Source organism: Pseudomonas taiwanensis DSM 21245 (assembly GCF_000425785.1).
GTDB classification, from domain to species: domain Bacteria; phylum Pseudomonadota; class Gammaproteobacteria; order Pseudomonadales; family Pseudomonadaceae; genus Aquipseudomonas; species Aquipseudomonas taiwanensis.
This window is the reverse complement of the sequence record NZ_AUEC01000029.1, coordinates 1-57,671: the sequence shown is the minus strand read 5'-3', so window position 1 is coordinate 57,671 and position 57,671 is coordinate 1. Positions and strand designations below refer to the sequence as shown.

Sequence of the window (57,671 nt, the reverse complement as noted above, 5' to 3'; positions counted from 1 at the left end):
CAGACGCCAGTGCCGGCGCCTGCGGCTGCACCGGTTGCCAAGGCTGAAACCCGACCGGCGGCTTCTCCCGCCCCGGCACCAGCCGCTTCGGCACCCTCGAAGATCGACGTTAATGGCCTGCCGGTGAGCTGGTCGATCCAATTGGCCAGCCTGTCCAACCGCGCCGGTGCCGAGAGTTTGCAGAAAACCCTGCGCAGTCAGGGCTACAACGCCTACATACGTTCGGCCGGTGGCATGAACCGGGTGTATGTCGGGCCAATGATCGAGCGTGCGGAGGCCGAGCGCCTGCGTGACACGATCAATCGGCAGCAGAACCTCAAAGGCTTTGTGGTGCGCTTCCAGCCGGAGCGCAGCTGATTTTGCCGGGGCTGCCTTGCAGCCCATCGCCGGCAATGAGTGCATCGCGAATCACCCTGACATTCCGCTTACCCCAAGCCCGCCGCTCTGGTAAAATGCGCCGCCTCAAACGTCTGCAGGCAGCACCGTGGCATTTACCTGGGTTGATTGGGCGATCATTGCGATCATCGCCATTTCCTCACTGATCAGTCTCAAGCGCGGCTTCGTCAAGGAAGCCTTGTCCCTGCTCATCTGGATCATTGCCGGGGCGGTCGCCTGGATGTTCGGTGGGTCGCTCTCGGTGTATCTTGAGAGTTATATCCAGACCCCCTCGATGCGCACGATTGCAGGCTGCGCCATTCTGTTCGTCGCCACCTTGCTGGTGGGGGCCATGATCAACTTCCTCATTGGCGAGCTGATCCGCGTGACCGGGTTGTCCGGCACCGATCGTTTCCTCGGCATGGCGTTCGGCGCCGCGCGCGGGGCCTTGCTGGTGGTGGTGGCCATCGGGCTGCTCAGCCTGGGGCCGGTTCAACAAGATAGCTGGTGGCAGGAATCACGCCTGATACCACAGTTTCTATTGGTCGCTGACTGGTCGAAAAACCTGATCATGGGTTTCACCGGTCAGTGGATGTCCAGTGGTGTGATCAGCGCACCGGCTGATCTTCCGTTCAAGGAACAGTTGCTCGGGCCCACTAAGCCCTGAGTGCTATTCACTCAAGTTTCATCAAAGTAGGGGTTGCGTCGCATGTGTGGCATCGTCGGTATCGTCGGTAAGTCGAACGTCAATCAGGCGCTGTATGACGCGCTAACGGTCCTCCAGCACCGCGGCCAGGACGCTGCCGGTATCGTGACCAGCCATGACGGCCGGTTGTTCCTGCGCAAGGATAATGGCCTGGTGCGCGATGTCTTCCAGCAGCGCCACATGCAGCGCCTGATCGGCCACATGGGTATCGGTCACGTGCGCTACCCGACCGCGGGCAGCTCGACCTCGGCTGAGGCCCAGCCGTTCTACGTCAACTCGCCGTACGGCATCACCCTGGCACACAACGGCAACCTGACCAACGTCGAGCAGTTGGCCAAGGAGATCTACGAGTCCGACCTGCGTCACGTCAACACCAACTCCGACTCGGAAGTGCTGCTGAACGTCTTCGCCCATGAGCTGGCGGTGCGCGGCAAGCTGCAGCCGACCGAAGAGGACGTGTTCGCTGCGGTTTCCCACGTGCACAGCCGTTGCGTGGGTGGCTATGCGGTGGTGGCGATGATCACCGGTTACGGTATCGTCGGCTTCCGTGACCCGAACGGTATTCGCCCGGTGGTCTTTGGCCAGCGTCATACCGACGAGGGCGTGGAATACATGATCGCTTCGGAAAGCGTTGCCCTCGACGTGCTCGGTTTCACCCTGATCCGCGACCTGGCGCCGGGTGAGGCGGTGTACATCACCGAGGAAGGCCAGCTGTACACCAAGCAGTGCGCCACCAATCCGCAACTCAAGCCGTGCATCTTCGAGCACGTTTACCTGGCCCGCCCCGACTCGATCATGGACGGTGTCTCGGTGTACAAGGCGCGCCTGCGCATGGGCGAGAAACTTGCCGAGAAGATCCAGCGCGAGCGCCCGGATCATGACATCGACGTGGTCATCCCGATTCCGGACACCAGCCGCACCGCGGCGTTGGAGCTGGCCAACCACCTGGGCGTCAAGTTCCGCGAAGGTTTCGTCAAGAACCGTTACATTGGCCGTACCTTCATCATGCCTGGCCAGGCTGCGCGCAAGAAATCGGTCCGTCAGAAGCTCAATGCCATCGAGCTGGAGTTCCGTGGCAAGAACGTCATGCTGGTCGACGATTCGATCGTGCGTGGCACCACCTGCAAACAGATCATCCAGATGGCGCGCGAAGCTGGCGCCAAGAACGTCTACTTCTGCTCCGCAGCCCCTGCGGTGCGTTACCCCAACGTCTACGGCATCGACATGCCGAGCGCTCACGAGCTGATCGCCCACAACCGTACCACCGAGCAGGTGGCCGAGTTGATCGGCGCCGACTGGCTGGTCTACCAGGACCTGCCAGACCTGATCGAATCGGTCGGTGGCGGCAAGATCAAGATCGAGCACTTCGATTGCGCGGTGTTCGACGGTGAATACGTCACCGGCGACATCGACGAAGCCTATCTGGACCGTATCGAACAGGCCCGCAACGATGCGGCCAAGGTCAAGAATCAGGCAGTCAGCGCGATCATCGACCTCTACAACAACTGATTTGGGAGCGACGGCATGACGGATCAATGGGATGCCGGACGACTGGACAGTGACCTCGAGGGTGTCGGTTTCGACACCCTGGCGGTGCGCGCCGGTCAGAGTCGTACACCGGAGGCCGAGCACAGCGAAGCGCTGTTCCTGACCTCCAGCTATGTCTTCCGCACGGCTGCCGATGCAGCCGCGCGCTTTGCCGGTGAAACCCCGGGCAACGTCTATTCCCGCTATACCAACCCCACGGTGCGGGCGTTCGAAGAGCGCCTGGCGGCCATGGAAGGCGCTGAGCAGGCCGTGGCGACTTCAACGGGCATGTCGGCGCTGCTGGCGGTGGTCATGTCGCTGTGCAGTGCAGGCGACCACGTGCTGGTCTCGCAGAGCGTATTCGGCTCGACCATCAGCCTGTTCGAAAAGTACCTCAAGCGATTTGGCGTACAGGTGGACTACGTGCCGCTGGCGGACCTAGGCGGTTGGGAGAAGGCCCTCAAGGCCAACACCAAGCTGCTGGTCGTCGAGTCGCCGTCCAACCCTCTCGCCGAGTTGGTGGACATCAGCGCCCTGGCCGAAATTGCCCATGCCCACGGTGCCTTGCTGGTGGTGGACAACTGCTTCAGTACGCCGGCGTTGCAGCAGCCACTGAAACTGGGTGCCGACATCGTCTTCCACTCCGCCACCAAGTTCATCGACGGCCAGGGCCGTTGCATGGGCGGCGTGGTTGCTGGCCGTGCCGAGCAGATGAAGGAGGTGGTGGGCTTCCTGCGCACCGCCGGGCCGACGCTCAGCCCGTTCAACGCCTGGATATTCACCAAAGGCCTGGAAACGCTCAAGTTGCGCATGCGCGCCCACTGCGAGAGTGCCCAGAAGCTGGCCGAATGGCTGGAGCAACAGGATGGCGTGGAAAAGGTGCATTACGCCGGGCTGCCGAGCCACCCGCAGCACGCGCTGGCCAAGCGCCAGATGAGTGGCTTCGGTGCAGTGGTCAGTTTCGAGGTCAAAGGCGGCAAAGAGGGCGCTTGGCGCGTCATCGACGCTACCCGGATGATTTCGATCACCACCAACCTGGGCGACAGCAAAACCACCATCGCCCACCCAGCCACCACCTCCCACGGTCGTCTGACGCCGCAGGAGCGTGAAGCGGCGGGCATCCGCGACAGCCTGATCCGGGTTGCCGTTGGCCTTGAAGACGTGGCTGATCTGCAAGCCGATCTGGCGCGTGGTCTGGCGGCGCTGTGATCGACTGGAAAGGCGGTGGGCCGGGCCATAACGGCCGGGTAGCCCTGGTGACCGGGGCCGCTCGCGGTATCGGCCTGGGCATTGCCGCCTGGTTGATTTGCGAAGGCTGGCAGGTTGTGCTGACCGACCTTGACCGCAAGCGAGGGGCCAAGGTGGCCAAGGCACTTGGGGAAAACGCCTGGTTCATCACCATGGATGTCGCCGACGAGGCCCAGGTGAGTGCCGGGGTGTCCGAAGTGCTGGGTCAGTTTGGCCGCTTGGACGCCCTGGTGTGCAATGCGGCGATTGCCAATCCGCACAATCAGACGCTGGAAAGCCTGAGCCTGGCCCAGTGGAACCGGGTACTGGCGGTCAACCTCAATGGCCCGATGCTGCTGGCCAAGCACTGCGCACCCTATTTGCGTGCGCACGCAGGGGCCATCGTCAACCTGACCTCGACCCGTGCGCGGCAATCGGAGCCAGACACCGAAGCCTATGCCGCCAGTAAAGGCGGTTTGCTGGCCTTGACCCATGCTTTGGCCATGAGCCTGGGACCGGAGATTCGTGTCAACGCGGTAAGCCCTGGCTGGATCGATGCGCGAGACCCTTCGCAGCGCCGTGCCGAGCCGTTGACCGAGGCTGACCATGCCCAGCATCCGGCGGGCAGGGTAGGGACCGTGGAAGATGTCGCGGCGATGGTGGCCTGGCTGCTGTCGCGCCAGGCGGGTTTCGTCACCGGCCAGGAGTTCGTGGTCGATGGTGGCATGACGCGCAAGATGATCTACACCTGAACCGCACTGCGACAGGGAAGGGGACCGAAAGGTCCCCTTTTTTGTTTCTCTAGCGGATCACTGCAGGAGCCGGCTTGCCGAAGATGGGCTCGCAACAGGCAGGCAAAACCCCAGGGACCGGCAAACTGTTTTTTGCCCTTTTTGAAAAAAAATTCAATGGGGGTATTGACTTAGCTTCGGCACCTGCGTAAATTTCGCGGCCTCAGCGAAGCAAACGCAACAAGCAACATCGCGGGGGTGATTAGCTCAGCCGGGAGAGCATCTGCCTTACAAGCAGAGGGTCGGCGGTTCGATCCCGTCATCACCCACCACTTCCTGAGATCGTTCCTGGTGCAGGCCGCTTTGAAAGAAGCGAAACGCCAGAGAGGAACAGGACGCAAGTCCACTATGCGCAGCGGTAGTTCAGTCGGTTAGAATACCGGCCTGTCACGCCGGGGGTCGCGGGTTCGAGTCCCGTCCGCTGCGCCACTTTTTCAACAGATGGGTGCCTTGCACCGGTCTGAAGCCAAAAGGCGAAAATGCCTGAGGCTGATCCCAGTTTCAATCAGGCGAAAGCCTGAACGATACGCAGCGGTAGTTCAGTCGGTTAGAATACCGGCCTGTCACGCCGGGGGTCGCGGGTTCGAGTCCCGTCCGCTGCGCCATCTTCGTTTCGAGGTCCTTGAACGCCTCGAAGCAACAAGGGAAGCGATCATCGTGTCGCTTTTTTGTGTCTACCGCTGGGTGCCAAGCACCAAGCAGAGTAGATCAGGTTTTACCGGGCGCAAGCCCAAGCGATACGCAGCGGTAGTTCAGTCGGTTAGAATACCGGCCTGTCACGCCGGGGGTCGCGGGTTCGAGTCCCGTCCGCTGCGCCATCTTCGCCTCGAGGTCCTTGAACGCCTCGAAGCAACAAGAAAAGCGACCTCAGGGTCGCTTTTTTTGTTTTTGGCTTTGGCAGTGCTCCGTTGCACCTGCGGCCGAATTTACAAGAAGCTGACACACTCTTCACCGATGAACGGTTTCAGTCACTGCCCAGTGTGTTGCACAATAGACACCTTCTCGACTTACCCGGAATTCGCAATGACCAGATCATCCGTCTTTGGTGCGCTCGGGCTGGCCCTAGTGCTGGCGGGCGTGTCCGGTTGCTCTTCGAAAAAAGCTGCTATCTACGAACACGAGAACTTCGACGACTCGGGAACCTTCTCGCGCAGTTTCCCGGTGAGCGATGCCGGCTCCTGCGAGGCTGCACGGCGTGCCTTGCTCAGCCAGGGCTACATTATCACCAGCAGTGGCGCCAATCAGGTCACGGGCAACAAGAGTTTTCAGCAGAACAGCGAAAACCACCTGCAGATCAGCTTCAACATCACCTGTGCGCCCGATGTGAGTGACGATCAGCGTTCGACCATGTTCGCCAACGCCCTGCAGGACCGCTACAGCCTGAAGAAGTCCAATACCTCCGCCAGCTTGGGTGTCGGTGTGCTGGGCTCGGTTTCCATGCCGATCGGTTCGAGCGACGACTCGATGGTCAAGGTCGCCAGTGAGACGGTGACTGCAGCGCAGTTCTATGATCGCTACTTCGCCTTGGTCGAGAGCTACCTGCCAAAGCCGAAGAAGGTCCAAAAAGCCCAGAAGGCGAAGGTCGAGGCGCCCAAGGAAGAAAAGCCCGCAGCTGACCTTGGCTTGCCGGAGCAGGCGTCCGCCGCCCCAGTGGTTGCCCCGCCGCCCGCCGCCGCCCTTCAGGCTCCCGCTGCGGCGCCGTTGGCTGCACAGGCGCCAGCCTCTGCCAACGTTGCACCTGCCAGTGAAGTCCAGGCGACCCCGGTAGTCGATGACAGTCAGGGCTCGCAGCCGGTCGCGCCGCCCGCGGAACCTGCGCCGATCCAGGCGCAGACTCAGGACGCTGCCAGCGCCACCGAAACAGCCACGTCTGCGGCCACACCCACTGTTACAGAAGAGCAGCGCTAACTTCCTGAACACCTGCTACGTTTACCCTTCATGGGAGTTGTCATCATTCCTTCACCTTTCCTGCTTAGGTTGAAGGCATGACCAACGAAAATGAAAGCATGAAGAGGACGCAGGGCAATGGATGATTATCAGGAAGAGCTACTCGAGTACCAGGCTTACGAACTGGACACCCCAGAGCCGGCGGACGACGCCACCGAGCTTTAACCCGCGTGACGTTGGCTACGCCGGAACGTTCCCGGCGTCATGCCGGTCCATCGCTTGAACGCGCGTTGGAAGGCTTCGGCTGACGCAAATCCCAACAAATAGGCAATCTCGCCGAAGGCCAGTTCCGTGTCGCGGATATAGGTCTCGGCCAGGTCGCGCCTCGTATCGTTGAGCAGGCTGCGAAACCCTGTGCCTTCCTCCGCCAGCTTGCGGCGCAAGGTCCAGCAGGGCAGTTGTAGGTGCAGTGCTACTTCTTCCAGGTCGGGTTCACGGCCACCGTTGAGCAAGGGCCCCAGCAAGTGAGTGATGCGTTCGCCCAGGCTGCGCACTCGCGTGCGCTGCTGCATCTGCGCTTCGCACAGTTGCAGCAGGTGGTGCCAGGTGCTCGGGCAATGGTGCGGGTTGACAAGGTCCAGCGTGGCCTTGTTCAGGCGCAGTTGATTGCTGCTGGCGCCAAACTGCACGGCAGTGCTGCACAGTGGCTGGTAATGGTCTGCGTAGTCAGGCGCCTCGAACTCGATCTCCAGGCGTTCGGCCTGCAGCGGGACGCCAGCCAGCCCCGCAAGTTGAGCCAGCCAGCCGGCCAGCAGTGAATCGACCACGAAACGGTTGTAACCGTTGTAAGGGCTGATGGAATAGAAGCGCAGCCAGGCGCCGTACGGGTCCTCCAGGAAACGGGAATGGCCCCGGTAATTGGCAGCATACAGCGGTTCGAAACGCAGCAAGGTGCGCGCAGCTTCACCCAGGGTGGGTGCCTGCGCGGCCGTGACACCCGCGAGCCCGGCGTGCGAGAGGTGGCTCAGACGGCCCATGTGCAGGCCTAGTGCCGGCTCGCCGGTCAGCTCGATGGCCGCATGGCCCAGATGCATGTAACGCGGGATCGACAATCGCGCATTGGCTTCGCCCAGGCGCGTGGTGTCCAGTCCGTAGCGCAGCAGCAAGGGCGCGGGATCATGGCCCAATTCGCGCAGTGCCTGCGCCAATGGTTGGACGAAGCCTACCGACAGGTCTCCCAGGCGCACACGGGGGCGTGGCATGGCTTCACAACCACAGGTTCAGCAAGCGGGCGCCCTGGCTGGGCGGGCCGGCCAGCAGCGCTCCTGCCTGATGGGCAAAGCCCTGGCCATCGCTGCCTTGTTCCCAGAACTGACCACGCATGAAGACGCTCATGCTGCTCACGCTCGCGTCTGCGGCTTGGGTCAAGCGCTGCCAGGCGGTTTGTTCGCTGACTTCACCGCGTTGCAACGCCAGCGCCGCGGCGGCCTGCTGATGCCGATTGCCGCGCCACGGCGTCTCCCAGCTGCCTTTACCGCTCAGGAATACCGGGTTGGCGATGATCTGCACCGATTGTCGTGCCAGTTGCTGGTGGTTCGAGGGATACCAGCTGTCGCTGCCTACCAGGACGCCAAGGCGTCCGGCGGGTGTCTGCACCACGTGCAAGGGTTGCTGGCGGCCATCGTGAATGTAACGGCGCGTCTCGCTGTCGGGAAATTGCTGGCGCTGGGGCTGGCCCAGCGGCGAGCCATTGGCGGCGAACACGACGCTGCTGTTGAACAGTGGGCCACTTCCGGTGTGCAACACTCCATCCTTGATATACGGGGCCGGCAGCACGATCGAGCCGGCGACCAACGTCACCCCGAACTCCTGGGCCAGGCCGCCGAACAGCAGCTGATAGTCGCTGGCCATCTGCTGCGCTTTCATGCGCAGGTGTGCATCGGTACGGCGGTCATCGCCGCTTGCGCTAAGCATCGCCATCGCATAGCGCAGCGGGTTGCTCAGTTCCAGCCATTGCAAGGCTTCCTGGCTGCGAGTGACTTGGTACAACTCGTTCTTCTCACCCCGTGCCCACAGCCAGGTGCCGATGTGTTCGGGTAGCACCACCACCGTGCGGGGGCCTACCAGGCCTTGGGCGCGCGCCTGTTCCAGGTAGGCCGAAAGCTTGCGGTGCAGGCGTTGCAGGTTCTGGTAGTCGCTGGGGTAGAGCAGGGGCTCCACGCCCAGCAGGTTGCCGTTGTCGCCCGGTACGCCATGGTTCAGCGCCAGCTCGATGCGCAGGTCCGAGAGGTAATGGCCTTCCGGTCGTTGCAAGGTCCAGAAGCCGTAGCCGCTTAGCGCGGCAATCATTACCAGCGCCAGGGCGCTTGCCAGGAGTTTTCGCATGAAGCCTTACTGTTGGTTGAGGGGCGAAATGGTCGTGCAGTGACGCAGAGCATTCGCTGCAGCAGCGTGCAGTTGACAGGAAGGTTAAATGATCGGCGGTCTTGAGGGTAGGGCTGGCGATCGAAACCGGGTCGATGCTCGACCTGCCGCCTGGCAGAGGCGGCAGGTTGGAGGGGTAGAAAATCCAGCGTCAGACGGCTTCGACCTTGGTGCTGGCCGCACCCCGGCGCAGGCTCCAGAAGCCCCAGGTGAGGCCAATGACGGCGGCGATGACCGAACCGGACAACACCCCGAGTTTGGCGGCACCCAAGGCGGCTGGATCGGCGTAGGCGAGGTTGGCGATGAAGATCGACATGGTGAAGCCGATACCCGCCAGCAAGCCGATCAAGGTGATACCTGCCCAGGTCACACCGGCAGGCAATGCGCACCACCCCAACCGGACCATGAGCCAGCTGACACTGACGATGCCCAGCGGCTTGCCGAGTACCAGTGCGACCGCTACGGCAGTCATCACCCAGTAAGGCCCTGGAGCGGACAGGTCGACACCCGAGAGACTGACGCCAGCATTGGCAAGGGCGAACAGCGGCATGATGGCGTAGGCCACCCAGGGGTGCAGGTGACCTTGCATGCGCACCACCGGTGCGACCAGTTCGCGTTGTGCCAGGCGCAGACGCTTGAGGGGGGCCATCAGTTGATGTGGATCCTGCTCCGGGGTCTGCGCGCGGCCCAGCAGTTCACCGGTGAATTGCGAGATCGCCTCCAGCGGGCGCTGACGCATGGGCATTGCAGCAACGGGGGTCATCAAGCCGAGCACGACGCCGGCCAGGGTCGGGTGGGCACCGGTCATCAGGATGCCCAGCCAGGTGATCAAGCCTGGTATGACATAGGCGTATGCCGACCCGACGCCTATCTTCTGCAGCCCCACCACCAACAGCAGGCCAACCGCAGCCAAGGCGAGGCCGCTGTAATCGAGGCCGCCGGAATAGAAGAAGGCGATGATCAGCACGGCGATGATGTCGTCGATGATCGCCAGGGCCAGCAGGAAAACGCGGACATTCGCGGGAATCGACTTGCCCAGCAGCGCCAGGACGCCAACGGCGAAGGCGATATCCGTCGCGGTGGGTACCGCCCACCCTTGTTGCTCGGCTGGCGCATGGCCGAAGCTCAGGTAGATCAGTGCCGGGATCGCTACACCACCGATGGCAGCGGCCATGGGCAGCGTGGCCTGGCGCAGGCTGGACAGGGCGCCTTCATGGATTTCACGGCGAATCTCCATGCCGACGACCAGGAAGAAAATGGTCATCAGGCCGTCGTTGATCCAGAAATGCAGCGACTGCGAGACCACCAGCGAGCCGATCCCGAAGGAAATAGGCGTGTGCCAGAGTGCGTCGTAACTGGCGGCAGCGGGGGAGTTTGCCCAGATCAGGGCGGCGATGGCAGCGACCAGCAGGACCACACCACTGACAGCTTCGATATGCAGGAAGCGTTCGAGGTTGGCGAAGGCATGGGCAGCCAGTTGCTGGGCACGGGTTAGCTTGGTTTTTTGCATAGGCGCAAGAACTCCCGCAAGGCGGCCCGACCTGCGTGTCCATTTAACCTGCGTCACTGCCTCATGCAGCTAGCACCCAGGGCGCATTGTACAGGAGTGCGCCGCCTTCAAGGAAAAAAGAACTCGCCATGAGTTCACGCCAAGGCGTGGTGCGGCCTTGTTCATAGGCTTTGGCAGCCCTGGCCGCACTATTTTTTTACATCGCGTTTCCGATCATCCCCGGGGGCCACGAACGATGGCTTGCGCGCCCGGGTCGCCTGCTACGGCTGGCACACCAGGCGCTGGCGTTCATAATTCACCGCTTTGTCCCGTTCGGGCAGGTGATACGTCGCCACACACTGTCGGTCGCTCCACTTGATGGTCAGGCTGCCCTGATCCTGCTCCAACAGCACCAATGCCTTGCCGCTTGGGTCGGAAATCGCCAGTTGCCTGCCTTCGGTATCTTCGACCGAGGCGCCGAATGGAATCGACTGGTTACGCTCGTCGAACAGCTCGAACTGTACCCGACGCCCGCTCTTGCCCGTGTAGCGGGCAAGCACGACGGCGCCGCGTCGAGGCACCAGTTGCTGCGTGGCGTTGTCGATCTCGATGTCGCCCCCCAGATCGCGGGTATCGAGGCTGATCCAGTTGACCCGGTAGGGCTGGGCATTGGGGATCACCGCGTAGCCATTACGTCCGGTTTCCACACCGCTGTAGCTGCTGATCTTTGCACCCTTCACCCCGGGCACTTCGGCCAGTGCGAAGGTTTCGCTCAGCGTCTGGCCGAGGTTGATGCCACCTTGGTGGGCGACGACGGCCCCGGCGATGTTCAGGTTCTGCGAGTCGTAGCCGCGTCCCTGGCTATAGCCCAGGCTGATGTCGGCGACCGAGGTGCGGGTATTGAGGTTGGCCGATGCCGAGCTGCCGCTGGTGCGGCTGTGCCCGCCCTGGATCGAGTAGAAGGTGTCGCTGGTCTCCGAGAGATAACCGTTGACGCCAGCCTGGGTGGTGTCATTGCCTTTCTGCGTGCTCGTGGTGACGAACGCCCGAGGTGCACGGGCGCGGCTGCCGAGCGGGAACGACACCGATACGTTGAACTGGGTATCTTCCCCAGAAGGGCCTGAAGTTCCCAGTTCCTTGGTGCGGCTGACGTCGATGTTGTAGGAAACTTCGCCCCAGTTGTTGCTGTAGCCTGCGGACAGACTCTGCGAGCCGCCTCGGTTCCAGTAGCGCTGGTCGGTGGCCGTCAGGTACAGGCTGCCGAAGGCGCGGTTGCGGCCCAGACTCTGGTTGATGGTCAGGTCGGTTCGGGTCTTGGAGTTGCCGCTGCGTTTGACCAAATCTGTGCTCATGTCCTCGACATGCTGGGCGAGGGTGCGGTAGCCCTCGGTGGAGTAGCGGTAGGCGGCCAGTGTGAAGTTGGTGTCGGTGCCGGTGAATGTCTTGGCGTACAGCGCCCGCAAGCTGTTGCCCTGGGTGGTCTGGCCCTGGGCCTTGCTCGAGGAGTGGGTGACATCGAGCGAGAATGCGCCCAGCAGCGTGTTCAAACCGCTGCCCACGGCCAGTGCCTTGTAGTTGTCGGTGGCTTGCAGGCCGACGACGCCAGTCAAGGTGTTGGACAGGCCGTAGGCCAGCGTCGTGCTGAGCATCTGCGGCCTGGCCAGGCCCTCGGTATTGCTGTTGTAGCGTCCGGCGGAGAGGCTGTACTTGACCTGGCCATCGCGGACCATGAGCGGCAAGCTGGAGAATGCTTGCGTGCTGACCCGCCGGCGACCGTCGGCCTCGATGATGGTGACTTCCAGGTCGCCATTGGAGCCGCTGGGGTAGATGTCGCTGATTTCGAATGGGCCGGGCGGAACGTTGGTAGTATAGAGCACGTAGTCGTTCTGGCGAATCTCGACCCTGGCACTGGTCTGGGCTACACCCCTGACCACCGGCGCGTAGCCGCGCTCGCTATCGGCGCGCATGCCTTCGTCCGAAGCCAGTTTCAGGCCCCGGTAGCGCACGCTGTCGAACAGGTCGGTGTCGCTGAAGATGTCGCCTGCGCTGAACTGGCCCTTGAGCGCCGTCACGTCATGTTGCACATAGCTGCGGTTGCTCTTGAAAGTGTCCGGCCGACCGGTACCGCTGCTGAAGTTCGACTCGTTGCGCAAGCGCCAGCTGCCGAGGTTGATACCGTTGCGCAGGCTCAGGTTGTTGTTGATGCGGGTCTGGGCATCGCCGGCGCTGCGGCTGGTATTGAATTGATAGTTTACGAACGCTGCGGACACCCCGGCATCCCACAGCTGCGGGTCGACATAGCCGCGCAAGCCACGTTTCATCGCAACCTGCGGAATGCTGGCGGACAGGCGCAGGTGATTGGAGTCGTAGCTCAAGCTGGCCTGGTCGATCAGAGTGGGCAGGTCGTAGCACGCCTGGGCGTCAACCAGACGACCTTGGGCCTTGAGCTTGTCCATGTCGATGCCCAACTGTCCGAGCAGCTCCAGGGTCAGGCAGGGTTCCACGACCCCGGTCTGGGGGTTGCGGTTGAAGTCGATGTCACGCCGGCCCACCAGCACGTCGTTGCTGTAGAGGTCTACCCGATAATTGCCCGGCAGCACGCTGTTGGCCGACAGCAGCAGTTGCAAGTCGACCGCCGATTGCGCGCCCTGCAGGAAGGTGGTGTTGAAGCCTTGCAGGTGCGGGTCATCCTGCGCCGCTGCCAAGCCGGGTAGCGTGGTGCAGATGACCAGTGACAGGGCGTTGAGCTTCCAGGCCGGACGAAACGTGCCGCCATTGAGCGCGCGCACGCCTGCAGCGGCGCCGACTACGGAGCGGGAGGCGATGGACAGAGACATACGAGGAACCTATTTCATGTCCCGGCACGGGCTGGGCACGGGGAGGCCGCACGGGACCAGACGCGTGAGGTGTGGGCGCTACGGTTTCACAGGGCGATGGCGGGTTCGGCAGGCTTTGCGCTACCAGGCTGGGCAGTGTTCAACTGCACGGAATATTCATGTTGGGCGCCATAGTCGTTGATGCTCTTGAACGTGAGCGTCAACGGGCCCTCCACCTGGGAAAGTGCCGAGCTGAATGTCCTGTTTGCACGCGGGGCGATCATGGTCGAGTCGACGCTGAGCACAGTTTGCTTTCCGCGTTTAAGTTCGATATCGGCCATGGACACATGGAACAGGCTGGGGTTGTTTACAGTCAGTTGTGCGTGTCCGCCGCGTTGGGTCAGTTGCCAGACCAATTGCTCCGGTGCCAGCAGTGCATTACCGGGCAGGTCGGCCGGGCGAAAGAAAATTTTGATACGTTGACGCACCGCCAGTTGCAAGGTATTGGCCTTGGTACTGGCTTGCGGGATTTCCTGGACATTGAGCCAGACCACCGATTCGCGATCGGTCGGCAGGCCTTGGCCTTCATAGAGAATACGCAGCAGTTGTTCCTGCTTGGGCATTACCCTGGCCAACGGTGGTGTCACAGCGAACGGCGCGGGCGCTTTGGCGCTGTCGCCGCTGTCTACCCAGGATTGCACCAGGACTTCCTGGTTGCCATTGCGCACGATGACATTGGCTTCCTTGTGAGCACCGTCGAACACGACGCGGGTGGCGCTCAGGGAGATGCTGGCGGTTGCCTGGGCGGCAACGAGCATGCCCAGCAACCCGAGAACGGGATACATAGAACGACGCAACATGGTGGATACCTTGCGGGACGAAGGAGTGGCGAGGCTGATCAGCCTCGCCCAGGGAGCAGCTGCGAAGTGATTACTCGTACTGCAGGATGAACGGCAGGGTGGCGTCACCACGACCGGCAGTGGCGGTGCCCGCTGCGCCGGTGGTCACGTAGGCCGCGGAGAAGCTCAGGGTAGCGTCGCCGCCCTCGGCGCCCGTGCCGTGCACTTCGCTCTGGATCTTGGCGGTGGCGGCCGAGCTCAGGTCGATCAGGTTACCGTTGGGGTCGAGCAGGGCGATGCCGACGTTGGCGGCGGTGCCGGTGCCCTTGGTCAGGGCCAGGACCTTCTTGCCAGTCACCAGGCCCGAGCCGCCGCTGTTGGCATCGAAGACCATCGCCACCTTGGTGCCGACGTTGCAGTTGACGTTGAGGTTGAAGTCCTTGCCGGTCACGCGGCCCGAAGTTGGGTTTTCGGCGGTGCCCATGTCCTTGATCGAAACGGTGCCCATGTCTACGGCAATCATACGGTCGGCGTTGGCGCCATCGACCGAGCAGGCGTCATTGTTGATCACGCCGGTGAAGGAAATCTTGCCGCTGCCACCCTTGACCGGTCCGGTGGGCTCGGCGGCCAGGACGCCGGCCGAAGCGGTGATAAGCGACAGGGTCAGTGCGGCCAGGGAAAATTTTTTCATATTAATGTCCACGTGATAGTGAGTAAGTGCTGCAAGTTAATGCACGCTCACGATAAGTCAGGTGGTTTCCCTGGCACATCAGACGAATCTTAATGGCCCGGCAATGACAGTCGTTAATTAGTTGAAGATATGACTCGCCAAGCAGTATTCCAATAACTCCTGGTCGCTGTTTACTTCAAGTTTGCGCATCGCTGAAACTTTCTGCGCACTAATGGTCTTGGTGCTGCGGTGTTGACTGCGGGCAATCTCGCTGACACTTTGGCCGGCAACGAAAAGACGCAGTATTTCGAATTCCTTGGGGGACAGGTTTTCTACCCGTTGGTCGATGGCGGTGGTGCAGGCGAGCACCGAGTGCCTTGCCGGTTCCGGCGCCCGGTAGGTGCTGTTGCGGGCGAGGGCATTGAGCGCCTTTTCAATCTCACCGTGCAATTGGTTCTTCTGGATGACGCCGTAGACGCCCAGTTCCTGCAGCCGTGTCAGGATCAGGGGGTTGGAAATCATGGTCAGCACGAGAATGCGGACTGCGGGATAGTGACGTTTGAGGTAGTCGATCAATTTGAGGCCGTCACCATAGGGGGAGTCTGCCGGCATGTTGTAGTCGGAGATGACCATGTCCACCGGGTGGCGTTCGAGCAGTTCGATCAGCCCTTGCGAGCAGACGGCCTCGCCGACCACTTCAAAGCGTGGGTCTCGCTCGACCAGTTCCCGGACGCCGAGCAGCACGATGGGATGATCGTCGGCGATAATGACCTTGAGTTTTTCCATAAAAGACGATCCGTTAGCCGGTGCGGATGGGAGGGTTGTTTGCAGGCGTTGTCAGCGCTGAAATTGATTCTATGCGAGGGTATCTAGCATTGCAGAAAGCCTGTCCAGTACCCCCCGCAGGTTCTCGGTCAGGGCCGCATCGATCGGCGAGTCGACCAGCGCGTTCTCCAGTGCGCAACACTGTTCGGCCAGGGCCTTGGCCTGTACCGCGCCCAGGGCGCCGGCGATGCTGTGCAGGCGTTCGCCAAGGCGCTGGTGGTCACGCTGCTCAAGCGCCAGGCGCAACTGTTGCATGTCCTGGCGCATGGTGCTGACGAACAGTGCGCGCATCGTGGCGGACAGTTGCACGGTCTCGATGGTGGACGGTGCGGGTCGCTCGCTGGAGCTTTGCGCTTGTGCGCGGCTGGAGCTGTCAGCCAGGGTTGGCCGGCACAGGCGGACCAGATGGCTGCGCAAGGTTTGCAGGCTCAGCGGCTTGACCATCCAGGCATTCATTCCCACCTCGATGCAGCGCTGGCCCTCCTCTCGCAGCGCATTGGCAGTGACGCCGATGATCGGTAGCCTTGCGTCATGCTGGCGCAGGGTCCTGGCCAGTTCGTAGCCATTCATCAACGGCATGTTCACGTCGGTGAGGACCACGTCGAAAAGGCCCGGCTGCCAACGTTGCATGGCTTGTTCGCCGTTGGCCGCCACTACCGTTGTGCAGCCCAGCGCTTCGAGTTGCTCCTGGAGAATCGCCTGGTTGATCGGATTGTCCTCGGCCACCAGGATATGCAGGCGCAGGGCGGCGCTTTGCTGCCGCGCCGTGTCCTGGCCCTCGGGTGCGCCGCCCTCGCGGATCCGGGCAACGGCCTGGGCGATGGCACGTATGTCGTGCAGGTCCACCCGCCAGCTACCGTCGCTGAAACTGGCGGGCACCGGGCCGTCGCTGCTGGCGCAGATACGCTGGCCATGCCAGTTGATGGCGTCCGGACAGTCGAGCAGGTCCACCAGCAGGGCCTGGTGATTGTCTTTTTCCATGGGCGGAATCGTCAACGTGGCGCTGATACCCAGGCGTTGCAGCCAGTCGACGCCGTGCTGGGCAAGCTCCGGGATCGGTGCGCGCACGTACACCGGGGTCGGGTCGGGCGCGACCAGCGGGCAGTCGCTCAACTCACCCGGGGCCAGTGGCAGGCTTACTTTCAGGGAAAAACTGCTGCCCAGGCCCGGCTCGCTGACGACCTTGATCTGGCCGCCCATCATGTCGGCCAACCAGCCGCAGATCGGCAGACCCAAACCGGCACCGCCCTCGCTGGAAGCGTCGACGACTTGGTAGAAAAGCTCGAAGAGCCTGGCCTGCTGCGCTTGTGAAATGCCGATGCCGGTATCGGCGACCTGCCATTGGAGGCTGACCTGGGTGTCGTCGAGCGCCAGCACGCGCGTGCGCAGCACCACCCGGCCGGTGTCGGTGAACTTGATGGCGTTGCTCAGCAAGTTGTTGAGGATCTGGCGGATGCGTATCGGGTCGCCGACCACCTGGGCTGGCAGTCGGGCATCGTGGCAAGCGTAGAGCAACAGTCCCTTGCGCTCGGCGAAGGCGCGGTAGGTGCGCACGGTATCTTCGAGCATGTCCAGCGGGCAGAACGTGACTGGCTCAAGGGCCATCTGTCCGGATTCGATCTTCGTCACGTCGAGCACGTCGCTGATCAGTTGGAACAGGGTCGCCGAGGAACGTTGGATGGTGTGCAGGTAGCCTTGCTGGCGGGCATCCAGGTGGGTCAGGCCGAGCAACTCGAGGGTGCCCAGCACGCCGTACAGCGGCGTGCGAATCTCGTGGCTCATGGTTGCCAGGAAGAGGGTCTTGGCGGTGTTGGCGGCGTCGGCGGCGCGGCGCGCCTCTTCCAGCGCCTGGGCGTCCTCGACGTGGCGGGTGACGTCGTTGAATGCGTAAAGGCGTACGTCTTCGCCATGGTAACGGGTCGACACGAAGCCGACCTGCAAATGGCGGCCCTCGACCTGCAGGTAGTGTTCGCCGCTGCGGGTACTGCCCAGTGCCGGGGCGAGAGTGCTGACCAATTCGCGGGTGCCTTGCCATTGTTGCGCGCGCTGGTTCTCCAGCAGTACCTCGTTGTCGGCGCTGCGAACCACGCACAGGCCGGTCGGCGCGGTGTCGATGACCACCCGGCTGAAGGCCTCGCTCTCGGCGATGGTCTCGTGTGCTGCGCGCGCAGGCAGGATGACCTGGCGCTGGTACCAGCGGATGGCCACCCGGCCCAATCCGACCAGGACGAGGAAGGTGGCGGCGAGGCTGGCCAGCGACCAGAACGCGTAACGGAAGAAGTGCCGGTAGGTCACGGTGTAGACCGCGCTCCAGCCACCGTTGGCTTGCTCGTGAAGGCGGAAAACCAGGCCTTCGGGCTTGATGTTGAGGCCTTCATGCACCCCCTCAAGAGGCATGGGCGTGCCGACCAGCACCTCTCCGGACGGAGCAATCAGGTTGAAATGGTCATACACGGTCCAGGCCATGATGCGTTCGAAGTCGTCGATCTGTGCCAGGTCGACCAGCGACGCCACTTGCAAATGTTGGCCGCTTGCCTCGGTCGGGCGCAGGGCGATGCTGGCATAGGCCAGTACCCGCGGTGGGGAGTCCTGGTCCGGCTGTTCGACATAGCTGCGCCAGACGATTCCGGCGCCCTGGTCCAGGCCTTGGGGGCGCCGCGCCGCGACCTGCCTGACCACGTCGATGAAAGGCTCGTCCACGTCCTGGGGCTTGCCCCGACTGCGGCCGGCGGCGGGAACCGTGATGTCGTAATGGGCATCCGGCGAGAACAGGAACACCTGGGGCGATCGGTAGGGGGAGGCCGACCAGAACATGCTGTAGAAGCTGGCCAGGTTCGCACCCTGGCTGAAGATGCTTGCCACCTGGTTGCCAGCGAGGCTGTGCGAGTCGAGCTTGAGGCTGAATGGCAGGGAAAATGGAAATGCCTGGCCTTTGTAGATGTCCGGTCCTTGGTCGGGCAGTGGTGTCAGCACCGGTTCGAGCGCACGTGGGTGGTCGAGCAACTCGCCCCTGGCGCTGCGTAGCACGAGGGCCTCGAGGAAGCTTTCCTGTTCCTGGATGTTTTCCATCAGCCGGGCGAAATGGATGCTGACCGTGTCGTTATGCTCGTCGACCAGGCGCTCGATGGACCAGAGGCTGAAGCCGGCCAGCAGCAGCGCCAGGCCAAGCAGAACGGTCATGCCTTTGTTCAGTCGCAGGGAGCTGCGAGCCAGGTTTTCCAGCAGGGCGTTGTATTGTTTCATGAAAGAATCCGGAAGACCTTGGGGGCATCGGTACCCTAGGGATATTACCTCTGATGCCCGGCCGGCGCCGTGAGTTACAACAGTTCAGTAGGCTGACGGCGGACCGTCGCTGTGCAGCAGGCGCTGGAACTGTTCAGCCGAGACGGCATGGGAGATCAGGAAACCCTGAACCTGGTTGCAGTCTACCTTGCGTAGCATCTCGAGCTCCTGGGGCGTTTCGACACCCTCTGCCACCACGGTCAGCCCAAGCTTGCGCCCCAGGGCGACGATGCTGGCCAGGGCCGAAGCCAGGCTCTCGCTTTCATCGCAGCGCTGCACCAGGGCGCGGTCGATCTTGAGCTCGGTGAACGGCGTCGAGACCAGGCTCAGGTACGAGCTGTAGCCTTTGCCGAAGTCGTCCTGGGACAGGCCGAACCCCTTCATGCGCAAGCGGCAGGCGCCTGCATAGAAATTGCTCAGCTCTTCGGGAACTGAACATTCCATCAGCTCGAAGCACAGCTTGCCGGGCACGCCTTGGTGGTGCAGGACGAACTCCAGCAAGCGGTCGGCCAGGTCATGGCTGTTGAGCAGGTGGGTCGGCAGGTTGATCGAGACGGGGATGTCATAGCCTCGGTCACGCCACCGTGCCTGGGCATCCATGGCTTGCTTGAGCATCACCCACAGCAGCCTTTCCTCGAGGCCGAAGGCCTTGATCGTCGGTAGGAAGGTGCTTGGCAACAAGACTCCTTGGTCCGGATGCATCCAGCGCACCAGCGCTTCGGCTGCGACGATGCGGCCATTGTGCAAAGACTTCTTGGGCTGGAACCAGGCCTGGAAGGCTCGGTTGTTCAAGGCATCTATCAGTGTCTGGCGATCGAACTCGAGGGCTGTCGGGGCCGCCTGGGCCGGAGCCTGGTGGTGCAGTTGCAACTGGTCGATCAGGCTGCGCAGCGCAGCCGGCTCGACTGGCTTGGAAATCAGCCCAAGCACGTCCACGCCAAGGTTCTTGGCCACCAGGCTTGCAGCCATGAGCATGCGCCGCGAGGCCGCGCTCATGATCGCCAGACCGGGTTTGTGGCGAAGGCCAGCCAGGTGCTGGATAAACTGCACGCCATCCATGCCAGGCATCAGCAGGTCAGTCAGGACCAGGTCGAAGTCGCGCAGTCGCAGGCGCTCCAGCGCTTCCTGGCCATCCCGGGCTGCCTCCAGGTTGAAGGTGCCAAGCTCGCTGAACAGGTGTTGCAGGTACATGTGCTGGAAAGGGTGGTCTTCGACGATCAGGATGTTAAAGGACTTCATGGCGGCTACCTCGATACGGGGCCAGGCAGTTGAACAACACTTGCAGGTTGAAAGGCTTGATCAGGCAGCGGTCCATGCCAGCGGCCAGGCACAGTTCTTCCTCGCCACGCAGTGCGTTGGCGGTGGCGCCGATGATGGGCTGGGCGCAGCCCAGACCGCGCAGGGCTCGGGCCAGTTCGTAGCCGTTGATACCGGGCATGTTGACGTCGGTCAGCACCAGGTCGAAGTGCTCGCGTTTCCAACTTTGCAGGGCCTGCTCGCCATCGCTGGCCAAGCTCACGCTGCAGCCGAGCTCCTCGAGCTGGTCGCGAAGGATCAACTGGTTGATGAGATTGTCCTCGGCAACCAGCACGTGCAGCCCAAGCGGCTCCGGCGCGCGAACGTCGGGTACGGCTTCGTGCCTGGCACTGCGCAGGCCCTGGGCCTGGGCGACGGCATGGTGCAGGGCGCCCAGGTCGTTGAGGTTGACCTGCCAGTGACCGGCTTCGTGGCGGGCTTCCCAGCATCCCTGGGCGCTGGCCAGGATCCGCGGGCCAGGCCATTCTCCGACCAGGCAGCGCTCGACGCTGCCTGGATGCAGTTCGACCAGCAGTTCGCCGGCCAGAGCGCAGCCCGGCGCACCGACCTGGGCACGAGCCCCCCAGCGACATAACCAGCCAGCGATGGCTTCTGCCAGTTCGCGCGCCGGCGATACCACGTGAATGCGCTCTGCCAGAAGATTGAACGGGGCATTGCTGCGGCCGGACGCCACTTCCAAAGGCAGGGTCAGGCTGAAGCTGCTGCCAAGGCCCAACTCGCTTACCAGGCGCAGTTGGCCATTCATCAATTGGGTCAGCCGCTGGCAGATCGGCAGCCCAAGGCCTGTGCCGGGTATGACCTGGGTATGGCCCTCGGTCTGGTAGAAAGGGTCGAAGATGAACGGCTGGTCCTGTTCGGCGATGCCCTTGCCCGTGTCCGAGACTTGCCACAACAGGCAGGAGCGCTCGCCATCGCGGTTGAGCAGCCGGACCCGCAACACCACGCGGCCGCAATCGGTGAACTTGACCGCATTGCTCAGCAGGTTGTTGAGGATCTGGCGGATCCGGTTGACGTCACCGATCAGGTGTTCCGGCAGGCGCGGGTCCAGACAACTGTAGAGCAGCAGCCCCTTGCTCCTGGCCGCCGCGCTGTAGCCCTGGATTACCTCGCGGACCAGCTCCAACGCACTGAACTCGCTGAGTTCGAGGGCCAGTTGACCTGCCTCGATCTTGGACACGTCGAGGACGTCGCAGATCAACTGCAGCAAGGTCGAGGAGGAGCCTTCGATGGCTTGCAGGTAGTCGCGCTGCTGGGCGTCCAGCGCAGTACGCGACAGCAGCTCCAGGGTGCCCAGCACACCGAAGAGCGGCGTGCGGATCTCATGGCTCATGGTCGCCAGGAACTGGGTTTTCGCTTCGTTGGCCGTGTCGGCAGCGCGCCGGGCATCCTCCAGCGCGGCCTCGATCTGCTTGCGCGCGCTGATGTCGCTGAATGCGCACAACAGAACCTGCTCGCCCTTGTAGCGGGTTGGCGAACAACTCAGGTACAGGTGACGCCCTTCGGCGCTCTCGAAATAGTCGCTGTACTGGCCTTCGTCTGGTTCGAAGACTTTCTCTATCCATTGCGCGCTGCGCGCGTCCCGTGCCTGGCCTTGGCCCAACCACTGCTGGGCCAGGTGATTTTCCAGCACGACCTGTCCATCGCTGCGTCGCAGCACGCACAGGGCCACAGGTGCTGTTTCGATGACATCACGGCTGAACATTTCGCTTTCGACCAGTTCGCGGATACGTTCGACCGTTGGGGTGAAGAAGCGCTGGTCGAAACGCTGGATCAGGACTCTTATCAAGGTGATGCTGAGCACGCAGAACAGCAGGGCACCGAGCAGTTGCTGCCACACGCCGGCGAGGATCGCGGACAGGCCGATCGCGTATACCAGTTGCCAGTCCGAGGACATCAGCGGCTTGCTGATGACCAGGTACTCCGGCAGTAGCCCCTGGCCGACAAAGCCGAAGAAGTCCTGACCCACGGGCTTAGGTAGCGAGCGGTTCAATGCCGGGCCCTGACTGTTGGTGAACACCAGCATCCCGTCGGCGTTGAACATCATGAATTCCCCCGCGCTGGCATCCTTGAGCGATGGCGCCACCGCCTGGCTGTCGATTTCCAGGCCCAGCCAGCCGGAGTCCGCGTCGCGTTCGTCCAGGCGCAGGAAGATGAAAAGGCGCGAGCTTTGCGCGCCCTGGTCGGCCAGCCACAGTTCCCGTGGTGCCTTCACCCGTTGCCCTGCATCGCGGAGTCGGTCGAGCAGGGCGCGTGAAGGCTCCGGCGCCTGCGAGTCGACGTTGTACAGCCAGCGCATGGGGGCTTGGGCATCTGCGCCGACATACAGCAGGTTGACATGGCGCGCCCTGAGATAGGCGCACATGCGTCGTGTCAGCCACAGGCTCCAGCGCTTGCCCGGCTGGTTGCCCAGTTGCAGGTGGACCTCTTCGCCCGGTGCCAGGGGCACCGCTTGGACGCCAGGAACGGCCTGGCGCACGGTTGCGAGGCTCAGGCTTTCGAGCAGTGCCTCACGGTTGGTGAAAAAGGTATGCGCCTCGGCGATCGCACTGCTCATGGCGCCGTGGCGCCGGGCAATGTCGGTGTTGAACGTGAAGGACAGGAAATTGTAGGCCGCGCCGAGAATGCCGGCCGAGAGTACGAACGCCAGCAGCCGAAGCAGCCGGCGTGCTGCTTCGGGGTCGGAGAGTAGAGGGTTGATCTGTTGCAGATAGGCTTTGAGTCGCATCCGGCAAATTTAGGCCCGCCGCTGGCAACTAGACATCAGACGATCCTTAAACGGGCCTGGTCGCGGTGTTACTTGTAGAAAAGGTCCACCAGCGCCATGGCCTCGAACGTACCGGGGACAGGGGCCGAGCGCCAAATCAGGTCGGCACGGAACTCGTTGCGGATCAAGCCCGGTGTAGTGAGGTCCGCCAGCTTGAACCAGGTATCGAAGGGCACCGGTTGGTTGTTGTCCTGCTGGGTCAGGGCGATGCCGACAGAGCTGTTATTGCCGGGCACCAGCAGTTTGTCGATGACACTGGCGCTGCCGGCAACCGGGCTGAAGCGAGCACTGACGGCGTACGGCGTGTTGCAGGTTCTGACCAGGTCGAGGCTGAAATTGGCCGAGCTGGCGACCTGGCCGATTTGTGCCGAGCTGGCGAGGGCGCGGCGGAAATTGACCACCGAAGGTAAGATGGTCAGCTCGGGCGAACAGGGTACGAAGCGCACGTTGTTCATACCGGTGACGACATAGTTGAGGTTGCTGTCAGGCTTGGGGTTGAGTCCGCCCTTGCCGTCCAGCTGGAACACCCGATATTCACTCAGGACGCTGGCTTGTCCATCGGTCGGCGTTTCACCGTATTTTTCGATGAACACGGTGAAGGTCAGGGTGAAGCGGGCCTTGTCCCAGCCCGTGCAGTTCGCCCAGTTGCAACCGTGGAACGAGTTGAAACCGGTGCTGACCGCGCCCGAACTCTGGGTGATGGTCTTGGATCCGTAGCGAATCCCGACCCGTATGCCCTTGCCGATGCTGATTTTCGCAGGGTTGACCCAGAAATAGACGTCTTCCCGTACGCCTGTTTCGTAGTCATCGGCGCAGATGACCGGCACTGAATGTGGCGCAGATTCCCAGATGATCGTGCCGTCCGCCGCGTCGGCCGGCACCGCCAGCGCGGTACCCAGGGCCTCCTTGAACACCGACGCCTTGGAGGGGTCCAGCTTGCATGACAGCGCATAGCTGGTGGCCGGGCAGCTGGCTGCAACGAAGAGCAGGCCCAGCAGGGCTTTTCGAATTGGGATCATGGGGGGCTATCCTGTAACGGTGTGTTCACGGCAGCGCGACGCGGTGGCGTTTCTGCAGGCCGATATCGGTGAGCTCGCTGAATGCCACACGACTCTGTGCAGGCAGTGTCGAAGGCGCTTCGAGGGTGAGCGATTCCCCTGGGCGCAGGAGGAGGTAGTCCGTAAGCGGGTATGACTGCCCGAGGCTATCGAGTTGGAGATCGATCAGCGAAACATGGAAGGCACTTGGATTGCTGACTTCGATCGAACGAGGCTCGCGCTTGCGCCATTGCAGGCCGGTGGCCGCTTCGCTGGACGAGCCTGGCAGGCCGGCGGGACGATAGAACAGCTTCAGGCGCTGGCGGATGGCGAACTGCAGGGTATCGGTTTGCGCGGGCTTGCGCGGGATCTCGAGGATGTTCAGCCAGAACAGTGATTCCCGGTCCTGGGGTAGGCCCTTGCCTGCGTACAGTATCCGCAGCGTCTGTTGACCGTTGGGGGGGATCAGCGTCAATGGCTGGACGATGGCGAAGGGGGCATCGTCGTGCTCGTCGGGTGCGCTGACCCAACTTTGCATGACCGTGTCCAGGTCGCTGCGATTGATGACGTTGAGGCTCGCTTCCTTGTTCGTTCCCAGGTAGACAAGGCGCGTGCCTTCGATCTTGAGTTGGGCCCAAGCATTGGACGCCAGGCCCGTCATGACGATCGCCGCCATGGCTGGGAGCAAGAGGGTACGAAGCGAGCGCGGCGACATGGTCAGGGAATGGCTCCGGTGATGCGGGTCGGGAGAGTCTCAGCCATCCTAGGCATCGCAGCGGTCGCAGGCTTTGAGACGTTTCTTAAATTGGCTTCTTTGTTTTGTGAACTACCTCACGCCCGCGGCCAGGCTGCCTGACGTTCATCCGATAGGCTCAACATTGGGTTATCGGGAGAGTGAAAATCATGGGCAGCAAGCGATTCGCATTGAGTGTTGCAGTGTGCCTGGGCCTGGTTGGTCAGGCCCAGGCAGACGCCGTCGTTGTCTCGGGCATGCTGCAGTTCACCGGCAGCATCGTCGAGCCGTCGTGCACGACCACCGCCGGCACTGGCGGCTGGCGAATGGAGGCCTGTCCGGCGCTGGCTCGTGACAGCGTCATCGGTATCCAGGGCGTGGACGATCTGGCGGTGCCGGTTCGGGCGTTACGGGTCGACCGAGGGCCTACCGTCGATCAGGCTTACAGGCTGGTCGATGAGCGCGGCGAGCCCCCGACACAAGGTCACTACGTGGTCATCCTGACGTCACCGTAGGCCTTGAATACCGTCGGCGTTCGTTCGAACCGCGTCGAAGGAAAACCTGAAGGTACGTCGGACTGCATTGAATGACCTGACGCTTCGTGTGGCGAAGCGGCTGCGCATTTTGATCAGTAAGTTGTAATTTCCGATCATTGAGCCCATTCAAACGGCTGTTTAATGTCGCAGCAGATAAACGATAGGCCCCGCCAGCGTGCGAGGTGCCTGCATTTCCGTGATCACGCCACATGGGGAACCGTTTCATGGCTGCCGACCGCTATCCGCACTTGCTGGCCCCGCTCGACCTGGGCTTTACCACCTTGCGTAACCGCACCTTGATGGGCTCGATGCACACCGGCCTTGAAGAGCGTCCCGGCGGTTTCGAACGCATGGCGGCCTACTTTGCCGAGCGCGCGCGCGGTGGCGTCGGGCTCATGGTCACGGGGGGTATTGCGCCCAACGATGAAGGGGGCGTTTATTCTGGCGCGGCCAAGCTGAGCACCGAGGAAGAAGCCGACAAGCACCGGATCGTCACCGACGCCGTGCACGCCGCTGGCGGCAAGATCTGCCTGCAGATACTCCACGCCGGGCGCTATGCGTACAGCCCACGCCAAGTCGCGCCCAGCGCCATCCAGGCTCCGATCAACCCCTTCAAGCCCAAGGAGCTGGACGAGGCGGGGATCGAAAAGCAGATCGCCGACTTCGTCAATTGTGCCGTGCTGGCCCAGCGCGCTGGATACGACGGTGTCGAGGTCATGGGGTCGGAAGGGTATTTCATCAACCAGTTCCTGGCCGCCCACACCAACCACCGCACGGACCGCTGGGGTGGCAGCTACGAAAACCGCATGCGCCTGGCGGTCGAGATCGTCCGCCGCGTGCGCGAGGCGGTAGGGCCGGCATTCATCATCATTTTCCGCCTGTCGATGCTCGACCTGGTCGAAGGTGGCAGCAGTTGGAATGAGATCGTACTGCTGGCCCAGGCCATCGAGCGCGCAGGCGCGACGCTGATCAACACCGGCATCGGATGGCATGAGGCGCGAATTCCGACCATTGCCACCAAAGTGCCGCGCGCGGCATTCACCAAGGTCACCGCCAAGCTGCGCGGTGCGGTCAAGATCCCGCTGATCACCACTAACCGCATCAACACGCCGGAAGTGGCCGAGGCGGTGCTGGCCGAGGGCGATGCCGACATGGTCTCGATGGCCCGGCCGTTCCTGGCGGACCCAGATTTCGTCAATAAGGCCGCCGAAGGCCGTGCCGATGAAATCAACACCTGCATCGGCTGCAACCAGGCCTGCCTGGACCACACGTTCGGTGGCAAGCTGACCAGTTGCCTGGTCAACCCACGGGCCTGTCACGAGACCGAGTTGAATTACCTGCCGGTCACGAAGGTCAAGCGGATCGCCGTGGTCGGCGCCGGCCCTGCCGGTCTGGCGGCCGCGACCGTGGCTGCCGAGCGAGGCCATGAGGTGACCCTGTTCGATGCAGCAGACGAAGTGGGCGGCCAGTTCAACGTCGCCAAGCGGGTGCCGGGCAAGGAAGAGTTCTTCGAGACGCTTCGCTACTTCCGCAACAAAGTGCGCAGCACCGGCGTAGAGCTGCGCTTGAACACCCGTGTCGACGTCGAGGCATTGGTGCAGGGGAAGTTCGACGAAATCATCCTGGCGACCGGCATTGTTCCCCGTACCCCGGCCATTCCAGGGGTCGAGCACAACAAGGTCCTCAGCTACCTGGACGTGCTGCTGGAGCGCAAGCCGGTGGGCAAGAGCGTGGCGGTGATCGGGGCGGGCGGTATCGGTTTCGACGTTTCCGAATACCTGGTGCATCAGGGGGTGGCCAGCAGCCAGGACCGTGACGCGTTCTGGAAGGAGTGGGGCATCGATACGCACCTCGAAGCACGCGGCGGCGTGGCGGGTATCAAAGCCCAGCCGCATGCGCCTGCACGGCAGGTGTACTTGCTACAGCGCAAGAAATCCAAGGTCGGCGACGGCCTCGGCAAGACCACCGGCTGGATCCACCGTACGGGCTTGAAGAACAAGCATGTGCAGATGCTCAACAGCGTCGAGTACCTGAAGATCGACGACGACGGCCTGCACATCCGCGTCGGCGAGGGGGAGCCGCAGGTGTTGGCGGTGGACAATGTGGTGATTTGCGCCGGGCAGGATCCACTTCGTGAGTTGCATGAAGGGTTGGCGGCGGCGGGGCAGTCGGTTCACCTGATCGGTGGGGCCGACGTTGCTGCCGAACTGGACGCCAAGCGGGCGATCAACCAAGGGTCGCGGTTGGCGGCGGAGCTTTGAGCCACTCGCTGTCCAAGTAGTTGCGGTGGTGCTGACCTTTAGGCTTGAAGGCTGGCACCATCGGTTCGGACATGGTTTCTGGCTCAGTGCTAACGAGCGCTTTATGGGAAAGTCGCAATTTCGGTCACGTTGTGCATATCGCACCTAGGCATAAGCGGTTGTTGCGAGAGCAATGTGGGTAGGTAGGAAAGCGCCTGCTCGGTGAGGTCGGGCAGCGAGCCGCAGATCGTTGTGTGCAGGTTTATGGCAAGGCTCTACCCGTATTGCGGCGCACGAGGAGTGGTGGTGAGCAGGGTAACGATATCGCCCAATGCCCCTGACAGCGCCATTGCATTTCCGGCCACCCATAACTTGGCGCTGCAAGTGTGCAACCGTTGCAGGCAGAGGTGACCCTCACTGACATTGGCCAGCCATCGGGTGAATACATCGATGCGCTGAGCCAGATCCTCGGCTTCCAGGGTTTCGGGAGGCGCGATAACGAACGCTGAGGATATGAGAGGCTCGCCTTCCTCAAGAGACAGGCGAGCGACGTTAAAAAATGAATCTCTATCTGTATGCAGGGGGGGCTGGGGCGCTTAGGAAGATTCGTTATCTATTCGTGGAAAGGTGGCTCATGCCCCAGGCCCTGCTGCTTCGCCTGGTAAACTGCAGCACCAACCAAGGTCTCTCGCCATGTCCCCGTGCCTCTCAGAGCTACCCTCCGCGTTCTTGCAAACTTTTCATCTGCCATGGCTGCAAAACGCTGCGATCGAAGCCGCCATCCTGCGCCTGGACCTGATCGACCCGCTGATCAGCGGCAACAAATGGTTCAAGCTGCGCCACCACCTGCAACGCGCACATGAAAAGGGCGCGCCCGGCCTGATAAGCCTTGGCGGCAACCATTCCAATCACCTCCACGCCCTGGCCGCTGCCGGTAAACGCTTTGGTTTCGCCACGGTGGGGCTGCTGCGCGGTCATGCCCAGGACACGCCAACCGTTCGGGACTTGCAGGGCTTTGGCATGGAGCTGCACTGGCTTGGATACGACGGTTACCGTGCGCGCCACGAGCCCGGTTTCTGGGCGCCCTGGCAGGCTCGCTACCCGGGATGGCACTGCATTCCCGAAGGCGGTGGCGGGTTGGCGGGCGCCGAGGGTTGTGCAGCGATCGTCGAGCAGGCACAGGCGCAACTGGGAGCGCTGGGGTGGTCAGCGTACGATGCCTGGTGGTTGGCGGCAGGAACCGGGACCACGCTGGCGGGCCTGGTACTGGCCGAGGCGGGTAGGCACGCCGTTCATGGCGCGTTGGCAGTGCCGTGGGATCATGGTGTGCCGCAGACGGTCAGGGAACTGGTCGGCGCTGACGGTTACCAGCTGCACGAAGCCTGTCGTGGCGGTTTTGCCAAGTTCGATGAGGACCTGCTGGCGTTCGTCGACGCGTGCGAGCGACACAGTGGTGTGCCGCTCGAAGCCGTCTACACCGGCAAGGCCTTGCTGGCCTTGCGCGACCAGGCTGAGGCCGGGCTGTTCGAGCCCGGCACCCGCCTGATCTTTCTGCACACCGGTGGCCTGCAGGGGCGGCGCGGTTACTTGTAGGGCAGCATGCGCAGCAGCGTGTTGTCGCGCTGCACATAGTGGTGGTACAGGCCGGCCAGTGCGTGCAGGCCGATCAGCCAGTAGCCCCAGCTGCCCACGCGCTCATGCCAGCCCTTGATGAACTTGGCTTGATCCGGGTCGGCACCGATCAGGTGTGGCAGTTCCAGGCCATAGAACGGCACCGGCTTGTCGGCGGCGCTCAGAATCAACCACCCGGCCAGCGGCAAACCGATCATCAACAGATACAGCGCCAGGTGCATCAGGTGCGCGAGGCCGGTTTGCCAGGCAGGTGGCTTGGGCACGATGGGGGGTGTCGGTCGAGTCACCCGTACGGCAAGGCGCAACCAGACCAGCACGAATACCGTCAGGCCAAGCATGAAGTGCAGGTCTTTCATCAAGTTGCGTTCGGCGCTGTCCTTGGGGAACAGGCCGCGCAACTCGATGCAGGCGTATACAGCGGCGAGCAACACCAGCATCAGCCAATGCAGGGCGATGGACAGGCGTGCGTAATGAGTCGCGGGGGTGGATGAAGCCATGGTCGGTCCTCGTCATCAGGTCGAAAAGAACGCTCTTGGCGGCGCTCGTTCCTAACTGTAACTGGTACGGGAATCTTTTTTTTGCTTTAGATCTGTGAAACTTCGTCGATACAATCCGCTGAGCGATGGCGAATAGCTATTTGCTGTTAGCTCAAGGAAGCAAGTTATACGATTTTCTACACAAGGACTCTGTGTAAATGAAACCTTTCACAGCCGCTTCGAAGGCGGCGCTGCTTTGTGCTTTATCCACTCTCATGCTGGGCGGTTGCCAGCAAACCCCCGAAACCAAACCGCTTGCCAACCTGACCATCCCCCTGTGCGTCAACGACCAATGCGCGGTCATTGACCAGACTGGCAGTTTGCTGGTGGGCCCCGATAACACTTATTCGGGCCTCTACACCGTACCTTTCAGCAATTCCTTCATTTTTGGCGATGGTGATCACTGGAGCCTGGCCCGCCGTGATGGCAAGCAGGTGATCAAAGCCGATATCACCGATGAGCTGTATACCCTGACCCCTGGCTTGTTCGGCTTTGTCCGTGATGGCAAGGTCGGTGTGATGGACGAGCAGGGCAAGGAAGTCCAGCCGGCGCTCTTCGACACCGTATATGTCGGCGGCGAGAATGACTTCATCGTTTATGAAGTGAACGAACTGCGCGGCATTCTCACGGTCAAGGGCGAGAAGGTCAGTGACCCGGTGTTCGATTCGATGTACGTGCGTGGCGCCATGAAAGGTAACTGGGTGCTCGCCAAGCGCGAAGGCGAAAGCTGGGGCTATAACCTGGATACTCGCACGCTGCGCAAGCTCGACTTCGATGACATCGTCGTCGTCGGCGACGGCCACCTGGTGGTCAAGCGCGAAGGTGCCGAAGGCTCGGGTCTGGCCGATGCCGCGGGTAACCTGGTGGTGCCTTTCGGCAAGTTCTGGCTGGGTAACCCAGGGGCTGGATTGGTGGCCTTCAAGGCCACCTACGACGGGATGTGCGGCTATATGGATTACCAAGGCAAGACGGTCATCGAGCCTCGGTATGAAACCTGCGAAGCGTTCGGCAAGACCGGTGCGATGGTGCAACAGCCGCGTACCGAGGCGGGAAGGGGCAAGGCGGGGATGATCGGCCATGACGGCAAGTGGCTGATCGAGCCGAAGTACGACTCCATTGGTGATGCGGGTACCGGCACCGGCATGATCGGTCATCGTCCGGGCTTCAGCCATATTGGCGTGATGCAGAACAGTTTCCTGGCCACCTTTGGCACCGTCGACCTGGATAAAGGCACCGTGTTGATCGAGCCCACTTATGCTGAGGTCGGTGTGCTGGCGCCTGAGCGTTTCGCCTATTCCGAGCTGCAATCGCCGCGCAAGACCGTCAAGGTCTGGGGGATGCCCGATCAGGTGCGCACTGTGGGGATGATGGATGCCAAAGGCACGGTGTTGATCAAGCCGGAGCAGTTCGTCAGGCTCTCGCTGACCGCCGACAAGCAGCACGTGCTTGCCGCCGAGGGTGAGTCCACCGACGCCAATCGCGCCCTCTACGACCTGGACGGCAAGTTGTTGGTGCCGGCCAAATGGCAGGCCATCAAAGTCGACATGGACCGCGGAGTGATCTTTGGTTATCGCGTCGAAGGGTACAACGACGATGCGGTCAGCACCTTGCGGGCCATGTATCGCCTCGATGGCACGGTGGTGTTCGACACCAACCGCTTACCGTGCGGTGCCGAGCAGGTAGTCGATGGCAAGGGCAAGGTGCTCTGGCCGACCGATGCCCAAGCCCACTGCCCCAAGGCTGAACCGGTAGCCGACGCCTCCTGAGGCACGGCGTTCTCAAAGGGGCAGGTGCGGCCAGTCGTCAGCGACCAGGAACAGCCGCTCTGCCTCTTCCCACGCCCCGTCCGCCTGCTCCTCCAGGCGGACCAGCAATTGTGCAGGGGCATGCTCGTCCAGTGCCTGCAACCATTCGCCGATGCCAGCACGCACCAGCAGGTCCTCGGCCTGGAAGCGAGCCGGTGCCAGCCACGCGTGGCGCGGCAAAGGCTGCCAGCACTGCTGTGGTGGCGGTGACCAATCCTTGCGGTGCGACCAGTGCCCACGCAAATGTTGCGGATTGCTCGGCGACGGTGAGTCGGTCTGGCCGGGACAGGGGTAGAACAGGTAGCCGCTCATCCACAAGTGCGCATTGATCTCATCGACACCCAGATCGGCCAGCCTGTCACGTGCCTGTGCACTGCGCGACATGGGCAACTGGTGACCCACGACATGGGCCAGTTTGCTGCCTAGTCGGTCGTGGCAGCCGGGGCCCAGCCAATCGGCCGGGTCGTGGCCGTCAGTCTGCTGGGGGCCGAGGTACAGCTTTATCGCCAGTTCCAGATGATGCACGCCCTCGCGATCGCGCAGGAGGATATCCAATTCGCCCAGCGTTCTACCGCCTTGGCGAATCGCCAGGTTGCCGGCCAGCAACTCGACGCCAGGGGCGTGGCGCAGGGCAAACTGCCAGAGACTTTCGTAGTACAAGCCCAAACGCTGGCTGGTCAGCTGTACCAGCCAGGCGCGCAGCGGCTGGTCGTCGGCATCCAGCGACCGTAGCCACAGCGCCAGGCCTTGTGGATCGTCCGCCCAGGCACTGCCCGTCAGCGGATGGCGCTGGGGGCAGGGCGGGGCACTGAGCAGCGGCGGCGACAGCAGTACCCATGCCAGGTCGCGAACCGCTGGGCGGCGAAGTTGGCGGGGCAGGTCGTGCAGATCGGCAAAAGGCATCATCCTGCGAGCATAGCCGGTTTGCCGCTGCCCGGTCGTTTCGCCCATAATCCCGGCATAGTCACCCGCCGCAGAGCCTCGCAGGAGCCCCATGGAGCAATTTCGCAATATCGGTATCATCGGACGCCTTGGCAGCTCGCAGGTGCTCGACACCATTCGCCGACTGAAAAAATTCCTCCTCGAGCGCCACCTGCACGTGATCCTCGAGGACACCATCGCCGAAGTCCTGCCCGGCCATGGCCTGCAAACCTCCACCCGCAAATTGCTAGGCGAGGTCTGTGACCTGGTCATCGTGGTAGGGGGCGACGGCAGTCTGCTGGGCGCCGCCCGCGCCTTGGCCCGTCACAATATTCCGGTGCTGGGCATCAACCGGGGTAACCTGGGCTTTCTGACCGATATCCGCCCGGACGAGCTGGAAGTGAAAGTCGCCGAGGTGCTCGACGGCCATTACCTGGTGGAAAACCGCTTCCTGCTGCAGGCCGAGGTGCGCCGCCATAACGAGGCCATCGGACAGGGCGATGCGCTCAACGACGTGGTGCTGCACCCTGGCAAGTCGACGCGGATGATCGAGTTCGAGATCTACATCGACGGCCAGTTCGTCTGCAGCCAGAAAGCCGACGGCCTGATCGTCGCCACGCCCACCGGCTCCACCGCCTATGCGCTGTCCGCTGGCGGCCCGATCATGCACCCCAAACTCGACGCCATCGTGATCGTACCGATGTACCCGCATACCCTGTCTGGGCGGCCGATCGTGGTGGACGGCAACAGCGAGCTGAAAATCGTCGTGTCCAAGGACCTGCAGATCTACCCGCAGGTTTCCTGTGATGGCCAGAACCACTTCACCTGCGCCCCTGGCGACACCATCACGGTGAGCAAGAAGCCACAGAAGCTGCGCCTGATCCATCCGCTGGACCACAACTACTACGAGGTCTGCCGCACCAAGCTCGGCTGGGGCAGCCGCCTGGGAGGTAGGGACGACTGATGCTCGATCCGGCGCGAAGTTTCGACATCATCGGCGACGTGCACGGCTGTGCACTGACCCTCGAACGGCTGCTCGACGCCCTCGGCTACAAACGGGTCGGCGGTGTCTGGCGCCACCCTCGGCGCCAGGCGTTGTTCCTGGGTGACATCGTCGATCGCGGGCCGCGCATTCGCGAGGCGCTGCACATCGTCCACGACATGGTCGAAGCCGGCCAGGCGTTCTGCATCATGGGTAACCATGAATACAACGCCCTGGGCTGGGTGACCCCGGCACTGCCGGGCAGTGGCAAGGCCTACGTGCGCGAACATACACCCCGGCATGCCCGCCTGATCGACGAGACCCTGACTCAGTTCGCCCATCATCCAGGCGACTGGCACGACTTCCTGCAGTGGTTCCATGAGCTGCCGCTGTTCGTCGATGCCGGGCGTTTCCGCCTGGTGCACGCCTGCTGGGACGCCCGTCTGATCGAACCGTTACGCCAGCAATATCCGCAAGGGCGCATCGACGAGCATTTCATCCAGGCATCGGCGGTGTCCGGCAGCTTTGCCGCCACCGTGTGCAATCGCCTGTTGCGCGGCACCGACATGCGCCTGCCGGACGGCCTGACCCTGACCGGTGGCGATGGCCTGACCCGAGCCTTTTTCCGCACCAAGTTCTGGGAGGAAGACCCGCAGACCTACGGCGACATCGTGTTCCAGCCCGATGCCTTGCCGGAGGAAGTGGCCAGGACACCGCTCAGCCACACCGAGAAAAATGCTTTGCTGCGCTATGCCGAGGACGAGCCCATGCTGTTCGTTGGCCATTACTGGCGTAGTGGCCGACCGGCGCCGATTCGCGACAACTTGGCCTGCCTGGACTACAGCGCGGTGCTGTACGGCAAACTGGTGGCCTACCGGCTGGATGACGAAACCCGTATCGACCCGCACAAGTTCGTCTGGGTCGATGTCGACCGACCGCAGGCCAACCAATGAACGTCGTTGAAGTGATACGCCTGCCGCTGACGGTCGACCTCAGCGGCTTCGTCCAGCTGCTGCAGCGCCTGCAGGTGCCGCACCGTGTGATCGTGGAGGGCGAAGCCCAGGTGCTGTGGGCGCCAGAGACAATGGCCGCCGACGTCCTCCAGCTTTATCAGCGCTTCCCGGACGGCAACGCCGACGTACCGCTTGCGCAACCCCCTGTGGAAGCCAGTATGCCGGTGAATGCTCCAGCACCACCGTCCCTGGCCGAACAAGCCCGTGCCTGCAAGGTCACCGCCTTCATCCTGTTCCTGTGCCTGGTGGTCGCTGGCCTCACTGGCTTGGGCGAGAACTTCACCACCATAGGTTGGTTCACCTTTCTGGACTTCCGCGTCCAGGGCGAATACCTGTACTTCACCCCCTTGGCGCAAAGCCTGGGCGATGGGCAATGGTGGCGGCTGGTCTCGCCCATGCTGTTGCACTTTGGCGTGCTGCACCTGGCGATGAATGGCCTATGGTACTGGGAGCTGGGCAAACGCATCGAACTGCGCCAGGGTCCATGGATGCTGCTCGGCCTGACCCTGTTATTCAGCCTGGTGTCCAACCTGGCCCAGCATTTCGCGAGCGGGCCGAGCCTGTTCGGCGGCTTGTCCGGCGTGCTGTACGGGTTGCTGGGGCACATCTGGTTGTACCAATGGCTCGCGCCGAACCCGCTGTTCAGCCTGCCCAAGGGGGTACTGGTGATGATGCTGATCTGGCTGGTCATCTGCCTGACCGGCGTGGTCGGCCAGCTCGGGTTTGGTCAGATCGCCAACGCCGCCCATGTCGGCGGGTTGCTCATCGGATGCTTGACGGGCCTCTTGGGTGGGGCCCTTGCCCGGCGTAAACTGTCGGTTTGATTACGGCTTTGTACGAGAAGTGCCTGCCCGACCATCATGCTGCGTTGAAAACAGGCTCGGATAGCGTATTTACAAACAGTAAACTCCGCTTCCTCGCCTGTTTTTGCCTCGCCTGATCGCCGTTCGGCGATTTTCGTCCAAACCCCAGGAGACGCTATGTCCACTTTCGCGCAAATGATCGAAAACATTACCCCTGAAATCTATGCAAGCCTGAAAACGGCCGTGGAAATCGGCAAATGGTCCGATGGCCGCAAACTCACCCCCGAGCAGAAAGAGCTGTCGCTACAGGCCGTGATCGCCTGGGAGATGAAGAACCTCCCCGAGGAGCAGCGCACCGGCTACATGGGCCCGCAAGAGTGCTCGTCGAAATCTGCGCCAATCCCTAACATTCTGTTCAAGTCGGACTCGGTACATTGATCGAACTCGCTCGTGGCTCTCTGAGCAAGATGGCGGTACGCCTGGAAGCGCCGGTCGTCCAGTACAGCTTCCGCCTGGATGACACGCAGGTGCCGGTGAACCCGCTGATCGGGCAGTCGATCCGCCTGGAATACCTTGGCGCCATTCATTGCACCCACTGTGGCAAACGCACCAAGACCAGCTTCAGCCAGGGCTACTGCTACCCGTGCATGACCAAGCTGGCCCAGTGCGACGTGTGCATCATGGCCCCGGAGAAATGCCACTACGACGCAGGCACTTGCCGCGAACCCGCCTGGGGCGAGCAGTTCTGCATGACTGACCACGTGGTGTACCTGGCCAATTCGTCGGGTATCAAGGTCGGCATCACCCGCGCCACTCAACTGCCCACCCGCTGGCTCGACCAGGGGGCTAGCCAGGCGCTGCCGATCATGCGCGTGGCCACCCGTCAGCAATCGGGTCTGGTCGAAGATGTGCTGCGCAGCCAGGTACCGGACCGCACCAATTGGCGCACGCTGCTAAAGGGCGACGCCGAGGTGCTCGACCTCATGGCCATCCGCGAGCAGATCTTCGACGCCTGCGCCGACGGTATCCGCAGTTTGCAGGAGCGTTTCGGCTTGCAGGCCATCCAGCCGTTGGCGGATGCCGAGGTGGTCGAGATGCGTTACCCGGTGGAGGCTTACCCGAAAAAGATCGTCAGCTTCAACCTCGACAAGGACCCGGTGGTGGAAGGCACGCTGCTGGGCATCAAGGGCCAGTACCTGATTTTTGACACCGGCGTGATCAACATTCGCAAGTACACGGCCTACCAACTGGCCGTGCTTCAGTAAAGGATCGTCACCATGCGCACCGAACAACCGCAAGTGATCTACCTCAAGGATTATCAGGCCCCTGAGTACCTGATCGACGAGACGCACCTGACCTTCGAGCTGTTCGAGGACCACACGCTGGTCCATGCGCAACTGGTCATGCGCCGCAACCCCGAGCGTGGCGCCGGTCTGCCGCCGCTGGTGCTCGATGGCCAGCAACTGGAACTGTTGCGTGCGTCGCTGGACGATCAGGAGTTACAGGCGGGCGACTACCAGCTCGATGGCGACAGCCTGACCGTGCAGCCTGAAGGCGAGCGCTTCACCCTCGATACCAGCGTGAAGATCCACCCGGAATCCAACACAGCCCTCGAAGGCCTTTACAAGTCCGGCAAGATGTTCTGCACCCAGTGCGAGGCAGAAGGTTTCCGCAAGATCACCTATTACCTCGACCGCCCGGACGTGATGAGCACCTTCACCACCACGGTGATCGCCGAGCAGCATCGCTACCCGGTGCTGCTGTCCAACGGCAACCCGGTCGGCAGCGGCCCGGCCGAGGATGGCCGGCACTGGGCGACCTGGGAAGACCCGTTCAAGAAGCCGGCCTACCTGTTCGCCCTGGTGGCCGGAGACCTGTGGTGTGTCGAGGACAGCTTCACCCGCCAGTCCGGTCGCGACGTGACCCTGCGCATTTACGTCGAGCCCGAGAACATCGACAAGTGCGACCACGCGATGGTCAGCCTCAAGAACTCCATGCGTTGGGACGAACAGGTCTACGGCCGTGAATACGACCTGGATATCTTCATGATCGTCGCGGTCAACGACTTCAACATGGGCGCCATGGAAAACAAGGGCCTGAACATCTTCAACTCCAGTTGTGTGCTGGCCCGTGCCGAAACCGCCACCGACGCCGCCCACCAGCGCGTCGAAGGCGTGGTTGCCCACGAGTATTTCCACAACTGGTCGGGCAACCGCGTGACCTGCCGCGACTGGTTCCAGCTGTCGCTCAAGGAAGGCTTCACGGTGTTCCGCGATGCCGAATTCAGTGCCGACATGAACTCGCGCACGGTCAAGCGCATCGAGGACGTCGCCTACCTGCGCACCCACCAGTTCGCCGAAGATGCCGGCCCCATGGCCCACCCGGTGCGCCCGGACAGCTTCATCGAGATCTCCAACTTCTACACCCTGACCGTCTACGAGAAGGGCGCCGAGGTGGTGCGCATGGTCCGTACCCTGCTGGGCGCCGAGGGCTTCCGCAAGGGCAGCGACCTGTACTTCGAACGCCACGATGGCCAGGCGGTGACCACCGATGACTTCATCAAGGCCATGGAAGACGCCAACGGTGTCGATTTCACCCAGTTCAAGCGTTGGTACAGCCAGGCCGGCACGCCGCGCCTGGAGGTTAGCGAGTCTTATGACGCGACGGCGCAGACCTACAGCCTGACGTTCCGCCAGAGCTGCCCGGCGACCCCGGACAAGGTCGAGAAGCTGCCGTTCGTGATCCCGGTCGAACTGGGGCTGCTCGATGCTGCAGGCAACGACCTGCCACTGCAGCTGGCCGGTGAAGGCTCGGCAGCAGGTACCACCCGTGTGCTGTCGGTGACCGAAGCCGAACAGACCTTCACCTTCCAGGGCATCGCGGCCAAGCCGCTGCCGTCGCTGCTGCGCGGTTTCAGCGCCCCGGTGAAACTGAGCTTCCCGTACGACCGCGACCAACTGATGTTCCTCATGCAGCATGACAGCGACGGCTTCAACCGCTGGGAAGCGGGCCAGCAGCTGTCGGTGCAGGTGTTGCAGGAGCTGATCGGCCAGCATCAGCGCGGCGAAGCGCTGAAGCTCGACCCGCGGCTGATCACCGCCCTGGGCACCGTGCTGGGCAACGCATCGCTCGATGCAGCCATGGTCGCCGAAATGCTGTCGCTACCGGGCGAGGCCTACCTCACCGAGATCAGCCAGGTGGCCGATGTCGATGCGATCCACGCAGCTCGCGAGTTCGCTCGCCAGCAAATCGCCGAGCAGCTGTTCGACGCGCTGTGGGCCCGCTACCAGGCCAACCGCGAGGTATCGCGCAACACCCCCTATGTGGCGCAAGCCGAGCACTTTGCCCGTCGCAGCCTGCAGAACATCGCGCTGTCCTACCTGATGCTGACCGGCAAGCCGCAGGTGCTGGAAGCGACACTTGAGCAGTTCGAGCACTGCGACAACATGACCGAGCGCCTGACCGCCCTGGCCGTGTTGGTCAACGCCTCGTTCGAAGCCGAGCGGGCCAAGGCGCTGGAGGCCTTTGCCGAACATTTCAAGGACAACCCGTTGGTCATGGACCAGTGGTTCAGCGTGCAGGCGGCCAGTGCGTTGCCCGGTGGCCTGGCGCGGGTCAAGGCGCTGATGCAGCACCCGGCCTTCACGTTGAAGAACCCGAACAAGGTGCGTGCGCTGATCGGTGCGTTCGCCGGGCAAAACCTGGTCAACTTCCATGCGGCCGACGGTTCCGGGTACCGCTTCCTGGCTGACCTGGTGATCGAACTGAATGCGCTGAACCCGCAGATCGCTTCGCGTCAGTTGGCACCGCTGACCCGCTGGCGCAAGTACGACGATGCGCGGCAGGCATTGATGAAGGGCGAGCTGGAGCGGATTCTCGCTTCGGGCGCGCTGTCCAGCGATGTGTATGAAGTGGTGAGCAAGAGCCTGGCCTGAGTGCCCGATAAGCTGAACTCGCCTCTTCGCGGGTAAACCCGCTCTTACAGGTACACCACTGCGGTGGGATGACGGTAGGAGCGGGTTTACCCGCGAAGCTTTTGGGGCGGTTAACAAAACATAACGTCCTGCCCGTTGTATTGCCGCGACGTTCCCCGATAGCATGACCCCAAGCTATTGCAGGCCTCTAGATCAGGCTTTTCGCAGTACCTGCAAGGCACAGACCCACCAAGAAAAACACAACAGGGGACGGTCATGAGGGAGCGGTTTTTGACGCAGGCCAGGCGTGGTGCCTGGCCGTTGGCGACCGGTGCGATGCTGGCGCTGGCATTGGGTATGTGGGCGCACACCACGCAAGCGGCCGCCGCCCAGGAGTATTCCACCGAGTCGGCCAAGGCCAGCCAGAGCCTGTTGATCGACGCTGCCCATGCCGGAAAACGGCTGGTGGTGGTGGGGGATCGTGGCCATATCCTGTTCTCCGACGACCAGGGCAAGGCCTGGACCCAGGCACGCGTGCCCACCCGGCAGTTGCTGACCGCTGTCTTCTTTCTCGATGACAAACGCGGCTGGGCGGTCGGTCACGATGCCCAGATCCTCGCCAGCAACGACGGTGGCGCGACCTGGAGCAAACAGTTCGAAGACCTGTCCCGCGAGTCGCCGCTGCTCGATGTCAGCTTCCTCGATGCCCAGCATGGATTTGCTGTCGGTGCCTATGGCGCGTTGCTGGAAACCACCGATGGCGGCCAGCATTGGCAAGATGTGGCCGAGCGCCTCGACAACCCCGATCAACTGCATCTCAACGGTATTGCCCAGGTCAAGGATGCGGGCCTGTTCATCGTCGGCGAGCAGGGCTGCATGTTCCGCTCGGGTGACAACGGCCAGACCTGGTCGAAGGTCGAGGGGCCTTACGAAGGGTCGCTGTTCGGTGTGATCGGCACCTCCCAGCCTCGCACGCTGCTCGCCTATGGCCTGCGCGGCAACCTGTTCCGCTCCACCGATTTCGGCGACACCTGGCAGCCGATCGAACTCAAGGCCACACGTGGCACGCTCGAATTCGGCCTGGCAAGCGCTACGCTTCTCGATGACGGCACCCTGGTGCTGGTCGGCAATGGTGGCAGCGTGCTGCGCAGCCACGATGACGGCCAGACCTTCAGCGTCTATAACCGCGCCGACCGCATCGCCTTGGCCGGAGTCAGTGGCCTGGCCAACGGAGGCTTGTTGCTGGTGGGGCAGGGCGGTGTGCACCTGGCCACAGCCGAAGGTGGCGAGCAAACTACCGGGGAGGTGCGTCCATGACCAGTCGCGAGAGCATTACCATGCATCCTCACCACCAGGACAAGGCCACGTTGCTGGAACGCCTGATCTTCAACAACCGCCCGGTGGTCATCGCTTTGTGCCTGCTGGTGAGCATTTTCCTGTTCTGGCAGGCCACGCAGATCCGCCCGTCCACCAGCTTCGAGAAAATGATCCCACTGCAGCATCCGTTCATCGAGCAGATGATGGAGCACCGCAACGACCTGGCGAACCTCGGCAATACGGTGCGCATCTCGGTCGAAGCAGTCAATGGCGACATCTTCGACAAGGACTACATGGAGACCCTGCGTCAGATCCATGACGAGGTGTTCTACATTCCCGGTGTCGATCGCGCAGGCCTCAAGTCGCTGTGGAGCCCCAGCGTGCGCTGGACCGAAGTCACCGAGGAAGGTTTCTCCGGTGGTGAGGTGATACCCAACACCTACAACGGCTCGGCCGAGAGCCTCGACGCGCTGCGCGACAACGTGCTCAAGTCGGGCCAGGTCGGTCGCCTGGTGGGCAACAACTTCAAGTCCAGCATCATCGATGTGCCGTTGCTCGAGCGTTACCCGGACCCACAGGACCAGGGTAAGCTCATCAAGCTTGACTACCAGCAATTCTCCCACCAGCTGGAAGAGAAGATCCGCGACAAGTTCCAGGCCCAGAATCCCAACGTGAAGATTCACATCGTGGGCTTCGCCAAGAAAGTCGGCGACCTGATCGACGGCCTGGTGATGGTGGCGATGTTCTTCGGTGTGGCGCTGCTCATCACCTGGGCCCTGTTGTACTGGTTCACCTGGTGCATCCGCAGCACCATCGCCGTGCTCATCACCACCCTGGTGGCGGTGGTATGGCAGCTAGGGCTGATGCACGCGGTCGGCTTTGGCCTGGACCCTTACTCCATGCTGGTGCCGTTCCTGATCTTCGCCATCGGTATTTCCCATGGCGTGCAGAAGATCAACGGCATCGCGCTGCAGTCCAGCGACGCCGACAATGCCCTGACTGCCGCGCGGCGTACTTTCCGCCAGCTGTTCCTGCCGGGCATGATCGCCATTCTCGCCGACGCGGTGGGCTTCATCACCTTGTTGATCATCGACATCGGCGTTATCCGCGAACTGGCCATTGGCGCCTCCATCGGTGTCGCGGTGATCGTATTCACCAACCTGATCCTGCTGCCGGTGGCGATTTCCTATGTGGGCATCAGCAAGAAGGCCATCGAGCGCAGCAAGAAGGACGCCACCCGTGAGCATCCGTTCTGGCGCCTGTTGTCCAACTTCGCCAGTGCCAAGGTGGCGCCGGTGTCGATCGCCCTTGCTCTGGTGATGTTCGCTGGCGGGCTCTGGTACAGCCAGAACCTGAAGATCGGCGACCTTGACCAGGGTGCGCCGGAATTGCGCCCGGACTCGCGCTACAACCAGGACAACAATTTCATCATCAGCAACTACTCCACCAGCTCTGATGTGTTGGTGATCATGGTCAAGACGCCGTCCGAGAGCTGCTCGATCCACTCGACCATGGCGCCGATCGACGAGTTGATGTGGACCATGGAGAACACCCCTGGCGTGCAGTCGGCGATCTCTTTGGTGACGGTGTCCAAGCAAGTGATCAAGGGCATGAACGAGGGCAGCCTGAAATGGGAAACCCTGTCGCGCAACCCGGACATCCTCAACAACTCCATCGCCCGCGCCGATGGCCTGTACAACGCCGATTGTTCGCTGGCGCCGGTGCTGGTGTTCCTGAACGACCACAAGGCCGAAACCCTGGAGCGGGCGACTGCTGCGGCCAAGGCCTTTGCCGACAGCCACAACAAAGAGGGGCTGCAGTTCCTGCTCGCGGCCGGTAACGCCGGTATCGAGGCGGCCACCAACGAGGTCATCAAGTCCGCCGAGCTGACCATTCTGATCCTGGTGTACATCTGCGTGGCGGTGATGTGCATGATCACCTTCCGTTCCTTTGCCGCCACCCTGTGCATCGTGCTGCCACTGGTGCTGACTTCGGTGCTGGGTAACGCGCTGATGGCGTTCATGGGCATCGGCGTGAAGGTCGCCACCTTGCCGGTGGTGGCCCTGGGGGTGGGTATTGGCGTTGACTACGGCATCTACATCTACAGCCGCCTGGAGAGCTTCCTGCGCGCAGGCATGCCGTTGCAGGAGGCCTACTACCAGACCCTGCGTTCTACTGGCAAGGCGGTGTTGTTCACCGGGTTGTGCCTGGCCATCGGGGTATGCACCTGGATCTTCTCGGCGATCAAGTTCCAGGCTGACATGGGGCTGATGCTGACCTTCATGCTGCTGTGGAACATGTTCGGTGCGCTGTGGCTGCTGCCGGCGCTGGCGCGGTTCTTGATCAAGCCGCAGAAGCTGGCGGGCAAGGAGGGTGGGTCGATCTTCGCCCATTGACAGCCGTGGGTCTTGATCGCCGGCAAGCCGGTTCCTACCCGGGGGTAGGAACCGGCTTGCCGGCGATAAGGCTATAATGCCGCCTCATTTCCAATGGGTACCCCCATGTCTTCCCTCGCCAACGCTCTCCAGTCTTGCGACATGCTCCTGATCGACGGTCTGCACGCCTTCGATTTCACCTTCGACGCCACTGGCCTCACCGTCGAGTGCATGGACGGCCGTCAGATGCGCCGCTGGAGTTTCACCACCGAACAGGTCGCCGCCGCTGTGGGCTCAGGCGATCAGTGGCAGCTCAACGATGCCCAGGGCGAGCATCGTCTAGTCTGTATGAGTGCCTTTCGTGCCTCGGATGAAGACGAAGATGAATCGGACCTGGAAGAGCCTACTGGTCGCTAGTTGCATGAGCGTTCTGATCGACGCCCACGCCGAGACCTTGTTGGTGGGCAGCTATACCGATGGCGTCAGCCAAGGCATCTACCGTTATCACTTCGACAGCAAGCGCGGTCACATCGACCCCACTCCCTTGCAGGTGGTCGATAGCGTAAGTCCTTCGTGGCTGGTGCTGTCGGCCGATCACCGGCAGTTGTTCGCGGTCAACGAAACCGCGCAAGGCACCGTCAGCAGCTTCAGTCTCAGCAGCAAGGGTGTGATCAAGCCTTTAAACCAGGTGCCGACGCAGGGTGATGAACCCACCCACGCCAGCCTCAGCCATGACCAGCGTTACCTGTTCGTCGCCAACTACGCGGTCGCAGCCGATCCAGGCGGCAGCCTGGTGGTGGTGCCCGTCGCCAAGGACGGCAAGCTCAAGCCAGTGGTGCAGCAGGCCAGGCACAAAGCCAGTGGCGTCAATCCCGAACGCCAGGCCGGTGCGCATGTACATGCACTGGTACTGTCGCCGGATGGGCGGCACCTGTACGCCTGCGACCTGGGCGCCGACAAGGTGTTCATCTATCGCTACGACGGTGCCAGCCCGACGCATCCGCTGAGCCCGGCGATTCCCGCCTCGGTGGCGTTGCCGCCGGGTAGCGGGCCTAGACATCTGCTGTTCGATGCCAAGGGACGTCATGCCTACCTGACGCTGGAAATGAGCGCAGAAGTGGTCATGTTCGATGTGCAGGATGGTGCGCTGCTGGAGCGACAGCGCTTGCCGCTGACCGAGCGCCAGGAGCCCGAGGCGAAAGCGGCCGGTGGGTTGCATCTGTCGGCCGACGGGCGCTTTCTGTACGTGAGCAACCGAGGCGCGGCCAACGAGATCGTGGCGTTCAGCGTGGCCAAGGACGACGGCCAGTTGAGGTTCTTGCAACGGCGCTCGGTCGAAGGCGACCACCCCCGTGAATTCGCTCTGGATCCAAGCGACAACTTCGTGCTGGTGGCCAATCAGAAGAGCAATCAGATCGTGGTGATGCGCCGCGACCCACGTAGCGGGATGATCGGCGAGACCTTGCAAAAACTGCCACAGGATGCGCCTTCGGACCTGAAGTTTGTCGAGTAACTATCAACCGGCGTGATATTCGCTACTGCCGCAATGAATTTCTGCAGGCGGCTTCAGCGGCGTAAGTTTGACCCAAGGCCCAAACGGGCCAACGTCAAACCACCGCAGTCGAGGTCAGCCCAGATGAACTTCAATCTCTTCCCGGTCATTGCCGCATCCGCCATTTCCGCCTCCGTGGTACTGCCGGCGCATGCCCATGCCGACAGCCGCGCCAAGGCGTCGGCCACCCACAGCTATACCGAGCAGTACCTGCGCCAAAGTGCGCATTTTCATGCGGCACTGAGTGGTAAGCATGCCCATTGAGCATCTGCATTGACCCTATCGCCGGCAAGCCTGCTTCTACTGGGGCCCCCGCCGTATCTGTAGGAGCCGGCTTGCCGGCGATAGGGCCAATAAGCTCAACGGGCCATCACCGCCTTGAACAGGTCCGATGCCAGCCACCCCTCTAGCCAGCTCCGCACTCGCGGATAAGCCGCCTCGGCGAACCACTGAGGTTCGACCCCGGCAAACTGGCGCATCAAGGGTAGTAATGCGGCATCGGCCAGGCTGGGATGGTCGGCGAGCAGGTAGGGGCGTGCTTGCAGCAACTGTTCAAGCTCCGCCAGCCAAGGTTCGGCTTGCTGGCGGTAATGCTGGCGCGAGTGCTGCGGGTGACGCTCGGCGTACTTGTATAGATTGACCTGCGCCTTGAATTCTCGGTCGTTGCGCTCGATCAGCCCTTCGGCCTGCCGGGCTGCCGCGGGGTCGCCCCGCAGTTGCCAATCCTGTGGGTCATGCTGTTGCAACGCCCAGCGCATGATGTCCAGGCTTTCCTCCAGCACTGCACTACCCGTATCGAGCACCGGGACCGTGCCTTTGGGCGACAGGGCCAGCAGCTCGGCCGGCTTGTCCTTCATCGCCACTTCACAGACCTGTACGTCGCAGCCGGCGTAGCGCAGGGCCAAACGCGCGCGCATGGCCCAGGGGCAGCGTCGGAACGAGTAGAGAATCACCCGCACACCTCGACATCGCTCAGGCCGTTGCCCTGGCGACGCACCTGGATCTGCACCGGAATGCGCTCATGCATCTCTTGTACGTGCGAGATCACCGCCACTTTGCGCCCTTGGGCCTGCAAGCCATCGAGGGCATCCATGGCCAGTTGCAGCGACTCGGGGTCCAGGCTGCCAAAGCCTTCGTCGATGAACAGCGACTCGATGCGCAGTGTGCTCGACGCCATCGACGCCAGCCCAAGTGCAAGGGCCAGCGACACCAGGAAGGTTTCGCCACCGGACAACGAGTGCACTGAACGCAGCTCGTCACCCATCTCGGTGTCCATCACCAGCAGGCCCAGTGCACTGCCGCCGCGCTTGAGGCGGTAGCGGCGCGCCAGTTGGCGCAGTTGCGCGTTGGCATGGTGCAGCAGCAGGTCGAGGTTGTAGCCCTGGGCGATCTTGCGGAACACGTCACCCGATGCCGAACCTATCAACGCATTGAGCCGCGCCCAGCGCTGCCATTGCTGGTAGGCCTGCTCGATTTCGCCGGCCAGTGCCTGGTGTGCCTGCTGGCGACGTTGATCATCGGCTTGCTGGGCGCGCAGTTCGGCGCATTGTTGTTCAAAGCTGGTCTGATGCTCGCGAAGTTGGGCCAGGGCCTGGTCCAGCTCTTCGGCTGATGCATCGACCGTGGTGTGCGCCGAGTGCTGCTGCAGGCGTTGCTCGCGTTCCTGAAGTACCACGCGGCCCTGTTCGATGGCCTTTTCCGCACCTTGCAGTTGCTGGCGAAGCTCGATCACCTGCGCATCATCCAGCGCCAGCAGGCGGTCGAGACCTGCATCGTCCAGTTCAGGGTGCTCGGCGCGCCACTGGGCGATCTCGCCCCGCAATTGCTGATGCTCTTGTTCGAGTGCCTGGCGGCGGGCCTCGTTGGCCTTCAGTTCGCCTGCCAACTGCAAGGCTTGCGTGCGTGCATCCTGCAGATGCTGCGCGGTCTGGGCTTCGAGCGCGCGGGCCTGCTCCAGTTGCTGCTCAAGAGACTGTTGCCAGGCTTCGGCGCTTGGGTGCACCCCCAACAGCTCAGTCAGTGCGGCGCGAGCCTTGTCCATCTGCTCGGCCAGGCCATCGATTTGCTGTTGCAGCTCTTGCTGGCGTTGCACACGAGTCTGCTGCTGGTCACGCAACCGTTCCAGTTGCTGCAGCCGCTGCTGCTGTTCCTGCTGCTCGTCCTTTTGGTGCTCCAGCTGCTGCAGGCGCTGGGCAATCTGCTGGTCGAGGCTGAGGAAGGCATGCGCCGGTTCGTCGCGCAGGGCTTGGAGAATGTCGGCTGGCAGTAGGCTGGCGAAGTCCGCCAGGGCGTGCTCCAGGCGCTGTTGATCCGCATCCAGCGCCTGGTGTTGCTGGTCCAGGCGCTGCTGTGCCTGCTGCTGTGCTTCGCCGGCGGCTTGCAGTTGCTGATTGAGGCGAGCGGCTTCTTTCTGTACCGCGAGCAGGGTGGCCTGACGACTCTCGTCCCGGCTGATCTCCTGCTCCAGGCGACGCAGCTGGCCATCCAGCCAGGCACCACGGGCCGCTGGGTCATGGGCGCTGAGCGCCGCCCACAGGGCATGAGCGGCCAGTTGTTCGGCCAACGGCTGCAATTGTTCGCTCAACTGCCCGTGCTGATGCTGGTATTCCTTGATCTGGCCGTTGACCACACCGACCTGGGTGCGCAGCTCGATCAGGCGGGCATTGAGCTGTTCGACCAATGCGACTGCCGCCGCTTCCTCGGCCTGATCGTGTCGGCCGAGGCTATGCAGCAATGCTTCGGGCTGATGGAACGGGTGCTCGGCACTGCCACACACCGGGCAAGGTTCGCCATCACGCAGTTGGCCACGCAGCTCCTCGACGCTGGTGTTGCGTGCCAGGCGCTGCCGTTCGAGCAACTGGCGGGTCAGGGTCAAGGCTTGTTCGGCGTTTTCCAGCTCGGTCTTGGCGGCGGTGCCTTCGCCGATCAGTTGCTGGCGTTGTTGCAGGGCCTGTTGCTGACGCTCGCGCAGCGAAGCGATGCCTTGCTGCAGCTCTTGCTCGCGGGTGTGCAGGCGCGACAATTCTTCCACGGCGCGTTGCTGCTTACGGTTTTCCTGCAGCATGCCGCCCAGCAGGTCGAGCTGCTCGGCCAGCGCCTGGGGTTCTGCGCCAGCCTCGCGGAACAGCACCTCGAAGGCGTCGCGCTGTGCTTGCAGCTGGGCATTGGCCTGGCTGGCCTGGGCTTGCAAGCCAGGCAGCTCCTCGCGGCCTTGGCTGAGGCGGTTGCCGATCTGCAGCAGCTGTTGCAGTTGCGGGCGGTAGGCCTGCCAGGCGTTGCTCAGCGTGTGCAGCGAAGCGCTCTCTGCCAGGGCGGCGTCGATCCGTGCCAGTTGCTCCTGGCTTCGTTGCTGCTGCTCATCGAGTTGCTGCACCTGTTGCTGCAACGCGCCGGCGGCCAGGTCGGCCTGCTGGCGCGTTTCGCGCAGCTTGCCCAGCTCTTGCGCCAGACGGGCGAGGGTGTCCTGCTCGGCGAAAGCCTGGCGCAGGCGTGGGGCGTTTTCGCTCTGATTGCCTTGGGCTTGGCTCAACGCCTGACGTGAAGTTTCCAGCGCCTGCTCAAGTTCGGTGCAGCGGGTGTTCAGATCGTTGTGCTGGCGCTGCTGCTCGCTGAGGGTGGTGGCCAGCGGTGCCAGTGCCGCCTGCAGCGTCTGCTGGCGATGGAACTGGTGGCGCTGCGGCGCCAGGCGTTCCAGGCGCTGCAGGTCGACGCGTTGTCCGGACAGCTGCTCCCACGCCAGTGCTGCATCCTTGAGCGCCTGCGCAGCCTCGTTGTGCTGGGCCTGCAGCTGCTGTTGTTCGACAAGCCAGGCCCGTTGTTGCTCCAGTTGTCGTTCGCGGGCCTGGTCGGCCTTGAACTGCTGCTGGGCCTGCTCCAGGCGTTGGTCAAGCTCGGCACGGGCTTCGCTGGCCATGGGCAGCAAATGGCTGGCGCGGTCTTTCAAGGCACTGTGGGCTTCGCTGGTTTCCCGCGCCTTGCTGAACGCGCGTTGGCCAAGGCGGGTGTAGATGGCGGTGTTGGTGAGCTTTTCCAGCAGCTCGCTGCGTTCTTTGTCGTCGGCCTTGAGGAAGGCGCCGAACTCACTCTGGGCCAACATCACTGCGCGGGTGAACTGTTCGAAGTTCAAGCCCAGGCGTGCTTCGATCAGTTGCTTGTACTCGTTCTTGCCGCTGCCCAGGAGTTGTTCGCTGTCCAGGTCGTACAGGCTCTGGCGGCTGTTCTGCAGCTTGCCGTTGGCCTTGTCGCGGGCGCGGTTCGCTTCCCAGCGCGCCCGGTAGCGGTGGCCATCGATGCCCAGGAAGTCGACTTCGGCAAAGCCGCTACCCGTGCCGCGGCGCAACAGGTTGCGCGGGTCTGAGGTGGGGATTTCGCCTTCGGCGTCTGGCACCTTGGCTTCACGGCCGATGTCTTCGAGCCGTGGCACGCTGCCGAACAGGGCCAGGCATAGCGCGTCCAGCAAGGTGCTCTTGCCGGCGCCAGTAGGGCCAGTGATGGCGAACAGGCCGGCGCTGGCCAGCGGCTCGGCGGTGAAGTCGATGTCGATCGGACCGGCCAGGGACGCCAGGTTCTTGAGGCGAATGGCGAGAATTTTCATGGCAGTTCCTCTTCGAGCTGTACGTCCTGCAGCAACAGGGCGAAGTCGGACAGGGCCTGCTCGTCCACCGGGCTGCCGTAGGCCTGCTCCCAGGCGCGGCTGAACAGGTCTTGCGGCGTCATCTGCGCCAGTTCCACGAAGGCCTGGTCATCGTCCTGCTGTTCGCCACGGCCGGCGTATTCGGCGCTGATGCGCACCAGGCGCACGGCCTTGCCATGCAGGGCCTGCTCGATTTGCTGGCGCAGGTCGGGCTGCGGTTCGTCCAGGCGTACGCGCACTTCCAGCCAGGGCTGGCGGTTGGGGTCTTCGAGCAAGTCGATCATCGGCAAGTCGGCGAGCTGCTGGAGCACTTCACCCAGCGGCGCGGGGCCCAGGCGCTGCAGTGCCACGGCGCGCGGCACCGGGCGCGCTTCGACGCTGATCAGCTCGGTGCCTTCCAGCTCCACCTCCAGTACCTGGTGGGGGTAGTTGATCTCGGCGAACGACAGCGGGATCGGCGAGCCGCTGTAGCGGATGCGGTTCTCGCGGTTGACCTTCTGCGGCTTGTGCAGGTGGCCCAGGGCGACGTAGCTGATGGCTTTGTCGAAGAGCTTGGCCGGCAAGGCTTCGGCATTACCGATGATCAGGCTCCGCTCGGAGTCTTCCGAGACTGAGCCGCCGGCCATGTGTGCATGGCTGATGGCAATCAGCGCCTGGTCTTTCTTGCGTTTTTGCTGCGCTGCGCCGATCAGTTGCTGGTGTACCTGGTGGATACCTTGCAGGTAATCGTCACCCAGCTGCGGGCCAGTGACTTCCGCCGGACGCAGGAAGGGCAGGGCCAGGCACCAAGCGCAGACCTTGCCGCGGGCGTTGGTGAGCGGAATGAGCAGGCGCTCGGCATCCAACTGGCCTTCGTCGAGCCAGTGCACGCGGCCCAGGGGATGGGTGCGCAGGCGCCGCATCAGCGCGGCGGGCAGTTCGATCCGCGAGCCGGAATCGTGGTTGCCGGCGATCATCACGATGTCCAGCTTCGGCAGCTGTTCATGGGCCTGGACGATGAAGTCGTAAAGGCGCTCCTGGGCTTTGACCGGTGGGTTGACCGTGTCGAAGATATCGCCAGCGATCAGCAGCGCATCGGGTTGGCGCAGCCGTAGTTGGCCCAGCAGCCAGTCGAGGAAGCAGGCGTGTTCGAAGTCGCGTTCCTGGCCGTGCAGGCTTTGGCCCAGGTGCCAGTCGGAGGTGTGAAACAGACGCATGGATGACCTGTTGGTGTCGAGTCGGGCAAGCGAGGGAAAGGGCGGTATGGTAACCCAAGCAGGGGGGCGTGGTGTTTGTCGTGCGGTGTTCCGTGTCGGTTGGATCGAGCCCCGCGCGCGGCGCTCGATCTCCAGGACGCCGCGCACTGAAGGCAGGCACCCCAGCCCCTCACTTGGGATACAGTGGCGGCAGGCTTCCTGTCTCTCCAGCGGGTGGCAACACCTGTTCGGCCGGCGGAATGGTGCCGATGGCGCGCCACAATTCATCGCCATGCCAATACTGTCCGCTTTCGCTGTAGAGAGCCCCGTTCAGGCTGTCCAGTGCATCGGACAAGGGCACGAACCGAGCGGCCATGTCGGCCAGGGTTTCCGGTTGCTGGCGTGCCCAGGCATCGAGCGCCTGGCGCGTGGCCTGCGGGTCGTTGGCCTGGCAGGCTCGCTTGATGTCGTCCATCAAGGTGCGGGGGCTCGGACCATTCTGCGCCGCACGCAACACCGCTGGTTGGGAGCGTGCCCGCCACCAGAGGGCGAAGCCCAGTACCGTGGTGAGGGCCAGTATCAAGGTGGCCAGCTGCCAGGGCCAGAGCAGCGTGCTGCCGCTGCGGGTGTCGCCCACCGGTGTTTCGGCGCTCAGTGCCGGGTTGTCCTGCACATCGAGGTTGCGAGCGGGTAGGCTTGAGTGCTCTAGATGGTCTTCGCGGGTGTTCCACCAAGTGACCTCCAGCGCCGGCAGTGCCAGCTGGCCGCTGTGGATTGGGACCAGTGCCTCGCGTTCCTCGCGGTTGGCGGTCATGCCACGTTCGTTGATTTCATTACGCAGCAACGGTTGGTCGGGATAGCGACGCAAGCCGGTGATTTCAGTGGCTGGCAGTGGCGGCAACTGAGTGCTTGAGAGGCCCTCGGCGCGTAGGGTGATGTTGCGGGTCAGCGAGTCGCCGATCTGCACCTTCTGTTGCGCAGGGTCAGGGTTCCAGTGTTCTTCCAGGCTCAGGCTGCGGGCGGGCAGCCAAGGCGTATCGGCAGGCCAGGCGGTGGGAATCGGGCGCACGTTCAGGCGCAGCGGCAGCGAGCTGACCTGCAGCTGGCGGCCGACCCGTGCGCTACCAGCCGGTTGCTGGCCATTGTCGGCGGCGGTGGCGGTGAAGGTCAGCGGTGGAATGTCCACGGTGCCGCTTTGCTGCGGGTACAGAGCGTAACGGGTTTCGATCACGCCATGACGAATGCCGTTGATGTCCTTCTCGTAGGTGCGCGACTCACCCAGTTGCTCGACCTTGGCGCTCTCCAGTTGCAGGGGGCTCAAGCTGCTGTCGTCGTACAGCGATACCGAGTGATAGATGCGCACGGTCAGCACGGCCTGCGCCTGGACGTAGACATCGCTGCTGTCGAGGCTGGCTTCGACGAATACCTGGGCCGCGCTGTCCGTCCGGCTGGCGTCGGCCTGCACCACCTGAAGCTCGATGGTCTGGCTACGTGATTGGCCCAGTTGCAGTTCGGGGATGACCAGGCTGCCGCTGCGGCGTGGCAGCAGTGTGATGATCCAGCGGGTGCTGGCACGGGTTTCGCCGTCGAGGGTGTGCAGGCTGTTCAACTGGCGCGTGCCACGCACTTCGAAATCGCCCTCCAGCGCACGCAGGTCAGGCTTGCCGAACTGGGTCACATCCTGGCTTTCAAGGGTCAGTTCCAGGGTTTCGCCGGCTTCCAGGCGAGTGCGGTCGACGCTGGCCTGCAGGCTGGGTTGGGCCTGGGCCACCAGGGCCCACAGCAGACAAAGGAGAAAGACGCCGAAGCGACTCATCGTGGATTTTCCTGATGCAATTGCTGTTCATACCAGAATTTGCGCCGCAGCAGTTCCGCCGGGTTGTCGGGGATCTCTCGCAGCCATTGTTCCAGGGCCTGGCGTTGCTCTGCGTCAAGGCTGGTCGACACCGGGCGTTGCGGCGCCTGGGTAACGCTGTCGTCGTCACCGCCCTGGGTGCTGGGCGGTGTCTGACCGTTCTGACTACTCTCGCCGGGTGCCTCGGCGGCCTGTTCGCTGTTGCCGGGTGTGCCCTGGGCCGGGTTGCTGGCCGAGCTACTGTTGCCCTCGGTGTCGCTGCCGGGAGTGCCTTGGGCATCGTTGTCGGCTTGTGGTTCCTCGCCCTTGGCTTCGCGTTGCAGCAGCAGTTGCTGGACCAGCGCCTGGTTGTCCAGCGCCGCCTTGAGGTCGGGCTGTCGCTCCAGGGCCTGCTCGTAGGCATCCAGGGCAGCTTCCAGCTCGCCGCTACGGGCCAGGGCATTGCCTCGATTGTAGTGGGCCGCGGCAGTGTTGCTCTGTGCGAAGGCCTGGGCGGCGCCCGCGAAGTCGCCGGCCTGGTAGAGCGCCATGCCACGCCACTGTGGGTCCTGGAAGTGATGCGCGGCCTCGGCCGGGCGGTTTTGTTCGAGCAGGCGTTGACCTTGCTGGTCGGGGCGCAGCCACAGGTCGTTGAACTCGAAGGCCTGGCTGGGCTGCGGCACGGCCAGCAGCAGTGGCAGGCAGAACAGCCAGCCGCGCCGGCCGGCACAGGCTGCCAACAGCAACAGTGGGAGCAACAGCCAGTAACCCTGGTCGGCCCAACTGTCCAGTTGCACGCTTTGACCGTCGTTGCGCAGGGCGCGGGGGTTGTCGAACAAGCCCAGGCCACGCAGGTCCAGATCGTCGATGCGGGCGTGGCGATAGCGCCCGCCGGTACTGCTGATGAAGGCCTTGAGGCTGGCGCTGTCCAGGCGCGGCAGCAGGATGCCGCCCTGATCGTCCTTGAGGAACTCGCCATTGGCCTGGCGCACCGGTGCGCCTTGACTGCTGCCGATGCCCAGCATCAGCAGGCTCGGCCCCTGACGGCCCAAGGCATGAATGATGCCCTGGCGTTCCTGTTCGCTAAGCGCCGAGCCAATCAGCAACAGCCGACCCTGGCCCAGGCCACTTTGAGCCAGCAGCGACAGGCCTTTTTGTACGGCCAGGTCGGCACGCTGGCCTGCCTGCGGCATGATCGACGGGTCGATGGCTTCGAGCAGGTTGCGTGTCGTGCCCAGGTCGTCGGATAGCGGGACCAGCGTGTGCGCGCTGCCGGCGTAGACGACGAGGGCGGTCTGGCTGTCGCGACGGTGTTCGAGCAGGTCGAGCACTTTGCGCCGGGCGTGTTCCAGGCGGTTGGGCGGGCTGTCTTCGGCAAGCATCTGCGGAGTCAGTTCGAGCAGGATCACCAATGGGTCGGCGGGGCGCTGGCGGGTTTCTTCCACGCGCTGCCAGCTGGGCCCGAGCAAGGCCAGCACCACCAGGAACCAGGCCAGCCCCAAGGCCACCCATGGCAGTTTGCTGGTGCTGCCAGTGCCGCCCCCTAGCAGCACTGGATGGAAAGCGGGCGGCAAGATCATCTGCCAGCGCCCGGCGCGTTTGCGTCGGTGCCACAGTTTGAAGATCAGCCAGCCGAGTAGCGGCAGTACCAGCAGCCAGAGGGGGCGCAGCCATTGTGGCCAAAGGTCGATCATCGCCGTCTCCTCAGGCGCAGGCGCTTCAGGCGTTGGCGCCATTCCGGGTGAGGCTGCAGGAACCGAGGCTTGCGCAGCAGGCGCTGCAGTCGGTTGTCCGGCCATTGCACGGCAACCACCAGCAGTACGCTCAGCAACAACGCAAGGGCCAGCGGCCAGGCGTACAAGTCTTTGGCCGTGCGTGCCTGGGTCGGTTGCTGGGCCACGGGCTCCAGTTGATCGAGGGTGTCGCCGATGGCGTCCAGTTCGGCGCCGTCGTGGGCACGGAAGTAGGTGCCGTGAGTGATCTCGGCAATCTCCTTCAGCGAGGCCTCGTCCAGGTCCAGGCTCGGGTTCAGGCCGAGCAGGCCAGGGGTTCCGCTGGCCTCGGGGTTCGCGCCGATACCGATGGTGTAGATGCGTACGCCCTCCTGGGCTGCCAAGCGTGCCGCGGTCAATGGGTGGATCTGCCCGCCGTTGTTGGCACCGTCGGTGATCAGCACCAGGACCCGGCTCTGCGCCGGACGCTCGCGCAGGCGCTTGACCGCCAGGCCAATGGCGTCGCCGATGGCTGTGTTCTTGCCGGCGATGCCGATTTGCGCTTCGTCGAGGAAAGTACGCACCGTGCGCCGATCGAAGGTGAGGGGGGCCTGCAGGTAGGCCTGGCTGCCGAACAGGATCAAGCCGACCCGGTCACCCTCGCGGTCCTGAAGGAAGTCGCCAAGCAGTGCCTTGACCAGGTCCAGGCGGCTGATGTCCTCGTCCTTCCATTGCATGTCGGGGAAGTCCATGGAGCCGGAGACATCCACGGCGACCAGCAGGTCACGACCACTGGCCGCCACCGGCACCGGGTCGCCAAGCCATTGTGGGCGCGCGGCGGCGAACAGTAGCAGGAGCCAGATCACGACATAGGGCGCCTGTTGCCGCCAGGTTGGCAGGTTCAGGCGCGCCCGGCGCCCGGCCAGTCCTTCCAGTTCATCGAGAAAGCCCACCTTCAGCACCGGCTCGCCGCTGTCGGCGGCGGGCAGCAGCAGACGCGCCAACCACGGCAACGGCAGCAGCGTGAAGATCCACGGCCAGGCCAGCTCAAACATGCTTGCGGATCCAGGTTTCGACCGCCTGGCTGAGCCCGGCGATGGCTTTGTCGTCGAGCTTGCACTCGGGTTTGTAGGCGCCTTCGACTAGCACCATCCAGCGGGTAAGGCCTGCGGCTGGGCAGCGGTTGTCGAGGAAAGCCAGCCATTGGCGCCCGTTGAGGGTATGGCTATTGGCGCCGGGGTAGTGGTTGCGGCACAAACGTTTGAGCAGGGCATTGATCTGTTGCAGCCAGGCACCTGCGGGGGCGCCGTCGTAGGGGCGCGGCAGGCGAGCCAGTTCGGCCAGGGCCTCGACACGCACCGGGTCGAGTGGTTGTTCGGCGCGCACGATGGGACGCTTGCCGGGGCGCCAGCGGCGCAGGCGCCAAATGGCCCACGCGAGCAGCGGCAGTATCGCGAGCAACAACCACCAGCCTGGCGCGGGCGGCCACACGCCGATCGCCTGCGGCGCGATCAAAGGCTGCAGTTGGTCCAACGGGTTCATTTGCCGCTCCCAGGGCGCTGAGCATTCAGGTACTCGCGCAACTGTTCGATCATTTCGCTCTGAGTGCTCAGCGGCATCATCAGGACGCGCAATTTTTGCGTCATGAGCTCCCAACGCTCGACTCGGGCTTCGGCTTGCTGTCGGTAGGCCTGGCGCAGGTTGGCGTCGAGGGTGTCGAGTTCCAGCTGCGCGCTGCGCTGGGCGAAGCGCAGGAGCCCGGCGGCGGGCAGGGCGTGGTCGAGCGGATCGGACACTGGAAGCAGCAGCAGGTCGCAATGGCGCGAAAGCATGGCCAGGTGCTGTTCGGCCTGGTCGGTCAGCGAGCGTTCGTCGCAGATGACGATGGCTAGGCTACCGGGACGCAGCACCTCGCGGGCCCGGCGCAGGGCAAGGCCGAGGTTGTCGGCCTGGGGCACGGCTTCGGTGTGCAGGGACTGGTTGACCTTGGCCAGACGGTTGAGCAGTTGCAGCAGGCTTTGCTTGCTGCGTCGGGGTTTGACTTCGTGGTGTTCGTTGTCACCGAACACCAGCCCACCGATGCGGTCGTTATGGCCCAACGCGGCCCAGCCGAACAACGCCGCGGCCTGGGCGGCCAAGACCGATTTGAACATCAGCCCCGAGCCGAAGAACAGCCGCTGGCTTTGTTCGACGAGGATGAAGATTGGCCGTTCGCGTTCTTCATGGAAGAGTTTGGTGTGTGGCTCCTGCGTGCGTGCGGTGACGCGCCAGTCGATGTTGCGCACGTCGTCGCCGGCCTGGTACACGCGCACCTGGTCGAAGTCCACCCCGCGCCCACGCAGTTTGGAGTGGTGCAGGCCGACCAGTGGGCTGCGCTGGCCGGGGCGCGAGAACAGCTGGATCTCGCGTACTCGGTGGCGCATGTCGATCAGCTCGGCTAGGCCAATGCGGATGCCGGGCTCGGCCAGCTGAGTGGTGGGCATGGGGTCAGGCTACGGCAACGACGTCGAGGATGCGCTGGACCACGCGGTCCTGGTCGATGCCTGCCGCTTCGGCCTCGAAGGACAGGATGATGCGGTGGCGCAGCACATCGAACAGGACCGCCTGGATGTCCTCGGGGCTGACGAAGTCGCGCCCGGCCAGCCAGGCATGGGCCCGGGCGCAGCGATCGAGGGCGATGGAGCCGCGGGGGCTGGCACCGTAGGCGATCCAGTCGGCGAGTTCGGCGTCGAACTTGGCCGGGGTGCGGGTGGCCATTACCAGCTGGACCAGGTATTCCTCCACGGCGTCGGCCATGTACAGCCCGAGGATTTCCTTGCGGGCGGCGAAGATTGCTTGCTGGCTGACGCGTCGCTCGGGCTTGGCCTCGCCGCCGAGGGCTTCGCCCCGTGCCTGGGCGAGAATGCGGCGTTCGACGGCGGCGTCGGGGAAGCCGATTTTCACGTGCATCAGGAAGCGGTCGAGTTGGGCTTCGGGCAGTGGGTAGGTGCCTTCCTGCTCGATGGGGTTCTGGGTGGCCATGACCAGGAACAGCGGCGACAGGTCGTAGGTACTGCGGCCGACGCTGACCTGGCGTTCGGCCATGGCTTCGAGCAGTGCGGACTGGACTTTGGCGGGGGCGCGGTTGATTTCGTCGGCCAGGACCAGGTTATGGAAGATCGGGCCTTGCTGGAACACGAAGCTACCGGTTTCTGGGCGGTAGATTTCGGTGCCGGTGATGTCGGCGGGCAGCAGGTCTGGGGTGAACTGGATGCGGTGGAACTGGGCTTCGATGCCTTCGGCGAGTTCTTTGATGGCCTTGGTCTTGGCCAGGCCTGGGGCACCCTCGACGAGCATGTGGCCATCGGCCAGGAGCACGATCAACAGACGTTCGACCAGTTTTTCCTGGCCTAGGATCTGGGAGGAAAGAAATGTGCGCAGCGCGATCAGCGCTTCACGGTGTTCCATCGGCGACGGTTCCTGGGATTGGGCCCGGGCGCGCTGTGAGCGGGTGCCTGGGGCAGGGGGTGATACTTTAATCTATCCGGGGGGGTGGCGACCAATGGCGGTGGGTAAAATTCTCGAAAAGTCAGTCGTGCTCGTTGTGTGTTGCTTTTGCTTCGGGGGTACGCGGTCGTTCAGGTATCGCCAATTGGGTCATTAGGTCGAGCTTGGGTTTTCGGGAGCAAGACATTGGCGAGGTGATCCTGTAGGGGGCGGATATATAGGAGTGGGGCGAAAAGGTGAGTGATCACGTTAGTTGAATGCCGCCCTTAAATCTGTGCTTTGAAGTTTTGGTTTCTGGATGCGTGAGCACTTCCATTTGCCAAGGTGACGCTCAATCACCTTTCCGCTCTTACAGCGGGTCACTTTTTGGCAGACGCCCCAAAAGTAACCAAAAAAGTCTGGCTCCTATCATCCGGCCCCTACGCTGCGCTCCGGGGTTCCCTCACTCCGGCCTTGCTCCGGGAGGACCGCGCTGAACGGCCCCTCCTGGGCCGCA

Annotated in this window: 44 protein-coding genes and 4 tRNA genes (1 of these 48 running past the window's edge); 25 read left to right on the top strand and 23 right to left on the bottom strand. The window is 63.0% G+C overall.

All coding sequences use genetic code 11. The features are described from left to right. The 10 genes from H620_RS0114075 to H620_RS0114030 all read left to right on the top strand — a co-directional run. A protein-coding gene (locus H620_RS0114075) for an SPOR domain-containing protein (RefSeq protein WP_023379450.1) crosses the window boundary here: on the top strand, positions 1–357 show its 3' portion. 315 nt of this gene lie to the left of the window's left edge; only the last 357 of its 672 coding nucleotides appear in the window; the start codon falls outside the window, past its left edge; the stop codon is at positions 355–357. A 127-nt stretch (positions 358–484) separates the two neighbouring features. Further along, positions 485–1,042: a CvpA family protein gene (locus tag H620_RS0114070; RefSeq protein WP_023379452.1), complete on the top strand. Its 558-nt coding sequence runs from the start codon at positions 485–487 to the stop codon at positions 1,040–1,042. A 42-nt stretch (positions 1,043–1,084) separates the two neighbouring features. After that, on the top strand, positions 1,085–2,590 hold the full coding sequence (purF, locus tag H620_RS0114065; protein ID WP_023379454.1) for an amidophosphoribosyltransferase: 1,506 nt from the start codon (positions 1,085–1,087) through the stop codon (positions 2,588–2,590). Positions 2,591–2,605: 15 nt separating this feature from the next. Then, on the top strand, positions 2,606–3,817 hold the full coding sequence (locus tag H620_RS0114060; protein WP_027907528.1) for an O-succinylhomoserine sulfhydrylase: 1,212 nt from the start codon (positions 2,606–2,608) through the stop codon (positions 3,815–3,817). After that, complete coding sequence (locus tag H620_RS0114055; protein WP_023379457.1) at positions 3,814–4,587, top strand: SDR family oxidoreductase; 774 nt, start codon at positions 3,814–3,816, stop codon at positions 4,585–4,587. Before H620_RS0114060 ends, H620_RS0114055 begins: the two co-directional genes overlap by 4 nt. A gap of 235 nt (positions 4,588–4,822) precedes the next feature. After that, positions 4,823–4,898: transfer RNA gene (locus tag H620_RS0114050), tRNA-Val, on the top strand. Positions 4,899–4,978: 80 nt separating this feature from the next. Beyond that, a tRNA-Asp gene (locus H620_RS0114045) sits at positions 4,979–5,055 on the top strand. A 99-nt stretch (positions 5,056–5,154) separates the two neighbouring features. Next, positions 5,155–5,231 (top strand) — tRNA-Asp (locus H620_RS0114040). A gap of 136 nt (positions 5,232–5,367) precedes the next feature. Next, positions 5,368–5,444 (top strand) — tRNA-Asp (locus H620_RS0114035). Between the two features lie 205 nt (positions 5,445–5,649). Then, a complete protein-coding gene (locus H620_RS0114030) occupies positions 5,650–6,534 on the top strand; it encodes a DUF2242 domain-containing protein (RefSeq protein WP_023379469.1) in 885 nt (294 codons plus the stop codon). Positions 6,535–6,734: 200 nt separating this feature from the next. Here the strand turns inward: H620_RS0114030 and H620_RS0114020 are convergent, their stop codons facing one another. From H620_RS0114020 to H620_RS0113965, 12 genes are all read right to left on the bottom strand, one after another. Then, positions 6,735–7,775, bottom strand: a complete 1,041-nt coding sequence (locus H620_RS0114020; RefSeq protein ID WP_023379470.1) for an AraC family transcriptional regulator — start codon at positions 7,773–7,775, stop codon at positions 6,735–6,737. Positions 7,776–7,779: 4 nt separating this feature from the next. Continuing rightward, entirely contained in the window at positions 7,780–8,898 is a 1,119-nt protein-coding gene (locus H620_RS0114015) for a nitrilase-related carbon-nitrogen hydrolase (RefSeq protein WP_023379471.1), read from the bottom strand. 190 nt (positions 8,899–9,088) lie between these two features. Then, positions 9,089–10,447 (bottom strand): Na+/H+ antiporter NhaA, encoded by a 1,359-nt coding sequence (gene nhaA, locus H620_RS0114010; protein WP_027907527.1) that lies wholly within the window; start codon positions 10,445–10,447, stop codon positions 9,089–9,091. Positions 10,448–10,707: 260 nt separating this feature from the next. Then, a complete protein-coding gene (locus tag H620_RS0114005) occupies positions 10,708–13,263 on the bottom strand; it encodes a fimbria/pilus outer membrane usher protein (protein WP_027907526.1) in 2,556 nt (851 codons plus the stop codon). 86 nt (positions 13,264–13,349) lie between these two features. After that, complete coding sequence (locus tag H620_RS0114000) at positions 13,350–14,102, bottom strand: fimbrial biogenesis chaperone (protein ID WP_023379474.1); 753 nt, start codon at positions 14,100–14,102, stop codon at positions 13,350–13,352. Between the two features lie 70 nt (positions 14,103–14,172). After that, positions 14,173–14,772, bottom strand: a complete 600-nt coding sequence (locus H620_RS0113995) for a fimbrial protein (protein ID WP_023379475.1) — start codon at positions 14,770–14,772, stop codon at positions 14,173–14,175. Between the two features lie 117 nt (positions 14,773–14,889). Continuing rightward, complete coding sequence (locus H620_RS0113990) at positions 14,890–15,537, bottom strand: response regulator (protein ID WP_023379477.1); 648 nt, start codon at positions 15,535–15,537, stop codon at positions 14,890–14,892. Positions 15,538–15,606: 69 nt separating this feature from the next. Then, positions 15,607–18,819 (bottom strand): hybrid sensor histidine kinase/response regulator, encoded by a 3,213-nt coding sequence (locus H620_RS0113985; RefSeq protein WP_027907525.1) that lies wholly within the window; start codon positions 18,817–18,819, stop codon positions 15,607–15,609. An 84-nt stretch (positions 18,820–18,903) separates the two neighbouring features. Further along, positions 18,904–20,097 (bottom strand): response regulator cyclic di-GMP phosphodiesterase PvrR, encoded by a 1,194-nt coding sequence (gene pvrR / locus H620_RS0113980; protein WP_023379479.1) that lies wholly within the window; start codon positions 20,095–20,097, stop codon positions 18,904–18,906. Next, on the bottom strand, positions 20,084–22,900 hold the full coding sequence (locus H620_RS0113975) for an ATP-binding protein (protein ID WP_027907524.1): 2,817 nt from the start codon (positions 22,898–22,900) through the stop codon (positions 20,084–20,086). The genes pvrR and H620_RS0113975 overlap by 14 nt, the downstream gene beginning before the upstream one ends. 68 nt (positions 22,901–22,968) lie before the next feature. Continuing rightward, positions 22,969–23,958 (bottom strand): fimbrial protein, encoded by a 990-nt coding sequence (locus H620_RS0113970; protein ID WP_027907523.1) that lies wholly within the window; start codon positions 23,956–23,958, stop codon positions 22,969–22,971. Positions 23,959–23,983: 25 nt separating this feature from the next. Beyond that, positions 23,984–24,691 (bottom strand): fimbrial biogenesis chaperone, encoded by a 708-nt coding sequence (locus H620_RS0113965; RefSeq protein WP_049818788.1) that lies wholly within the window; start codon positions 24,689–24,691, stop codon positions 23,984–23,986. 188 nt (positions 24,692–24,879) lie between these two features. Between H620_RS0113965 and H620_RS0113960 the strand changes: the two genes are divergently transcribed. The 3 genes from H620_RS0113960 (at position 24,880) to H620_RS0113945 (ending at position 29,078) form a co-directional block, all read left to right on the top strand. Beyond that, a complete protein-coding gene (locus H620_RS0113960; protein ID WP_023379483.1) occupies positions 24,880–25,224 on the top strand; it encodes a hypothetical protein in 345 nt (114 codons plus the stop codon). A 245-nt stretch (positions 25,225–25,469) separates the two neighbouring features. Then, a complete protein-coding gene (locus tag H620_RS0113955; protein ID WP_023379484.1) occupies positions 25,470–27,506 on the top strand; it encodes an NADPH-dependent 2,4-dienoyl-CoA reductase in 2,037 nt (678 codons plus the stop codon). 672 nt (positions 27,507–28,178) lie between these two features. Continuing rightward, entirely contained in the window at positions 28,179–29,078 is a 900-nt protein-coding gene (locus H620_RS0113945) for a 1-aminocyclopropane-1-carboxylate deaminase/D-cysteine desulfhydrase (protein ID WP_023379485.1), read from the top strand. Here the strand turns inward: H620_RS0113945 and H620_RS0113940 are convergent. Further along, on the bottom strand, positions 29,069–29,614 hold the full coding sequence (locus H620_RS0113940) for a cytochrome b (RefSeq protein ID WP_023379486.1): 546 nt from the start codon (positions 29,612–29,614) through the stop codon (positions 29,069–29,071). The two genes, H620_RS0113945 and H620_RS0113940, sit on opposite strands and share 10 nt — an antisense overlap. Before the next feature lie 197 nt (positions 29,615–29,811). Between H620_RS0113940 and H620_RS0113935 the strand changes: the two genes are divergently transcribed. After that, positions 29,812–31,419, top strand: a complete 1,608-nt coding sequence (locus tag H620_RS0113935) for a WG repeat-containing protein (RefSeq protein ID WP_027907521.1) — start codon at positions 29,812–29,814, stop codon at positions 31,417–31,419. A gap of 12 nt (positions 31,420–31,431) precedes the next feature. On the opposite strand, the gene H620_RS0113930 is transcribed toward H620_RS0113935, so the two are convergent. Next, positions 31,432–32,409, bottom strand: coding sequence for a DUF1853 family protein (locus tag H620_RS0113930; RefSeq protein ID WP_027907520.1), 978 nt, complete (start codon positions 32,407–32,409; stop codon positions 31,432–31,434). Positions 32,410–32,452: 43 nt separating this feature from the next. On the opposite strand from H620_RS0113930, the gene H620_RS0113925 reads away from it, so the two are divergent. From H620_RS0113925 to H620_RS0113875, 11 genes are all read left to right on the top strand, one after another. Beyond that, a complete protein-coding gene (locus H620_RS0113925) occupies positions 32,453–33,343 on the top strand; it encodes an NAD(+) kinase (protein WP_023379489.1) in 891 nt (296 codons plus the stop codon). Next, positions 33,343–34,314, top strand: coding sequence for a metallophosphoesterase (locus H620_RS0113920; RefSeq protein ID WP_023379490.1), 972 nt, complete (start codon positions 33,343–33,345; stop codon positions 34,312–34,314). Before H620_RS0113925 ends, H620_RS0113920 begins: the two co-directional genes overlap by 1 nt. Then, positions 34,311–35,198 (top strand): rhomboid family intramembrane serine protease, encoded by an 888-nt coding sequence (locus tag H620_RS0113915; protein WP_023379491.1) that lies wholly within the window; start codon positions 34,311–34,313, stop codon positions 35,196–35,198. Before H620_RS0113920 ends, H620_RS0113915 begins: the two co-directional genes overlap by 4 nt. A gap of 156 nt (positions 35,199–35,354) precedes the next feature. Continuing rightward, entirely contained in the window at positions 35,355–35,615 is a 261-nt protein-coding gene (locus H620_RS0113910; RefSeq protein WP_023379492.1) for a YeaC family protein, read from the top strand. Then, positions 35,612–36,442 carry a DUF2797 domain-containing protein gene (locus H620_RS0113905; RefSeq protein ID WP_027907519.1) on the top strand — a complete coding sequence of 277 codons (831 nt, stop codon included), beginning with the start codon at positions 35,612–35,614 and terminating at the stop codon, positions 36,440–36,442. Before H620_RS0113910 ends, H620_RS0113905 begins: the two co-directional genes overlap by 4 nt. A gap of 12 nt (positions 36,443–36,454) precedes the next feature. Further along, complete coding sequence (pepN, locus tag H620_RS0113900) at positions 36,455–39,112, top strand: aminopeptidase N (protein WP_027907518.1); 2,658 nt, start codon at positions 36,455–36,457, stop codon at positions 39,110–39,112. Between the two features lie 255 nt (positions 39,113–39,367). Next, positions 39,368–40,408: a YCF48-related protein gene (locus tag H620_RS0113895; protein WP_027907517.1), complete on the top strand. Its 1,041-nt coding sequence runs from the start codon at positions 39,368–39,370 to the stop codon at positions 40,406–40,408. 20 nt (positions 40,409–40,428) lie between these two features. Next, entirely contained in the window at positions 40,429–42,804 is a 2,376-nt protein-coding gene (locus tag H620_RS0113890; protein ID WP_027907516.1) for an efflux RND transporter permease subunit, read from the top strand. Positions 42,805–42,909: 105 nt separating this feature from the next. Further along, positions 42,910–43,200, top strand: a complete 291-nt coding sequence (locus H620_RS0113885; RefSeq protein ID WP_027907515.1) for a DUF5629 family protein — start codon at positions 42,910–42,912, stop codon at positions 43,198–43,200. After that, positions 43,166–44,296, top strand: a complete 1,131-nt coding sequence (locus H620_RS0113880; protein WP_027907514.1) for a lactonase family protein — start codon at positions 43,166–43,168, stop codon at positions 44,294–44,296. The genes H620_RS0113885 and H620_RS0113880 overlap by 35 nt, the downstream gene beginning before the upstream one ends. A 123-nt stretch (positions 44,297–44,419) precedes the next feature. Continuing rightward, positions 44,420–44,599 carry a hypothetical protein gene (locus H620_RS0113875; protein WP_023379501.1) on the top strand — a complete coding sequence of 60 codons (180 nt, stop codon included), beginning with the start codon at positions 44,420–44,422 and terminating at the stop codon, positions 44,597–44,599. Positions 44,600–44,694: 95 nt separating this feature from the next. On the opposite strand, the gene H620_RS0113870 is transcribed toward H620_RS0113875, so the two are convergent. The 9 genes from H620_RS0113870 to H620_RS0113830 form a co-directional block, all read right to left on the bottom strand. Then, positions 44,695–45,288 (bottom strand): glutathione S-transferase, encoded by a 594-nt coding sequence (locus H620_RS0113870; protein ID WP_027907513.1) that lies wholly within the window; start codon positions 45,286–45,288, stop codon positions 44,695–44,697. Beyond that, on the bottom strand, positions 45,285–48,929 hold the full coding sequence (locus H620_RS0113865; protein WP_027907512.1) for an AAA family ATPase: 3,645 nt from the start codon (positions 48,927–48,929) through the stop codon (positions 45,285–45,287). The genes H620_RS0113870 and H620_RS0113865 overlap by 4 nt, the downstream gene beginning before the upstream one ends. After that, on the bottom strand, positions 48,926–50,164 hold the full coding sequence (locus tag H620_RS0113860; RefSeq protein ID WP_027907511.1) for an exonuclease SbcCD subunit D C-terminal domain-containing protein: 1,239 nt from the start codon (positions 50,162–50,164) through the stop codon (positions 48,926–48,928). The genes H620_RS0113865 and H620_RS0113860 overlap by 4 nt, the downstream gene beginning before the upstream one ends. A gap of 169 nt (positions 50,165–50,333) precedes the next feature. Beyond that, positions 50,334–51,959, bottom strand: a complete 1,626-nt coding sequence (locus H620_RS0113855; RefSeq protein WP_023379506.1) for a BatD family protein — start codon at positions 51,957–51,959, stop codon at positions 50,334–50,336. Next, positions 51,956–53,671 (bottom strand): vWA domain-containing protein, encoded by a 1,716-nt coding sequence (locus H620_RS0113850; RefSeq protein WP_023379507.1) that lies wholly within the window; start codon positions 53,669–53,671, stop codon positions 51,956–51,958. Before H620_RS0113850 ends, H620_RS0113855 begins: the two co-directional genes overlap by 4 nt. Then, entirely contained in the window at positions 53,668–54,744 is a 1,077-nt protein-coding gene (locus H620_RS0113845) for a vWA domain-containing protein (protein ID WP_023379508.1), read from the bottom strand. The genes H620_RS0113850 and H620_RS0113845 overlap by 4 nt, the downstream gene beginning before the upstream one ends. Further along, the gene (locus H620_RS0113840) at positions 54,737–55,231 is read right to left on the bottom strand and encodes a DUF4381 domain-containing protein (RefSeq protein ID WP_023379509.1); all 495 of its coding nucleotides are present in this window, start codon (positions 55,229–55,231) and stop codon (positions 54,737–54,739) included. Before H620_RS0113840 ends, H620_RS0113845 begins: the two co-directional genes overlap by 8 nt. Beyond that, on the bottom strand, positions 55,228–56,172 hold the full coding sequence (locus H620_RS0113835; RefSeq protein ID WP_023379510.1) for a DUF58 domain-containing protein: 945 nt from the start codon (positions 56,170–56,172) through the stop codon (positions 55,228–55,230). Before H620_RS0113835 ends, H620_RS0113840 begins: the two co-directional genes overlap by 4 nt. A 4-nt stretch (positions 56,173–56,176) precedes the next feature. Then, positions 56,177–57,136, bottom strand: a complete 960-nt coding sequence (locus H620_RS0113830; RefSeq protein WP_023379511.1) for an AAA family ATPase — start codon at positions 57,134–57,136, stop codon at positions 56,177–56,179. Positions 57,137–57,671: the final 535 nt, after the last annotated feature.

Coding starts and splice junctions, on each gene's coding strand:
- purF (WP_023379454.1), top strand. CDS start 1,085: ATGTGTGGCATCGTCGGTATCGTCGGTAAGTCGAACGTCAATCAGGCG.
- H620_RS0114060 (WP_027907528.1), top strand. CDS start 2,606: ATGACGGATCAATGGGATGCCGGACGACTGGACAGTGACCTCGAGGGT.
- H620_RS0114030 (WP_023379469.1), top strand. CDS start 5,650: ATGACCAGATCATCCGTCTTTGGTGCGCTCGGGCTGGCCCTAGTGCTG.
- H620_RS0114020 (WP_023379470.1), bottom strand. CDS start 7,775: ATGCCACGCCCCCGTGTGCGCCTGGGAGACCTGTCGGTAGGCTTCGTC.
- H620_RS0114015 (WP_023379471.1), bottom strand. CDS start 8,898: ATGCGAAAACTCCTGGCAAGCGCCCTGGCGCTGGTAATGATTGCCGCG.
- nhaA (WP_027907527.1), bottom strand. CDS start 10,447: ATGCAAAAAACCAAGCTAACCCGTGCCCAGCAACTGGCTGCCCATGCC.
- H620_RS0114005 (WP_027907526.1), bottom strand. CDS start 13,263: ATGTCTCTGTCCATCGCCTCCCGCTCCGTAGTCGGCGCCGCTGCAGGC.
- H620_RS0114000 (WP_023379474.1), bottom strand. CDS start 14,102: ATGTTGCGTCGTTCTATGTATCCCGTTCTCGGGTTGCTGGGCATGCTC.
- H620_RS0113995 (WP_023379475.1), bottom strand. CDS start 14,772: ATGAAAAAATTTTCCCTGGCCGCACTGACCCTGTCGCTTATCACCGCT.
- H620_RS0113990 (WP_023379477.1), bottom strand. CDS start 15,537: ATGGAAAAACTCAAGGTCATTATCGCCGACGATCATCCCATCGTGCTG.
- H620_RS0113985 (WP_027907525.1), bottom strand. CDS start 18,819: ATGAAACAATACAACGCCCTGCTGGAAAACCTGGCTCGCAGCTCCCTG.
- pvrR (WP_023379479.1), bottom strand. CDS start 20,097: ATGAAGTCCTTTAACATCCTGATCGTCGAAGACCACCCTTTCCAGCAC.
- H620_RS0113975 (WP_027907524.1), bottom strand. CDS start 22,900: ATGCGACTCAAAGCCTATCTGCAACAGATCAACCCTCTACTCTCCGAC.
- H620_RS0113970 (WP_027907523.1), bottom strand. CDS start 23,958: ATGATCCCAATTCGAAAAGCCCTGCTGGGCCTGCTCTTCGTTGCAGCC.
- H620_RS0113965 (WP_049818788.1), bottom strand. CDS start 24,691: ATGTCGCCGCGCTCGCTTCGTACCCTCTTGCTCCCAGCCATGGCGGCG.
- H620_RS0113960 (WP_023379483.1), top strand. CDS start 24,880: ATGGGCAGCAAGCGATTCGCATTGAGTGTTGCAGTGTGCCTGGGCCTG.
- H620_RS0113955 (WP_023379484.1), top strand. CDS start 25,470: ATGGCTGCCGACCGCTATCCGCACTTGCTGGCCCCGCTCGACCTGGGC.
- H620_RS0113945 (WP_023379485.1), top strand. CDS start 28,179: ATGTCCCCGTGCCTCTCAGAGCTACCCTCCGCGTTCTTGCAAACTTTT.
- H620_RS0113940 (WP_023379486.1), bottom strand. CDS start 29,614: ATGGCTTCATCCACCCCCGCGACTCATTACGCACGCCTGTCCATCGCC.
- H620_RS0113935 (WP_027907521.1), top strand. CDS start 29,812: ATGAAACCTTTCACAGCCGCTTCGAAGGCGGCGCTGCTTTGTGCTTTA.
- H620_RS0113930 (WP_027907520.1), bottom strand. CDS start 32,409: ATGGGCGAAACGACCGGGCAGCGGCAAACCGGCTATGCTCGCAGGATG.
- H620_RS0113925 (WP_023379489.1), top strand. CDS start 32,453: ATGGAGCAATTTCGCAATATCGGTATCATCGGACGCCTTGGCAGCTCG.
- H620_RS0113920 (WP_023379490.1), top strand. CDS start 33,343: ATGCTCGATCCGGCGCGAAGTTTCGACATCATCGGCGACGTGCACGGC.
- H620_RS0113915 (WP_023379491.1), top strand. CDS start 34,311: ATGAACGTCGTTGAAGTGATACGCCTGCCGCTGACGGTCGACCTCAGC.
- H620_RS0113910 (WP_023379492.1), top strand. CDS start 35,355: ATGTCCACTTTCGCGCAAATGATCGAAAACATTACCCCTGAAATCTAT.
- pepN (WP_027907518.1), top strand. CDS start 36,455: ATGCGCACCGAACAACCGCAAGTGATCTACCTCAAGGATTATCAGGCC.
- H620_RS0113895 (WP_027907517.1), top strand. CDS start 39,368: ATGAGGGAGCGGTTTTTGACGCAGGCCAGGCGTGGTGCCTGGCCGTTG.
- H620_RS0113890 (WP_027907516.1), top strand. CDS start 40,429: ATGCATCCTCACCACCAGGACAAGGCCACGTTGCTGGAACGCCTGATC.
- H620_RS0113885 (WP_027907515.1), top strand. CDS start 42,910: ATGTCTTCCCTCGCCAACGCTCTCCAGTCTTGCGACATGCTCCTGATC.
- H620_RS0113880 (WP_027907514.1), top strand. CDS start 43,166: ATGAATCGGACCTGGAAGAGCCTACTGGTCGCTAGTTGCATGAGCGTT.
- H620_RS0113875 (WP_023379501.1), top strand. CDS start 44,420: ATGAACTTCAATCTCTTCCCGGTCATTGCCGCATCCGCCATTTCCGCC.
- H620_RS0113865 (WP_027907512.1), bottom strand. CDS start 48,929: ATGAAAATTCTCGCCATTCGCCTCAAGAACCTGGCGTCCCTGGCCGGT.
- H620_RS0113860 (WP_027907511.1), bottom strand. CDS start 50,164: ATGCGTCTGTTTCACACCTCCGACTGGCACCTGGGCCAAAGCCTGCAC.
- H620_RS0113855 (WP_023379506.1), bottom strand. CDS start 51,959: ATGAGTCGCTTCGGCGTCTTTCTCCTTTGTCTGCTGTGGGCCCTGGTG.
- H620_RS0113850 (WP_023379507.1), bottom strand. CDS start 53,671: ATGATCGACCTTTGGCCACAATGGCTGCGCCCCCTCTGGCTGCTGGTA.
- H620_RS0113845 (WP_023379508.1), bottom strand. CDS start 54,744: ATGTTTGAGCTGGCCTGGCCGTGGATCTTCACGCTGCTGCCGTTGCCG.
- H620_RS0113840 (WP_023379509.1), bottom strand. CDS start 55,231: ATGAACCCGTTGGACCAACTGCAGCCTTTGATCGCGCCGCAGGCGATC.
- H620_RS0113835 (WP_023379510.1), bottom strand. CDS start 56,172: ATGCCCACCACTCAGCTGGCCGAGCCCGGCATCCGCATTGGCCTAGCC.
- H620_RS0113830 (WP_023379511.1), bottom strand. CDS start 57,136: ATGGAACACCGTGAAGCGCTGATCGCGCTGCGCACATTTCTTTCCTCC.